Origin of the sequence: Desulfovibrio sp. (assembly GCF_041907885.1) — a bacterium.
Lineage (GTDB): Bacteria > Desulfobacterota > Desulfovibrionia > Desulfovibrionales > Desulfovibrionaceae > Desulfovibrio.
The window spans coordinates 1-57671 of sequence record NZ_JAYRGM010000012.1; the positions used below are offsets into that span (position 1 = coordinate 1).

Sequence of the window (57671 nt, forward strand, 5' to 3'; positions counted from 1 at the left end):
TAGCGGCAATGTGCCGCTTGAACTGGCGGCCTAGAAAATGCCTTGGGTTTAAGACACCCTATGAAGTTTTTTTAGAAGACGCCAATACCCAAGGACTGGGTGTTGCACTTTGAACTTGAAACCGCGTTTCATTTACCAGGGCAATCTATATTTACACTAACTGTTTTTTATATTTAAATGAATCTGAATACAATGTGACAATTCCAGTCTTACTTCAGGAACTATTCCCATGAAAAAAGACCTGCCAGAACAATTTATGTTATGGAATGGTTCCATAGATATTGCATCTTGCCTTTTGCAGCATCACGAGGACAACAGCTTTTCTATTACCGCTTCCAACAAGGCGCTCACTAAAATTCTTAAGAACAATATTGAGTTCGCCTCTCTTGAAGATATTATTGACGTTAAAAACTATTTATACAGTGCAATTGAAAATAAAAAGCTTGAAGAATGGACAGATTACAGTAGCAGCCTCAACCGTTTTTTCAATTGCCGCTGTCAGCCAATTGCAGAAGACGCGTGCGCGCTGTGGATTGCCGAGGCCGAGCACAAGTCCACAGACATTCTTGGCAATATTCCCATTGGCATTATCCGCCTGAGAATCGTCACTGGCTCTCATGGGCTCCACTGCTCTTACATGAACCGCGAGGCGCGCACCCTCACTGGCGTATCGGGGCACTGTGCGGGCAGCTATTTTACGATCAGCAAGATCATGCAGGTGGACGAGGCAGATGCAGAGCGTGTGGACAGCACCCTGGCCGCCTTTGTGCGTGGCAGCGAGGCGCACACCTTTGAATGCAGGCTCGCCCCTGCGCAGGCGCAAGGCCGATGGATTCGCGCACATCTAGCATGGATTATTGAGCAAAAGCTGCTGCAAATCGCTTTTTTGGATATCTCCAGTGAAAAGCAGACTGAAGCCCACAGCAGACAGAATCAGGCTCTGCTACAAAAAATTCTCGATACCACGCAGGCTTCCATCTTCTGGAAAGATGCCGAAAGGCGCTTCATTGGTGTGAACAGGTCTTTTCTGGAATATTATGGCTTTGGCTCAGAACAGGTGCTGCTGGGCAAAAATGATGAGGACATGGGCTGGCACAGCGATCCCGACCCCTATAAAAATGACGAACTGCGCGTTTTGCAGGGCGAAACCACCACCCGTGTACCCGGCATGTGCTTTTGCAAGGGCGAAAACCGCCACATTGTCGCCAGCAAAAGCCCGCTGATGGAAGATGGTAAAATTATCGGGCTGGTGGGCAGTTTCGAAGACGTTACAAGCGAGGTTCGGCTGCGCAACGATGTGGTAGAGCTGAATTCACGGTTGCAGACAGCCCTGGAAAAAGAACGCCAGGCCAACCATGCCAAGCTGGACTTTTTATTGCGCATGAGCCACGACATGCGCACACCGCTTACCACCATTATCGGCTATTCTGATATTGAGCTGAAAAAACGGCTCAAGCCTGAGCACATCAAGGTTTTTTCCACAATCAAGACCTGCTCGAATTTTCTTTTGGGCATCCTCTCTGACATTCTTGATCTGCAAAAAATTTCCAACGGCAAGGTCGATCTAAAACCGAACATCTGCACCAATGCGGCAAGCGCCAAAAACATTGAATCAATCATTCGACCGCAGGCTGAAGCAAAAGACATAACATTCATAACACATTTTAACTGCGCTGTATCAAGCTGCCATACACAGATAGACACGCGCAAAGTTCAACAGATTATTGTAAATTTGTTGAACAATGCGGTTAAATATACCCAGCCGGGCGGCACAATCATATGGCACAATGATGTAAGCGGCGAAGATGCCGACAGCATTACCGTAACGCACGTCATTTCAGACAACGGGCCTGGAATCAGCAAAGAATTTCAGGCCACCATGTACGCCCCCTTTACCCAGGAAAGCGCAAATTCCAGCTCTGGCAGCGGCCTTGGCCTGGCCATTGCCAAAAAGCTGGTGGACATTCTTGATGGCTCTATTTCCTGCGTCTCTGAGCCCGGCAAGGGAACAACATTTACCCTGATGTTGCCGCACAAAAAGGCCAGCAAGGACGACATCGCCGCCTATTACGACAAAGCCGTGCGGCAAACGGATACCGTGGAGCTCAAGGGAAAAAGAGCCCTGATCTGCGAAGACAACGAGATCAACAGCGAAATTCTGAAAGAACTGCTTGAAAATGAAGGCATGGCCTGCGATCAGGCTTTCAACGGTCAGGAAGCCGTTGAAATGGCAGGCAAAGGCCACTACCACATCGTACTGATGGATATTCGCATGCCAGTTATGGACGGCTATCAGGCCACGCGCGAAATTCGCGAATTTGACATGGAAACCCCCATTGTGGCCCTTTCTGCCAATGTTTTTTCGGACGAAATTCAAAACGCCTTTGAAGCAGGCATGGACGATTTTTTGGAAAAACCAATAGTTGTTCCCAAACTGCTTGCCACCCTGCGGCAGTTCCTTTCCTCCCCGGCCTGAGTGCCTGCTCTGGCCTGCGCCGCTTTAAACTCTTGACACACTGCCCTTGGCCAGCCCTGCTGCCACCTCTTTTTTTCTTCCCCTTGGGCGCTCTGCACCAAGATCACTTGCCATGTGTCTGCCAGTGGTTATTCTTACATGCAAGTATGGCTGTTGTTACGATCACGTGCCGCAAATCAGATTAATTCAATACGATATTACAGCCACACGGCACACTCATACAGCCAAGGTACACCCGTACCGGCCACTACTGCTTGCATAATTTATCACAGCCTGTACGGCTTTGCAGTTTGGCAGTATTGATGTACTGTTTTTATAGCACAGCACCCAATGGCACATTGCAGCACACCCTGCAATAACGTCTTCCTCCACAGTCACCCGGAGGCCAACTCCCCAAGGAGGCCAATGATGACAGCCGTTAAAAGTATCAGCGCACAGGCCCTGCGGCAAAAAGACCTCAAGCAGGCGCTCATCGTAGACGTGCGCAGCCCCATGGAATTTGCAGAAAAACGCCTCGCACTTCCGGCAACCCTGGCTCCGGTAACAGAGCTTGATCCGCACATGGTTGCCCTGCGCAGCGGGGCCTTGCCCGAAACCCCCATCTTTACCCTTTGTGCCAGCGGCAAGCGTGCGCAAACGGCTGCGGCCAAATTTGCCGAAGCCGGTTTTGCCGACGTAACCGTCATTGAAGGTGGCCTTGCCGCCTGCAAGGAGGCCGGTTTTGACACGGTTGGGCAGGCGCTGCCCAAGACCGGAGAAACCTCGCCCACCCTCGACAGACAGGTTCGTCTGGTGGCCGGAGCGCTCACAGCCCTTTTTGTGTTGCTGGGCCTTTTTGTACACAAGGCATTCTTGCTTGGCGCGCTCTTTATTGGCTGCGGACAGGTTTTTTCTGGCCTTACCAACTGGTGCGGCCTTGCGCTGCTGCTTACTCGTGCGCCCTGGAACAAAAAGGGCTGCGCGGGCGCTGCCTGCCCCATCGGTGCAGGCAAAAGCCCCGGCGCAAGCTGCCAGTAGCGCTGCTTGCAGAGATTGCCAGAATTTACACCAATGCCATTTGCAAAGGAGTTCGCCATGTCTGCACCCAACGTGCGCGGATTTTTTGATCCCGTCACCGCCACCTGGACATATGTGGTCTGGTCTGCAACAGACGCCCAGCGCCGTTGCGCCATCATAGACAGCGTGCTCGATTTCGATCTGCACGCCTGCCGCACGTCCACGGCTTCGGCAGATGCCGTCATCAATTTTGTTCGTCAGCAAAACCTGGTGGTCGAATGGATTCTTGAAACGCACATCCATGCCGACCACATTACAGCCGCCAGCCATATCAAGGAAAAAATGGGCGGCAAAATCGCCATCAGCAAACATATGCTGGATATCATCGCCACCTGGACGCCCATTTTTCAAACGCAGGAGGACACCCCGGCAGACGGCTCTGCCTTTGACCACCTGTTTGACAATGACGAAGAATTCACCATTGCCGACATGCCCGCAAAAATAATCCACACTCCCGGGCATACCCCGGCAGACACAACCTATATTGTGGGCAATGCAGCCTTTGTGGGTGACACCATCTTTCTGCCAGATGTGGGCTCAGGCAGATGTGACTTTCCCGGTGGTAGCGCAGAGGATTCTTACGATTCATCGCGCAAGCTCTTTGCCCTGCCAGACGACCTGCGCATCTATGTGGGGCACGACTACCCGCCCGAAGGCGTGCGCGGGCCGCAGTGCATGGCCACCGTTGCCGAGCAGAAAAACGCCAACGTGCGCCTCAACCAGCATGTGGGAAAGGCAGAATTTGTGGCCAAACGACGCGCCGACGACTCTGGCAAGGCTGTACCGCCGCTGATCTTGCCCTCGCTACAGGCCAACATGCGCACAGGCCGTTTTGGCAAGGCCGTTGGCGGCATGCAGTATGTGAAACTGCCGCTGAACCGCATGTAATACGGCCAGCAGCGCATACGCCAGCTTGAAACGGGCAACATGATTCCCCGTAACTGCAAGCCCCTCCGACACGAAAAATCTCGTGCCGGAGGGGCTAAACAGTGGGCTGTGCATGTACCATAGCGTCAGACAAGCAAAAGCGCTGCGCTCCCGAATTGCCAGAAAGGGCAAGGTTTAAAAAGGGCTGTACGCTTGCGCACTACTTCTTTTTGGCTTTGTCAGCCGCTGTATTTCCGTACACGGCCTGAGCCAGCGATACGGCAAAAGGCCCGGCCATGCCCGTGGGCGTGGTGTTGGTCAGCACTACAAAGGAAATGCCGTTGTTGCGATCCATAAAAAAATGGCTTCCGTAAGCGCCGCTCCAGCTCAGGGTTCCTTCGCCTGCGCCGTATTCAGCTTTTTCGGGGTGCAGCAGCACCGCCCCGCCAAAGCCAAAGCCCCAGCCGGGAGCCACCACGTCACTGTTTTTTCCTTCAGGCACATTCTGCCTTTGCGAAAATATGGGTGACACCTGATCGGCGGTCATGGCCCTGGCGGTTTGCGGCTTCAAAACCGGGCCGCCCTCTTGCCGCAGGGCTTCCAGAAATTTCAGGTAGTCAACAGCCGTACCCACCATTCCCGCCCCGCCAGAGGGAAAGGCCTGCTCATCCAGCGCGCGGCCCGGTTCATAGCGCGTGGCCGAATTGCCGTGGGGCACAATTTCTGTTTCTGCCATGAGGCGGGGCTTGCCATCGGCCCACACATAGGCAGCGGCAAGCATTTCGGGCTTGTCGGCCACAAAGCCCGTGGCAGTCATGCCCAGCGGGCCGGTAACAAGATTTTTGACCACTGCGGGCAGGGTGTCTCCTCCGGCTCTCGAAACAACCTCGCCCAGCACGTCAATGGCGAGAGAATATCGCCAGCCAGTGCCGGGCTCGTAATACAGCGGCACAGATGCGAGCCGCCAGATGTTTTCTTCAAGCGTGATAGGCGGGTTATCCAGACCGTCAGAGACCTCGGCCTGCGCCATGGGGCCGTCTGCCGGTTCCAGAAATCCGTATGAAAGCCCGGCAGTGTGGGTGAGCAGATTACGTATGGTAATGCCCTGCTCCACCTTGCCCCGAAACATGGGGGTGAACGAGGGAATCCAGCGGGTTACGGGATCATCCAACCCGATCATGCCCTGGTCTGCCAAGGCCAGAGCGGCCACGCTTACGACGGCCTTGCTCATGGAAGCCAGCCGAAAACGCGTATCAAGGCTCATGGCCTTGCCGTTTTCGCGGTCGGCCATGCCCACGGCCCGCTGGTACACAATCTGTCCATCACGGGCGGCCACAACAACCGCGCCCACAATCTGCTGTTGCGCCAGAGCATTGTGCAGCACGGCATCAAGGCGGCCCGACAAGGCGGCATCTGCCGATACGGCTTCTGGCTGCGCGGCATCTGCCGAGGGGGCAGACGGGCTGGCAGCACTGGCGCTGATTACGGCGGGGCCCCAGCCAGACCAAACACCAAGGGTGGCAACAAGCGTCACAATAAGGGGCAGGCCGCGCAGCCTGTCCGCCAATCCACACCGGCACTTCAACGTAAGAGCCATGCTGCCTCCCAGGGGTGAATGCGCTCTCGCAACTACCGCCGATTGAGCCATGTTTACCGGCATATGTAAATAGCTTCAGTCCCTTGGGTTGACGCTTAACAAACAGATAGCATTTTCATATGATACAGAACACGCAGGAGGACACCATGAATCCACTCTTCTCTCCCATAAAACTCAAAAATCTGAACCTGAACAACCGCATTGTTGTCCCTCCCATGGATCAGTATTCGGCAGAGGACGGCCTGCCCGTCAACTGGCATACCATGCACTACGGCAACCTTGCCGCATCCGGCGCTGGTCTGGTGATAGTGGAAGCAACCGCTGTGGAGCCTGCCGGGCGCATCTCGCCGCAGGATCTGGGCCTGTGGAATGACGCGCAGGAAGCCGCTCACAAGGGCATGCTTGATGCCATACGCTCGTATTCGTCAACGCCCATGGGCATTCAGATCGGGCATGCGGGACGCAAGGGTTCCACAGGCCGCCCGTGGGAAGGCGGCAAACCGCTGCCCCCCGACGGCGCTGGGTGGGAAATATGCGCGCCTTCGCCCCTGCCCTTTGCGCCGGGACACCAAACCCCGGCAGAGCTCACCGCCGCAGACATTGCCCGGCTCACAGAATCCTTTGTGGCTACAGCCAAACGGGCGGTACGCGCAGGGTACAACCTCATAGAACTGCACGCGGCCCACGGCTATCTGATGCACGAGTTTCTCTCGCCGCTCAGCAATGCCCGCACCGATGCCTACGGCGGCAGCCTCGAAAACAGAATGCGCTTTCCGCTCGAGGTGCTGGCAGCCGTGCTTGCCGCTGTTCCGGCCAACTACCCTGTGGGTGTGCGCGTTTCTGGCACAGACTTTATTGACGAAGGCTGGAATGTGCAGGAATGCGCCACTTTTGCCCAAACTCTGGAAAAAGCCGGTGCGGCCTACATTCACGTTTCTGGCGGCGGGCTTGCGCCAGAGCAGCGCATCAGCCTTGCGCCCGGCTATCAGGTTGGGCTTGCGGCTGCGGTCAGGGCGGCGGTAACCGAACTGCCCGTCATAGCCGTTGGCCTCATCACAGAACCAGAGCTTGCCGCCAGCATAGTGGTGACTGGTCAGGCCGATATGGTGGCCATTGGCCGCGCCATGATGTACGACCCGCGCTGGGTCTGGCACGCAGCGGCCGCCCTGGGGCAGACCATTGCCGCACCGCCGCAGTATCTGCGCTGCAAACCGCACAACGTAAAAGACCTGTTTGCCTGATCCTCGCCGCAGTCATTGCGCAGCATATAAAGACAGAAGGCCCGCATCTTCAGGATGTTGGGCCTTCTGTCTTTACTGCCATGTGCAGCAAAAAAAATTTGCAAACCTGCCAGCTAGGGCTTGTCCACCTTGGGGGTTCCGGTCTGATTCTCCGCTTCTGCCCGTCCCTCGGTCTGAGCCACAGCCGGCGATCCCTGCGCGCCCAAATCCTGCGTTTGCGCCTGTGCCCAGCCCCGGCGCAGCTGCCAGCGCGTGATGGTTTTGTTGCTGAACATGCGCAGCGGAATATAAAAAAGAATAAACCAGAAAACCATGCTCGGCTGGTTGCCAAACAAGGGCAAACTAAAGGGCAGCTCTGGGCTGATAAGGCCAAAGCGCAGCTTCATCCAGGCCAGCACAATGGGCACAGGCCACAGCGATGCCACAAACAGGGCATTGCTGAGCGAAAAATAGTAGCCAAAAGCCTCGTGACCCTGACGATTAACAGCCTTGAATGCCTCCTTGCCCGAATTCTGCAAGGCAGACTCGCTCAGCTCGTGGTAGTGGCGCATGTCGTCCTGCAACTGCTTCAGGCGTTTGCGGTGCATGCGCTGGGCCATGCGCAGGGTGGCGATGCCAACAAGGGCTGTCATCAGGGCAAGGGTGGCAGTGCCAATAAAGTAGGCAGCCTCTGGCTGCCCCACAATGCGGTACGGCAGCACAAAATACGGGTCAAGCCAGACCAGAAGTTCTTCCATAAGCTCGGCAGCTCCGTTATTTGCGCCGGGGGCGCTGTGCAGCACCGGCGCACGGGCGTGTTGATGGTTGTAAGCAAACGCAAACACTGCATCCCCTTGGGCATGCCAGGGAGATGCAGTGTTTGTTCATATATTCAGCTCTGTTCGGGCAATGCCCGAAATTAGCCAAACATCTTGATGTTGAAGAAACCGCGCAGAATGTAGTCCGTACCCACATACAGGGCCAGCACGATAAACAGGCGCTTCAACCAGATTTCAGAGAAGAAACGCGAGGTGTAGGGGCCAACAATGGAGCCCACGGCGATACCGGCCAGTTCAAGGCCAACCAGGTTCCAGTCCACCAGCGCGCCGTGCAGCATGAGGGTGGTGATACCGGTGATCATGCTGAGCAGCACGGCCAGAGCAGACGTACCGGCAGCCAGGTACATGGGCAGCTGGGTTACGCTGGTGATGAAGGGCACAAGCAAAAAGCCGCCGCCCACGCCAAGGAAGGCCGCGATGCTGGCGATAACCACGCCGCCCAGGAAGGGAACCAACGGATTGAAAGCAAATTCCACGCCGCAGAAGGTGAACTGGCAGGTGGTAAGGGTAAACTTGATGAGCTTCACGCCCGTGGGCACGGCAACGCCTTCAGCCTTGGACTTGGCGGCAGCTTCAAAAGCCTTGGCGGCTTCCTTGGCCTTGGCCTTGGAGCGCTGGCCTGCGGGCGAGGTTTCCCACATCAGGTACAGGCCCAACACCAGCACGAAAAGACCAAAATAGCCCTGGTAGGACGAGAAGTTCAGTTTGCCAGCGGTGAGCGAAACAGCGCCAAAAGCGCCCACAATGGAGCCAAGGCCCAGGGCGAAGCCCAGGGGCAGCACAAGGCGCTTCATGCGGTAGTAGCTGAACGTGCTGATAACGGCAGAAAGACCGGCGAGCATTTGGTTAGAGGCGCGCACCGAGTCGGTAACAGACTTGTTGAGCGGCGTTTTGCCAAAAGATTTGGCATACGCCCCAAGGCCGTGTACGGTCATGTGGCCCACGCCAGCCATAACGCCGCCAAAAGCGCCCACGGTCGAGAAAATCCAGCCCACCCACAAGGCCCAGCCAAAGGCCAGAATCATGTTGACCTTGGGGCCGCCGGGAATACCCAGATAGCCGGGTTCGGCCTGCATGTTCAGGGTTTCAGGGGCGGTCTCCACCTGTTTGGCAATGGCATTGGCAAGCACGCTGCCATCGGCAGCAAAGGCTGCGCTGGCGGCCAGCACCGCAAGCGAGGCTACTACGCCCAAAAGAATCCATTTGTTTTTCATTCCAACTCCTCCCGATCAACGCTGCGCACGCGCAACGGATTATAATGCCGGAAAACGCCCCTCAAAGCGGATTCCTAAAAAAACACATGTACCCATGTGAGCAGCCACTGTGGAAAAACGCCCCACAGCACCACACCTGCCAGACAGAACAGAAGAACCGCCCTCACACCCGCACCGCCCGAGGCTGCCTGAATAGGTGCGGGGTGATTTGCCGGGGCGTCCTGCATATACATGCGTCGTGCCACGCCAAGATAATACCAGGCCGAGATGGTGCTGCTGACCACAGCCACAAGCACCGTCATCGTGTATCCTGCCGCAAAGGCTTCTTTAAAGAGCATGAATTTGCCCATAAAGCCCGCAGTCGGCGGAATGCCCGTCAGTGAAAAAAGAAAAACCAGCATGGCCGCAGCCAGGGCGGGATGCCGCGCGGCAAGGCCGGCGTAGTCATCCAGGTCTTCCCCCGCATCGGCCAGGGGATTATTGCCCAGTTTTTGCCCGTACACGGCAAGGTAGCCCATGATGGCAAAGGCCCCCATGTTCATGCACAGATAAATGGTCAAATACGCGGCTGTGGCGCGTAGCCCACCGGCAGTGCCAGCGGCGATTCCCAACAGCGCATAACCCGCATGGGCTATGGCCGAATACGCCAGCATGCGCTTGAGGCTGGTTTGCATAACAGCGGCAATATTGCCCAGAAGCATTGTCAATGCGGCCATGAGCGCCAACGCCCCGCTCCACTGAGCGCCCAGCTGCGGCAGGGCCATGACCAGAACGCGCGCAAGCACGGCAAAGCTGGCCGTTTTGGCCGCCACCGACATAAAGGCGGTCACGGTTGTGGGCGCGCCTTCGTACACGTCGGGAACCCACACATGAAAGGGCGCGGCTGCCACCTTGAAACCCATGCCTGCCAGCATTAGGGCCAAAGCAACAACCAGGGCGGGCAGCGTTTGCCCGTTTGCGGCAACGGGCAAGGCAGCGGCGATCTGCGCCAGCTCTGTGTGCCCGGTAAGCCCATACAGCAGGGACATGCCAAACAGCAACAGTGCCGAAGCGAAACTGCCCATCAAAAAGTATTTGATAGCCGATTCGCTGCTGCGCGTATCGCTGGTGCGCAGGGCAGCCAGGGCATAGATGGGCAGTGCCATGAGCTCAAGGCCCAGATAAAGCACAATAAGGTCGCCTGCCGATGCCATGACGCACATACCCAATGTTGAACACACCGCAAGGCAGTAATATTCACCCTGACGCATTTGGGCATGTGAAAAAAAACTTTCGCTCATTAACGCCGTAAATGCAAGTGCCATGACGCAAACAGCTTTAAAGAGTGCGCCAAAGCCATCGGCGCGGAACATTCCGTCAAAAGCAGCTACTCCACCGCCAGCAGAAACCGCCACAAGGGACGCAAGGGTCGCCACTGCGCCAACCACCGTCAACCATTGCAGAAATGCCCTCTCTTTGGGAAAGAACATGTCGCTGCACAGCAAACCGATGGCCGTGACCAAGAGCGTCAGCTCCGGCAGCAGGGCCGGAAGATCTTTCAGCAACGGCAGGGCCGAAAGAGGCGCTACGGATATGGCTGTCATGATAGCTCCTATGGTGTTGCCCTTGTGCTGCGGGGCACTTGCCCCTGTGGGGCTGTGCCTCGCCTGCGACCCTGGGCCGGGCCGCTATCAATTACTGTGCCTGAGCCGCTGGCGGCCTGTGCCGCGCGGCCCACAGCCTGTCTAGTTTACAGAAAAAGCCGCAAAGGCCTGCTGGGTATCTGTCACCAGATGTTCCACCGAGGCGTGCATGTATTCCAGCAACACATTGGGGAAAATACCAATGCCAATGATCAGCACGGCCATGACCAGCAGTATGGCTACCTCGCGCATATCCAGCGTTTCGCCAGCCAGCCCGCTCACGGTTTCTGAAACCTTGCGGAAAAACACCCGCTGATACAGCCACAGCATGTACCACGCGCCCAGTATCAGGCCAGACGATGCCACCACCGCCGCCCAGGGCGCACGCTCAAACCCGCCGAGCAGAATAAGGAATTCGCCCACAAAACCGTTTGTGCCGGGCAGGCCCACCGCAGCCAGCGTAAAAAGCATGAAGAACGCCGACAGCAGGGGCATGACAGAGGCAAGCCCGCCGTACACGCGTATCTCGCGGGTGTGGGTGCGGTCGTACAGCATGCCCACTCCCAAAAAGAGCGCGCCCGTCACTATGCCGTGGTTGATCATCTGCAAAATGGAACCTTCCACGCCCTTTTGCGTCAGCGCAAACATGCCCAGGGTCACAAAACCCATGTGGCTCACCGAGCTGTAGGCAATCAGCCGTTTTACGTCGGTCTGCGCCAGGCAGACCAGCGCACCGTACACAATGGCGATTACAGAAAGCACCAGCATGGGCTTGAGCAGCACCCAGGCCGCATAGGGAAACAGCGGCAGCGAAAAGCGCAAAAAGCCGTAAGCGCCCATTTTGATAAGCACGCCCGCCAGAATTACCGAGGCAGCCGTGGGCGCTTCGGTATGCGCATCGGGCAGCCATGTGTGTACGGGCCACATGGGAACCTTGACCGCAAAGGCCGCAAAAAACGCCCAGAAAAGCAGCAGTTGCAGCCGGGGATCAAAGCTGTTGCGTGCAAGGGCCGCAATATCAAAGGTATGCCCGCCCTTGAGGTACAGCGTGATGATACCCAGCAGCATAAGCAGACTGCCCAGCAACGTGTACAAAAAGAATTTAACCGTGGCGTAAATGCGGCGCGGCCCGCCCCATACGCCGATGAGCAGAAACATGGGAATGAGCATGGCTTCCCAGAAAATATAGAACAGCATGAGGTCGGTGGCGCAAAACACGCCCACCATGGCGCTTTCAAGCAGCAGCAGGCTGATGAAAAACTCCTTGGCCTTGACCGTGATACTTTTGTACGAAACCGCCACACCCATAAGCGTTATGAGGGCCGTAAGCGGCAGAAAAAGCACGCTTATACCGTCCACGCCCAGGGCGTAACTGATGTTCAGGCTTTCTATCCAGGGGTGGTGTTCCACCAGTTGCATCTGCCACAGGCCTTTATCAAAACGGCTCAGGGCCACAAAGCTGAGGCACAGTTCAAGCAGGCACACGGCAAGCGTGCCAAGCCTGATGGCAAGCTCGTTGCGGCGCGAAACAGCCAGCAGGGAAAGCCCACCCGCCAGAGGCACAATGATGAGCAAGGAAAGAACAGGTACAGACATGCGATCTCCCCGCCGTTGTTAGGAAAAAATGCCCAGTTGCAAGACCAGCAAAAGCGCGGCAACGCCGCCTGCCAGCCACGCCAGAGAGTGCGCCACCTGCCCGTCCTGAAGCCTGCGCAGGCTTGTGGAAAGCCTGCCAATGGCACGCGGCACGCCGTTGACCACACCATCTATGCCCCGCGTGTCCACCACGCGCAGCAGCACGTTGTCTGCCAGCCACAGTGCGGGGCGCACCAGGCAGGCCACATAGATTTCGTCCACCCAGTACTTGTGCGAAAACAAACGGTACAGGCCCGCAAAGGTGCTGGCCACCTTGCCCGGCAGTTCGGGTCTGCGGCAGTACATAAGCCACGCCAGGCTGATGCCCGCCACGCCCGCCGCCACAGAAACAGCCATAAGCCCAAGCTCGACACTGGCTGACACATGCACGTGCGGATGCCCCGTCACCGGCGCAAGAAATTCCGCCCAGTGGTTGGAGCCGCCCAAAACATGCGGAATGCCCAGCCAGCCAGAGGCCACAGCCCCCACGGCCAGCACCAGCAGAGGAACCGTTACCACAAGCGGCGATTCGTGCAGGTGTTCGCGCTGGTGATGCGTGCCCCTGAATTCACCTGTAAAGACGCTGAAATACAGACGGAAGGAATAAAATGCCGTCATAAATGCCACCAGCACGCCCACGCCCCAGGCCAGGTAGCCTGTAAACGTACCGGCATTGAAGGCCATGAGCAGAATCTCATCCTTGCTGAAAAACCCGGCCAGCCCCGGCACACCCGCAATGGAGAGCGAGGCCAGCAAAAAGGTGGCGTTGGTCACGGGCATGTGTTTGCCCAGGCCACCCATGGAGCGCATATCCTGCTCGTGGTGCATGCCCAGAATCACAGAGCCGCAGCCAAGGAACAGCAATGCCTTGAAAAAGGCGTGCGTGAACAGATGGAACACCCCGGCCCCGTATGCACCCACGCCACAGGCAATGAACATGTAGGCAAGCTGGCTGATGGTGGAATAGGCCACCACCCTTTTGATGTCGGTCTGCGTGAGAGCGATGGTGGCGGCAAACAGGGTTGTCACCGCGCCCACCACGGTAATGACGGCCAGGGCCGTGGGCGAAAGCGCAAACAGGGCATTGCAGCGCGCCAGCATAAACACGCCCGCCGTAACCATGGTGGCCGCGTGGATAAGCGCGCTCACCGGGGTGGGGCCTTCCATGGCATCGGGCAGCCATACGTGCAGGGGCAGCTGGGCCGACTTGCCCACAGCGCCGCAAAACAGCAGCAGGCAGATGAGCGTGGGCGCGCTGACCACATGGCCCGCCAGGGTAAAGGTCATGCCCTCAAGCACGGCTGCCCTGGGCAACACATCCGCATAGTGCAGGCTGCCAAATACGCCAAAGATGCAAAACAGCCCCAGCAAAAAGCCAAAGTCGCCAAACCTGTTGACGATAAAGGCCTTTTTTCCAGCGTCTGAGGCAGAATCCTTTTCGTAATAAAAGCCGATGAGCAGATAGGACGAAAGGCCCACCGCCTCCCAGCCAAAAAAGAGCTGCAAAAAGTTGTTGCCCATAACCAGCATGAGCATGGAAAAGGAAAACAGGCCAAGATAGGCAAAAAAGCGGTAATAGCCTTTTTCGCCCCGCATGTAGCCAACGGAATAGATATGCACAAGGGTGCTCACGCTGGTCACAACCACCAGCATCACCGCTGTGAGCTGATCCACCAGAAAGCCAAAGGTCACGCGCAGATTGCCAGAGGCTATCCAGGTGTGCATATCGGCATTGACCACCGTGCCACCCAGCACATCGCGCAGGGCCAGCAACGCGCAGACCAGCGAGGTGACAATACCGGCAATGGGCAGCCAGTGCGCACGTTCGCCCCAGTATCGGCCACAAATCAGGGTAAGTGCAAAGGCCAGCAAGGGACAAAAGGGAATAAGCAGCAAATATATTGGCATGTTACCCCCGCATGGTGGTGATGTGTTCACTGCGCACGCTTCTGCGGCTGCGGAACAGGCAGATCACAATGCCCAGCCCCACGGCTGCCTCGCAGGCGGCCACGGTAATGATGAACACGGTAAAAGCCTGCCCGCGCAGAGCGTCCATAAAATAGCTCATGGCAACCAGATTGAGGTTGACCCCGTTGAGCATCAACTCAAGCGAAAGCAGCATGACTATGATGTTGCGGCGCGTGAGAAAACCGGCCACGCCTATGCAAAACAGCACCGTTGCCAGCGCCATGTACCAGGAAAGGGGAATCACGCCGCGCCTCCTTGGTCATTGTTGCCGTGCACACACTGACAGCTCCCGTCCTGCTGTTCCTGGGCAGGAACGGCAGCAGGCTGCTTGCGCGCCAGGGTCAGGGCCGCCACCAGTGCTATCAGCAGCAGCACGCCCGCAATTTCAAGCGAGAGAAAATGGTGGGTAAACAGCTCGCGGCTCAGGGCTTTGGTGTGCGTTACCTCACTCAGGGTCTCAAGGGGCCACGCGCCCTTGGCCCCCGGCACAAATCCTGCCACGCCCCACAACATGCCGCCACAAAGTGCGGCGGCCAGGGCATAGCCCACCACGGGCGTTGGCGTAAGGGCTGGCAGGCGCAGCTCGCGTTGCAGATTCACCAGAAAGAGCACAAACAGGTACATGACCAGAATGGCCCCGGCGTAAACGATAATCTGAATGGCAGCCAGAAACTCGGCCTGCAATGTCAGATACACCGCCGCCATGTGGAAGAAGAGCAACAGCACCAACAACACGCAATGTATGGGATTGCACAGGCTTATGGCCAGCACCCCGCACACGGTGATAACAAGGGCGCAGTAGAGAAAAAATATTTCACCAAACACTGTTCCACCTCCGCAGTGGACTTGCGCTCTGATCCAGAATCCCCCCGCAGGGAGGCCTGCCGTACGTCCGGCCCGCGCTTGCGGCAGGGCATGCCGCGTTTTTTGCCAGCACCGTACCCCTCTCCAGAATCTGCTCCATGGCCGGGCGCATCAGCCGCCAGCTCATGCCTTTGCCCCGCCCTGCCCTGCTGCGGGCGTTGCCTGATTCGGCGTGGCATCTACCTTGTTTTGCGCCGTGCGAAGATTTGCACCCACCCACTGCTCTGTGCCGTTCCATTCCGAATCCACAGGCACGCGCTTGGCATGGGCAAGCGTTCCTTCTGGCATGTTGCGGGGGCGGCACAGGGGGTTCACATAGTCGCTCATGTCGCCTTTCTGGGCTGCAAATTCGTCCCAGTTGTCCAGCAGGGCCTGCTTGTCAAACCTGAAGGCGGCCCGGCCATTGGCGGCGTAGGCGTACACCTCTGTAAGCACAATGGCATTTACCGGGCAGACCTCGGCGCAGTAGCCGCAGAAGATGCAGCGCAGAGCGTCGATGTTGTAAGCCTGCACCACCCGGCTGTTATCTTGCGCACGGCTCCAGCGAATGCGTATGCAGTGCGAGGGGCACACCCGCGCGCAGCGCATGCAGGCAACACAGCGGCTGTCGCCGGTTGCGGCATCGCGCACCAGGGCATGCCGCCCGCGAAAACCGGCGGCAACCACGGGTTTTTCTTCCGGGTACTGCCGCGTGATGGGGCGGTTGAACATGCGCCGCAAGGTCAGGGCCATGCCCTGGGCTATTTCTGTCTGCAACAGGGTTTGCAGCCAGTTGCGGGGCGCTTTGTACGTAATCTGCATGTTTGCTCTCCTCGTAACAGGCCTAGGGCCTGTTACAACTATGAGAAATTTTGTTCTCCACCAAGAAAGGGAACCTTTTCATGAAGGGAGTGTACTCTTCCAGTACTCGACCGGAATAAAAAGGCTTCCTGACGCAGGCAGAGGGAAAAAGAGCCATAGTGGTAACAGGTCCTAGCCCAGAAGGGCCTTGCCCAGAGCAGTGATCACAATATTGAAAAGCGCCAGGGGTATGAGCACCTTCCAGCCAAGGGCCATGAGCTGGTCGTAGCGGTAGCGCGGCAGGGTGGCACGCACCCAGAAAAAGAAGAACATGACCCCGTAAACCTTGAGCACCAGCCAGAAAGGCGGGAAAAAGCCCAGCTCCACCGGCCCGCGCCAGCCGCCCAGAAAGCACACCACGCCCACGGTGGCCATTACGAACATGGATGTGTATTCGGCCATGAAAAACAGGGCGTAGCGCATGCCGCTGTACTCCGTGCAATAGCCGGAGACGAGCTCGCTTTCCGCTTCGGGCAGGTCAAAGGGCACGCGGTTGGTTTCGGCCAGCATGGCCACGCAGAAGATGAAGAAGCCAATGCACTGGCGGAAGGCAAACATGCCAAAAAACGACTGGCCCTGCGCCGCCACAATGTCGCCCAGATTGAGAGAGCCAGAGAGCAGCATAACGCCCACGAGGCTCAGGCCCATGGCGATTTCGTAGCTGATAACCTGGGCCGAAGCGCGCAGCCCGCCCAAAAAACTGAATTTGGAATTGGAAGCCCAGCCAGCCAGCACCACGCCGTAGCCCCCAAGGGAACTCATGGCAAAAACAAAGAGCAGGCCGATATTGATGTTGGAAAGCGCCCAGCCCTCTGCCCAGGGCAGAATGGCCAGCGAGGCAAAGGCAGGCACAAGGCAGATGATGGGAGCCAGCATGAATATGGGCTTGTCTGCCTCTGAGGGAATGATGTCTTCTTTAAAAAAGCTCTTGATGCCGTCTGCAATGGGTTGCAGCAAACCAAGCCAGCCCACGCGGGTGGGGCCCATACGCATTTGCATATGGCCGATGACCTTGCGCTCAAAGTAGGTGGCATAGGCCACGTGCAGCAGCACAACTACCAGAAGCACGACAAGTTGCAGCACAATTACCAGAACATTCATGGTTTCCCTGCCAGAGTTGTTTAGCCGTAAACCCTATACTGTCTTCAGGCCATTTCTTTGCCGAAACGGCCTAGCGGTCTGATTCTCCCAACACCACGTCCATGCTGCCGATATTGGCGATAAGGTCGGCAATGAGCCCGCCGGGAGCAATGCTTGCCAGCGCGCCAATGTGGATAAAGGACGGCCCGCGCACGTGCATGCGGTAGGGTCTGCTGCTGCCGTCGCTCACAAAGTAGAAGCCAAGCTCGCCCTTGGGAGCCTCGGTGGCCACGTACACATCGCCGGGCATGTAGATATTGTTGTCGTGTATGACCTGCCGCAGGCTGCCGCCAAAAAGAGCGGTTTCGGCCTGGCTGCGCCACGCCCTGTAAGGCATGAGCAGATCGGGGGCATCGGCGGCAAGGGTTGCGCCGGGGGGCAGGTTGTCCACACACTGCTGCAAGATGCGCACAGACTGGCGCATTTCTTCCATACGGCAGCGGTAGCGGGCATAGATGTCGCCATCGCTGCCAAGGGGAACCTCAAAATCCACCAGATCATAGGCATCGTAGGGTTCGTGCTTGCGCACATCGTAATCCACGCCCGAACCGCGCAAACAGGCCCCGGTAAGGCCCAGCCCCAGCGCCTCTTCGCCGCTCAGCACGCCCACGCCCACGGTACGCTGCAACCAGATGCGGTTGGTGTCGAGCAGGGTTTCGTACTCTTCAATACGCCGGGGAAAGATGTTCAAAAAGTCCTGCAAGCCGTCCATAAACCGGCCTGTCACGTCCTGCCGCACGCCGCCGATACGCGGATAGGTCAGGGTAAGGCGCGCGCCGCACAGGTCTTCAAACAGGTCGAGCAGCATTTCGCGCTCGCGGAAGCAGTACAAAAAGACTGTCATGGCGCCGATGTCGAGCGCGTGGGTGGCAAGCCAGAGCAAATGCGAGCACAGGCGCGACATTTCGCAGGCAATGGTGCGTATGTAGCGGGCGCGCAGCGGGGCTTCCACACCCAGCAGTTTTTCTACCGCCAGGCAGTAGCCCGTATTGTTGGACATGGCGGCGATGTAGTCGAGCCGGTCGGTGAGGGTGAGGGCTTGGGCGTAGGTGAAGGTTTCGGCCATTTTTTCAAAGCCACGGTGCAGATAGCCCACCTGCGGGTCGCAGCTCAGAATGGTTTCGCCCTCAAGCTCAAGGTCGAGGCGCAGCACGCCGTGCGTGGCGGGGTGCTGTGGGCCAAGGCGCAGGCTGGTGCGGTCTTCGTTGCCTTCGTCAAAACAGTCAAAGTCATCCCCGCCCTGGGGCACGCTGCCGCCCAGCAGTTCCTGCGCGCTTTGCCGCCCCACGGGCTGGCCGTGGCGCACGGGGCATTCAATGCTCTCTTTGCGGATTTCGCTCATGCCTCGTCTCCTCCCTGCCAGCTCAGGGCATCCGCCTCTTTGGCATGCTCTTGCAACTCGGTCAGGCCCGGCCATTCCGGCACGCCACGCGAGGGAATGCGCACTGGATAGGTTTTGCGCAGCGGGTGGCCCTGCCAGTCATCGGGCAGCAGAATACGGCGCAGATCGGGATGCCCCCTGAAGTGTATGCCCATGAGGTCATAAACCTCGCGCTCAAGCCAGTTTGCCACAGGCCACAGCGGCACGGCAGAATCAATGCCCGCCTCCGGGTCGTCCAGCTGGGCGCGCAGGCGCAGGGCAATGCGCTGGTTTACCGAATACAGGTTGTACACCACCTCAAACGCAGCAAGGCCATCCTCGTGACGGCGGCTGTTATCCACCCCGCAGAGCGAGCGCAGGTGCATCAGGTCAAGGTGCTGCCGGGCGTACACCAGCACGTCAAGAATACGATCGTGGCGCAGCAGCACGGCCACCTGGCCGCGATGCTCCCTGATGTCGAGCACTTCCTGAGGAAAAGCCTCACGCAGCAAACGCGCTATCTCCAGGGACTCCATCGAAATTGCTCCTTGTTGATTTTCTCCTGCAACTTGATAAAGCCGTCAAAAAGCGCCTCTGGTCGCGGGGGGCAGCCCGGCACGTACACGTCTACCGGCACAATCTGATCCACACCCTGGGTTACGGCATACGACTGAAAAAGCCCGCCGCTGCACGCGCAGCTGCCCATGGCAAGCACATAGCGCGGTTCGGGCATCTGGTCGTAAACCCGCCGCAGCACCGGGGCCATTTTTTTGCTCAGGGTTCCGGCCACCACCATGCAGTCGGCCTGCCGGGGGCTGGCGCGAAAAATGATGCCAAAACGGTCAAGATCGTGGGTGGATGCGCCCGTGGCCATCATTTCGATGGCACAGCAGGCAAGGCCAAAGGTCACCGGCCAGATGGAACCGCACCGCCCCCAGTTGACCAGGGCGTTGAGCGGCCCAAGCACGGCATTGGCCCCGGGAAAAAACCGCAGGCCGTCCTTGTGTACCACAAGGGGCTGGCCATCGTGCGCAGCGGGGCGCGTAACTACTTCACCCATTCGAAAGCCCCCTTTTTCCAGGCATAGGCATAGGCCAGTACCAGCAGGGTCATGAAGGTAAGCATTTCTACCAGCCCAAGGCTGCCCAGACGCACAAACTCCACCGCCCAGGTGTAGAGGTAGATGGCTTCCACATCGATGATGACAAAAAGAATGGCAACGTAATAAAATTTGATGGAAAAACGCGTGCGGGGCGCAGCGGTGGGCTCGTTGCCGGACTCATAAGGCATGAGCTTTTCGCGATAGGGCCGACGCATGCGGAAAAACCGCCCGAAAAACAGTGTGAGCACGCCAAACAGCAGCGCAATGATCAGCAGCAGCAAAATGGCAAGATACTCTTCTCCGGCAACCGTGCGCACCATAAAAAGCCACCTTGTTGAATTTCCTGGCAATCCCGGCTGGCCATTGTCGCAGGCCTGTTCCGCCCTCCCCTTTTGTGGCCGGGGATCGTGCGGCGGGGTACACCCTGCCTGCGGCAATGCTGCTTCTGCGCTGGCCGGAGCCATAAATACCCCGGCCAGCGGCAGCAAACATCCGTTACATTACGGCATCAGGCCCGCAGCAGGCCCGCATGCCAGCAACACCTACAGACCGGCAGGCCTGTTACGCTGAATCTGCTCTGCAAACTGCTGCCTTTTGTCCTGGCTGGCCGCGTCGGGCGAGGAAAATTGCAGGCAGCTCATGGCGCAGGTGGTCACACAGGCGGGCTTGAGGCCCTGATCTATGCGGTCGCGGCACAGGTCGCACTTGTCCACCTTGCCGGTCTGGGCATTCCACTGCGGCGCTGCCCAGGGGCAGGCAGTAATGCAGGCCTTGCAGCCCACGCAGAGCGTTTTTTCCACATAGACAATACCATCGTGCCTGCGGCGCATGGCCCCTGTGGGGCAAGCCTTGACGCACCACGGGTTTTCGCAGTGAAAGCACGAGGTGTACACAAAGCCCAGCGCGGGCTTGGGTTCTGTTTGCTCCACAGAAAGAACACGGCAAAAAAAGGCTCCCGGCCCGCCGTTGTGCAGGCTGCGGCACTGAACCTCGCAGGCCTTGCAGCCAATGCAGTCTGCCGAATTGTGCATGACAATATATTTGCTCATAACCATCCTCCCACGCTGCTCGGTGGGTTAGTGCCAAATATGTATCGCAGTATCAGGCTGTACCCGTGACTCCATCCGCAAAGGGCTGCTACACGCTGGCGCGTGCCACTTTTTGCAGGGTGACAAAGTGTTCCTGCATGGCCAGCCCGCCGCCGCCCATATCCTGCATATCAAGGCCGCCGCGCAGGCATTTGCTGTCAGAGATGCCCTGTTTGTAGGCCCGGCTTTCGCAGGGCAGGTCGTGCCCAAAACCGTGTACCACAAAGATGGCCTCCGGATGGATGGCAGAGGTTATCTTGACCCCCGCCTCGCCCATGGCATTGCCGGCACTGTCGAGCACACTCACCCTGTCGCCGGGGTTGATGCCTGCGGCCTTGGCCTTTTTGCTGTTGATCCACACGGTATTTTCGGGAACCTGCTCAAGCAGCAGCGGATTATTGATGGTATGCCCCTGGGTGTGAACGGCCACGCGCCCAAAGGTGATGCGGTAGGCCCCCTCAGGCGGCGAGGCGGGCGGGGTGTAGGGCGGCAGCATGTTGACGCCGCAGCCTTTGCCGTAGCCCTCGCTGGTCAGCTCAACCTTGCCCGATGCCGTGGGAAACGAGTAGGATTTCAAATCCACATACAAGGGGTCGCTCGTCAGCGAAACAAAGCCTTTATCGGTAAAGTCTGCACTGGTGAGGCCTGTGCCCTCAAGCTGATACCGCCACACATCCTCGGCGGTTTCAAAAGCCAGCTTGTCGAGACCAAGGCGCTTTGAAAGCCCGCTGATGATCTCCCAGTCGGCCCTGGAATCGTAGCGCGGCGGAATGGCGCGGTTGCGCACAAAAAACTGGGGCTTCAGGCCGTTCTTGGTGGCAATGATGCTCTCGCGCGAAAGATAGGTGGAAAGCGGCAGCACCACATCCGAATACCAGGCCGTGTCAGACCACGAAAACGTCACGCTCACCAGCAGATCAAGGCCGTCAAAGCGCTTGCGCAGGGCATCGGGATCGGGAAAGCCCTGCAAGGGATCGTGCCGCCAGGCTATGTAGGCCTTGACCGGGGCCGCGCCCTGCGGGGGATTGCTGATGGCATCAAAAGCCTTGTGCAGCAAGCCCTTGCCGGAATCAAAGGCCTTGTTGTCCGTACCCAGGCCATCGGCGCGCAGCCCCTTGGGGGCGGGGTACAGATCGACAAATTTTTTGAGTCCGGGCTTGCCGCATTCCTTGGGGGTGCGACCCGGCACAATACCGCCCTTGTTGCCCGCGCCGCCCAGAAGGGCCGTAATGACAAGCGCCGTGCGTGAAACCTGGAACGAATCGGCATAGCGCGAGGTCATCCAGCCGGGATGCCAGATGACATGCGGGGCCGCAGCAGCAAGAGCCTGAGCAAGGCGCACTATTGCCTGCGCGTCAACCTGGCACTGCTCTGCCGCCCACTCTGCCGTGTAGGGAGCCACAAACTGGGCAAGCTCTGCAAAGCCTGTGGTGTGGGCGTCCACATAATCCTTGTTGTACAGGTTTTGCGTAATGAGCGTGTTGATGATGCCCAGGTTAAAAGCATAGTCCGTGCCGGGGCGAATGAGCAGAAAATCGTTGGCCTTGGAGGCCGAAACATTGTGGCGGATGTCGATAACCGTCAACTTGCAGCCCTTGCGCAGGGCCTGCATGACAGTTCTGGCTTCGCCCAGATTGATGGCTTCAAAAATATTGCGGGTTTGCAGCACAATGTGTTTGCAGTTGGCAAAGTCGTTTACCGCCATGCCGCGCCCAAGGCCCAGAACAGCCTTGCAGGCGTGGTGGGTATTCAGATCGCACGAAGTGCTGTGTGTACAGACATTGGGGGAACCAAGGCCGCGCATAAAGCCACGGTACAGGTCGGTAAAGGGGCCGTCGCGGTCTGACCACAGCACGGCTTCCTTGCCGTGTTGCTGCTGCACGGCGGCGATTTTTTGGGCCACGTAGTCAAGGGCTTCGTCCCACGAAACTTTTTTCCACTTGCCCTCGCCCCGCTCGCCTACGCGAATAAGCGGAGTTTGCGGACACTCCGCCTCCCGCTCAAGGGCCTTGCCAGCTACGCCGCGCGCACACAGGGCCCCCTTGAGCGGGCTGTGCGGGTTGCCGTAAATCATACCCACAGCGCCGTCATTTATTTCTACCGAAATGGGACACCTGGCGGTGCACATTCCGCATACACTCTGAACCAACTGCATACTGCCCATAGTGCTTCTCTCGTGCGAATAAGAATGTTGACGTCTGCCAGCGGCAATGTAACGGGCCAGCCCCGAAACCATTTAAAAAAATGACTGCATATTCGCAGCTGCGCCATGCCAAAACGTACCAAGACCACCGCAACTGTACCAATTTTGTCAGATACAAGAATCAGGAAGCCTTGTCGTTAGCATAACTCAATTTTCATTTCTACCCACGTTCCTGTTTTCACACACTTTCTTTAAAGCTTAAATTAATTGTACTTTTTTTAATTTGAGTGACCACTCAACTTTTTTTTCATATGTATTCAGCATGTTACAGTTTACGCTTTTTTATACAATAGTGATAAAATATTAATTTCACACGCTCCCCGGACACCTGCCAACCTTTTTTCTTTTAAATTTTTTAAACAAGATGCGTTTCCCGCTAAAACACTACACAATACATGCGCCAGTCAAGCAATATGCATCATTCATACAAAAGAATAAGATCAAGTAATCAGATAACAAACAATATCAGGCATACCCAGCACCACAGCCGCAACACCCATTAAGCGGCGCGCGAACACGGTTACGGCCAAATCACGCAGATTGAGCTGGTATATGCAAGTGTGGACGTACAGAATCTGGCAGGGCTGCAACCGAGGGAAAATAGGCTGCGAAAAAAAGCGCGGGGTACAAAATATGAACCGGGAACCAGAGGAGGAAAAGAAAGGCAGAAGAAAAGCGGGGAAGCCTAGTCGGAAGAAGCGCCAAAGGCTGAGGCGAGAACAGAGATTTCATCAATCTGCTCTGCTGTCAGATCCTGAAGCGTAAAATTGGGCCGTGCAAGATAAAAGCCCTGAGCCAGATCAAACCCCAGAGCTATGACGCTTGCCAGTTCTTCGTGTGTTTCAACGCCCTCGGCAACGGTAAGTATGCCCTTGGAGCGGCAGTACACAAGAATATTGGATAAAAATTCTCTTTTGGAAGCTGGGGCCTTGTGTATGGAACGGATGAAGAAACTGTCGATCTTGAGAATTTCAGGCGAAATATTTAACAAGCGCAATGCGTTGGAGTGGGCGCAGCCAAAATCGTCAATGGCAATAAAGGCCGCCACCTCTGCCCTCAGCTCACGAATTTTGCGCGCCAGACCGTCCTCGCTGGTGGCTGTTTCGATTATTTCAAACACCATGTTCTGGCTGATTTCTTCATAACACGGGTGCAGACTGCGCAGTTCGTTCACATCCAGATATTGCGCAGAAATGGCGTTGAAGAAAATCTTTTTTCTTCCCAGCGATGCAAGGTGCTTGTCCATCCAGTCAAAAATCATCCTGAATGTCAGGTGCTCAAGCTGGGGCAGCTTTGACTGGGCTTCGGCCAGCTGCAACATATCGAGCGGCGAGGCAAAATGCGGCGTTGTGGAGCGCATGAGAGCTTCGTATCCGTAGATGGAGCCGTCTTTCAGGCTTACTATGGGCTGAAAGGCAAAGCGGATCAGCTGGCCCTCCAGCAGCTCGTCCAGGCGTTCCTGCCTGCTGAGAATATTGGCCTTTGCGCGGTAAATTTCGGGGTTGAAACGCATGAGCGTGCCGCGATTGAAGTTTTGCACTTCAAACATGGCGTGGCTGGCATAGTTCATGAGCACATCGCCGGTCATGGCGTCGCTGGGGTACACGGCAACCCCCAGTGATGCGCGTATGCGTACTATTTCACTGGGCAGATCAATGGTGGTATTCAGCAGGGTTTTGCGGTTGTCCTGGGCAAAGCGCATGGCGCTTTCTTCATTATCAAAACCGTGCGCGTAGACCGCAAATTCGTTGCCAGCGGTGCGCGCCAGCAGCACCGATTCGTTTTCGCACATGCGCAGGGCCTCAACAACCTTGCTGATGTACAGATCGCCGCAGTCATACCCGTGCGTATCGTTGACGTACTTGAGATTGTCGAGCCCGCACGAAAACAAAACCCCATACTTGCCCGGCTGCATCTGCAAAGCCTCGCGCAGCCCCCGCACAAAGGCCTTGCGGTTCATCAAACCGGTTTCAACGTCGTGGTTCTGGTCGTGCTCGACCTGTTTTTTGCATGTCTGGGCCTGATGGATAAGATAATTGAGCCCTTCCGACAGCTCTCCCAGATCGTCCACAGCGGGCATGGGATAGCCAGCGCTGAACAGCATCAACTGCCGGGCCAAGCGTCTGAGCTTGGCGTGCAGGCTTTCTAGGTGACTGGCAAGATTGCGGTGTTTTTGGGGCGGGCGGGCGGAAAGATCCCCCTCGGCAAGGGCAGCGGCATAGGCAGAAATTTCGGCGCAGGCGCGAGTGAGTTCGCACAGTTTTTCTGCACCCGGCTGCTGCCTGCACCCTTCAAATTCGGTCAGCGCGGCATCAAAACGCCCTTGCAGCAGGTTATCAAGCCCGGTCTCAATGTCCATGCGCGCGCCTCAAAAAAGAGCCTCAAGAAAAGTTGAAAAAAGCATACGCGGCATCAGCCCCGCACACGGGCTACGCATTGAGTTCAGCAAAACCGGCAACCTGGGCATTGGCCATACTTTGAAATACAGCCGCGCTCACGGCTTCGGGGTCGCACCCTTGGGGCAGATTTTCAAGCACGTATTCGCCAAGTGTTGCAGGCGTATCGTGGCTGTAACGGGCAAGGCAGTTGGCCACCGCAAGCAGGCGGGCCTCCATTTTAAAGCTGGTGGCAAGATCGGGCGCATGGTGCAGATTGATCGGCTCGGTGAGCACCAGGGGCAGCTTCCAGTGGTGCAGCACGGCTGCGCCAATGAGGGCATGGTCCATACCCCACCCGGTATTCTCTGCCTCAAAGGTTTCCATACCTTTAGCCTGCTCCAGCTCCACAATTTTTTCCCAAATATCCGGGCGCGAGGCCGCTAAAAACAGTTTGCCCACATCGTGCAGCAGGCCCGCTATATAGGCCTCGTCAGGAACCATCACCAGACGGTCTTCGGCTGTGGCATCTGGCCCGCAGGCCCCGGCAGCGCCGCCAAAAACATTTGCCAGCGCCCTGGCAATGGTAGCCACAGAAAGCAGGTGCTTCCAGAATTTGTTGGTATCAAACTCCTTGGGCAGCTGCGCCTCGCGGATAAACGACGACATACCCACCATCAGCACCAGCAGGCGCACCTCGCGCAGCCCCATGATACTGATGGCCCTTTGCAGGGTTGAAACCTTGAATTCCAGCCCATACGCTGCCGAATTGGCCACGGCAAGCACGCGCGTGGTCAGCCGGGGGCTTTGCTCGATGAGCGTAACCACCGACTTCAGGGAGGCGTTGGAACCCTCCTGTGTAACCGCAAACAGCAGGGGAAGCAGTTTGGGATCAAAAGGCAGCATGGGCGGATTTTGCAACAGCTTTTGCAAAAACAGTCTGCATTCTTTTTGTGCCTGCATAATAAATCCTGGCCAGGGTGCTGCCCCTGGACGCGGTAACACGATCTGCCCAGACCGAACGCCTGAGCTCCATACCAATCATATACAAAAATGCCAGACAAAGACAATAGGGACGCGATTTTTAATAACTAATACCAAATGATCCCTAAATTGTGCGTAGCAAGATGTAAAAGCAAATATTCAATCTGCGGGCAGTGCCAAAAACTGCACTCCAGACCATGCACGCCAAGCTCAAACAACATTGCAATAATCGTATAAAATAATTGAATAAAAACTCTTCACCCGCAACACAATGTAAACGCCTGCCCCTCAACACATACAAAACGATTACATGTTCACTGCTGCGCAGGAATAAATGGTTCCATTTACGCGCCACCACATACAGCAGGCTCTTTAGCGCTGCGTATGTGCCTGCCGGGCAAGCCCTCAATATACACTTAACACCACAGATACGTGCAAAATGCCGGGGCTGATTTCTACTTGATCGACAGAAGGTTGCACATTGAGCCCAATGACTGCGCGATGGCTGTTTATTCAAAAGGCAACGCCTTCACCCGGCTGGCGGAGCAACAGAAATAAAAAAATGCCGCAAAAAAAAGCCTTGCAAGCATAAAGACGACTGTTTCACTACGGCAAAAAAAATTCAAGCAAAAACTTTAGGGGTAAAAGAAAAAAAAGTTTTCACGAACAAAAAGCATGCACCATGGGTATATCTGCCGTGCAACTTACGGCTACAAAACTGGCTTTACGCCTGCTCTAAATAACAATGCCTCTCATTTTTTTTCGACAACAGTTTTACAACATTATCAAGAAAATATCCAAAACTAATTCTAGACTTTTTATAGACAATCTTCCTGCTTAAACTTGCAGTTCAAGGTACTCTAGCATCAAGGAGGCAACATTTGCCACCAGCCCGGCGGAGAGCATGGTTTCGTGTGTTCCTTCTGTCCAGCGCAAGGCTATGTTATCCTTGCTCAAAAACCGGTTCCACCCCTGATAGTCGTCGTTCAGCAGTATTTGCGGATTATTGGCAAAATCCAGCGCCCGCACCAGCAGTACCTTGCAATTCGAGGGGGTTGGCCGCTCGTATCGGGCTGCGGCAAGCGCGTTGCCCCGGTATGTCAGCAGCAGATTATCCATCTGCACCGCACTGAAACCTGCGGGCAAAAGCCCGCTTTTTTCGCCGCATTCCACAAGATAGGCAAGTTGTTGCTCGCGCGGCATGGTGCGCAGCTTTTGAGGATCAAAGGCAAGGCCTTCCTGCAATATTGTCTGCAACAGTTCAATATCGTCCTTCAATGCCATCTGCTTTGCGCGGGTATTGTCTGCCACTGAATCAAGAATTATCACAGGGCCAAGGCTGTGCCCCCGTGCCGCATGGAGACAGGCTGTTTCGTAGGCAAGCAGCCCGCCAAAGCTCCAGCCGCCAAAAATAATATTCTGGTTTTCAACCTTGAGTATTTCACCCAGATAATATTCCGCCAGGGTTTCGACGGTGTGCAGCTCTGTGGTGAGGGACGTGCGCTTCTCGCTAAAGCCCGCAGCTTCAACCGCGTACACCGTGTACTTGTGGGCAAGCTGCTGCGCAAGATCACTGTAACAGAACACGCTGCCACCAATGGGATGGAACAGAAAAAGGTTTTTGCCGCCGGGGCAGTGGCAAAGCCTGATAACCGGGCTTTCGCGCTTTTCGGTTTTGCCAGCCAGCAGCTCGGCCAGCTGGGCAATGCTTGCGTGGGTGAGCAGCTCGTTGACCGCCACATGCACGTTCATTTCCTTTTCAATCATGGCAATAAGCCTGATGGAAAGAATGCTGTGGCCTCCAAGGCTAAAAAAACCCGCCTCTGCGTCTGTCACGTCTTTGCCCAGCAGGCGCTTCCATATCTCGGCCAGTTTTTCTTCCACCGGCCCGGCAGGCTTGCGGCCTCCCCTGCTCTCCACGCTGCCAAGGGGCGAAGGCAGCGCTTTTTTATCTATCTTGCGGTTGATGGAAAAAGGCAGTTCCACCATGGGAACAAAATATTCGGGAACGCAATAGGGCGGCAAATGCCGCTCCAGATAGCTGCGCAAAACAGCTGTGTCCACCTGCCCCACCACATAGGCGGCAAGGCTTTTATCGGCCCCGGAACGATAACTATCGGCCACCACGGCCACCTGCCGCACACCGGGAAATTCCGCCACGGCCTTTTCCACCTCGCCAAGTTCAACCCGGTTGCCGCGAATTTTTACCTGCTGATCTTCGCGCCCCCGGTAGTAAACCAGGCCATTCTGCACAAAACCCTTGTCGCCCGTGCGGTAATAGCGCTGGCCGTCTTTTTCTATAAAGGCGCCAGGGGCTGCGTTGTTCAGGTATCCGCGCGACACACCCTCGCCAGAGATCCATAATTCGCCGGTTACGGAGTCGGGCAATGCGCAGCCATCCCTGTCCACCACATGGATACGCACGCCTTGCAGCGCCCTGCCGATGGGATAGGCGGTAAAATCCAGATAATTGCCCAGATCAATACGAAAGGCGCTGCTGTCCACCGTACACTCTGTTGGGCCGTACACGTTATACAGCACAACTCCCTCATTGCCGGGGATGGCGTAAAACTTGCGTATAACATCGGGGCGCAGCACCTCGCCAGCCAGCAGCAGGGCCTTGAGCGGCAGGGGCTGATGCTGCTCTGCCAGCCAGTCGGTGAGCACGTTGAAAAAAGCGGGGGTCATGTCGCACAGATCAAGCCCTTGCTCGCGTGCGCAGGCACAGAAAAGCGAAGGATTTTTGCGCTCCTCGTCCGAAAGCACATAAAGACTGTTGCCGCAAAAAATGGAAACAGCCAGCTGCTGCACCGAGGCATCAAAGGCAAGAGGGGCCACAAGGCCCACGCGTGCGCAGCCTGCCGCATAGGGCCGCAGGGCGCGCAAAATGTGCATGAGATTGCAGTGCTCTACCACCACGCCCTTGGGAACCCCGGTAGAACCGCTGGTGTACACGATATAGGCGGCCTGCGCCGGTTCGCAGACTGGCAGAGGCTGCCCGCCCACCAAAGGCAGATGCTGCACTCCAAAACGTGTGCAGGGCAACTGCTCGCCGCTGCCCCCACGACGGATGACCACATCGTACCGAAATGCCTGCTCGCCCTGCTGTCCGCTGCCCAGCCCAAGCACGCAGGGGGTGATCTTTACCTCCACAGGCACGGGGCACTGTGCCGCCCATTCCGCAAAAAAGCGGCGCGGCACAAAAAGCTCGTCTGAAGAATCGTGCCGCAGCAGCCCGCTCTGGTTGCCACTGGCGAGGGCATGGGCCTGCAAGGCAGAGCGCAGCTCGTCCTGCCTGTCCAGATCGCGCACCGCACCCACAAACAGCGTACCCTGAGCCGTCAAAACATCCACTGCCTGATTCAGCACTCTGCGCAGATAGTTGTAACCGGGAAAATTCTCCGCCACCCCGTTCAGCACAACAACGTCAAATGTCTGCCCTTCCAGAAGACGTATGTCGGCTGCCTCCATGCGCCGGGCTGTTACCACTGCGGGCACATCAAGACACGAAACCCGGCTCAGCTCGTTGCGGGCCAGGTCTATGGCCACATATTCACTGGCAGCACCGGCAAGGGCACGGGCAACAGCACCAGATCCACTGCCCACATCCAGCACCTTGCGGCCCGCGTTGCCGGGCAGGCCGTGCGCGAGGCCACACTTTTCAAGCACGGCAGCCGCCATGCGCGCCAGCTCGGCCTCCGGGCAGGGGCTTGCGTCAAAATCGCTTTTCCAGCCCATGTCGCTGCCCGCGTCTGCCACCTGCTCCCAGTATTCGGTGCTCACAAGGCCAGAACCTTTTTCTGCCGCATCCTCGTAATGTTGCGCATCAAGGCAGAGCACGTGCCGGATGCCGGGGTTTCTGTAATGAAAATATTCGGCATCACGCAGACAGGCGCTGTCGGCGATGATCAGGCTTGCGGGCCGCAGCATGGCCTCTTTGCGCGCCTGCGGATGCTCACGCTCAACCGGCAGATACACGGCCCCGGCACGCATGATGCCAAGAGCGGCGGCCAGATACATGGCTCCGCGCGCGCACAGCACCCCCACCACGGCTTCGCGGCCATAGCCGCGCGCCAGAATGAAACGCGCTATGCGCTCCGAAAAAACGTCCAGCTCACCAAAACGCAGGGCGCTTGTCCCTCCGGCGAGGGCAGGAGCATCGGGCTTGTTCGCCACAATGCTGCGAAACAGTTCCTCAAGGGTTGCGCACTGACCCCCTGCAAAATCCCGCGCATGCTCCACCATGCCGTCAGCGGCAGCTTGTGGTTCGCAGATGGCCGTGGTCGGGCTTTCCTTGTCGGGCACTCGCAACGCAAAATCAGCTAACTTCATCATGCCATCCCTTCAATGATGCCTTCAAGAAAGCGCCCGTAATATTCCAGCCAGTCTGCGGCTGTTTCAGCAGAAAGCTGCCGTGGATCAAACACAAACCGCAACAGGTAGTCTTCACCCTGCTCACGCACCGAGCACAGCAGGCCGTAGCCCCCCGCCTCTGCACCGCCCTGCCCTGCGGGGCTGTCTGCCACGGGTGAAACAAATTCAAAGCCCGTGTGCAGGCCGGTTTGCCACGGCTGATCCAGGTCATCAGCATGCCCAGTCGGGGTTCCGTGGGTTGCAGCCAGCTCGGCCTCTGTATGCGCCAGCAGATCATCAAAATCCATATTGTCGTCCAGCACAAAGGGCATCGCCCGCTCTGCACCAAGGCCCACCCATACCCGCTCCTGCTGGCTAACCCGGCCCATCAGCACCGCAAACACAGCCAGCAGCACCGCTGCCGGGCGTATACGCTTTTGCGCCGCAAGAGCGGTAACCGCCTGACGCAACCCCGCCGGGGTCACGGCCTCGCAGCTGGCAGAACTGGCGGCGCAGGCCGCGTATTGCGCTACCGGCAGGGGCGAGGGTGCAAAGCGCAGTGGCTCATCTGCCGGGCTGGTGGTCATGAGCTCAAGAATACGCACATAGTCACCGGCCATGCGCTGCACGTCGGCCTCGCTGAACAGGTCTGCGTAATATTCAAGGGCAAGGCCAATGGCCGCCCCAGTATCGCTGACAAAGATGGAAAGATCCGTCTTGCTGGCGCGCTTGCTGAACCGCAGTGTTTCAAACAGGCCCTGGCCCTGGGCGGCAAACTCAAAGTTCATGTACGAAAGTATCACTTCCGAAAGAGGCGATCTGTCGGGCCAGGTAGTCTGACGCAGATCGGCCAGCAGGCTGTTGAGAATGTAGCCCTTGTGCCGCATGCCCTCGTTGCTGACCTGACGTGTGGCCCGCAGCTGGGCGGCAAGCGGCAGTTCTGGATCAATACTGAAGCGCAGGGGCAGCACAGAGGCGAGCATGCCCACCGTATTGAGGTGCTCGCCGCGCGCGTCCACAGAAACGGCAATCACCAGATCCTGCGAACCTGTATAGGCATGGGCCAAAAGGCTCCATGCGCAGAGCGAAACCTGATAGTTTGTAAGCCCGGCCTTGCGTGCCAGTGCCTTGATGCCCTGCACCAGCTCTGGCGCAAGCACAAATTCATACATGCCGCCCCTGCCCGTACTTACCCTTGGGCGCGGGTGCGATGCTGGCAGATTGAGCTGCGGCAGTTCGCCGCTGTAGATGCGCTGCCAGTAAGCCGCAGCAACGGCATCGGGCCGGGTAACCTGCTGCCAGGCAATGTCCTTCATCTGGGCCGAAACTGGCTCAAGCGACTGGCCGTGGTACAGGCGGTACAGCTCTGTATTGAGCAACGACATGCTTCTGCCGTCGCCCAGGGCGTGGTGTACATCTATGAACAGCACCTTTTCGCCAGCATCGGTTTCAAGCAGAATGGCGCGGAAGCCCCCCTCGTTGCGCAGATCGAAAGGCCTGATGACATCGTCCTTCGACTCAAGGTCGGCAATGTGCCTTTGCTCCAGCGTAAATCCTGCAAACGGATGGACAATCATGGACGGACGCTCTGCCTCAAAGTCGCAGAAGGTCGTGCGCAGGGCCTCGTGCCGCTCCACCAGCTGCGCCAGCGCCCACTGAAGCCGGGCCGTGTCCACATCGTGCGGCATCACAAGAAATACCGGCAGGTTAAATCCCAGATCGCCCTCGCTGACCATATCGGCGTACAGAATGGCGAGCTGCTCGTTACCCACGGGATATTTGTCGAGCTGGGGCGTTGCCTGCGCTGCCTTTTGCCTCTGCGCGGCATCCACCGATACCGATGCCGAAGAGGGTGACGCCGCAGGGGCGGGTGCAGGCTGATGACCGGGCTGGTGCGAGGCTTGCTGCAAGGCAAGCGCACGGTCAACGATATCGCCCAGAGTGTCGCTTTCGAGCAGATCGGCCACGTTCAGGCTGAGCCCGGTGTCCTTTTCCAGCCGGTTGACGATGCGCGTGGCGGCAATGGAATCGCCGCCCAGATCAAAAAAGTCGTCGTCTCTGCTGAGCGGGCGGTCATAGCCAAGGCAGTCACGTATAACCTCAAGCAGTACAGCCTGATCGGCCTTGTCAGAGGCCCCAGCCTGTTGCGGCGCTGCCGGTGCAGATTCTGCCCCCGCAGCGGCTTCCGGCTTGGCATGACCAGCGGCAAGGGCGCAGTCAACAATATCGCCAAGGGTGTTGCTTTCCAGCAGATCCACCACATTCAGCGTGATGCCCGCGTCTTTTTCCAGCCGGTTGACGATGCGTGTGGCGGCAATGGAGTCGCCCCCCAGATCAAAAAAGTCGTCCTCTCTGGTAAGCGGGCGGTCATAACCAAGACAATCACGCATGATTTCAAGCAGATGATGCTCGTCTACCGGCACTACGACAGGTGCGCTGGCTGGCTGGCCCGACGCGGCAGGGGCAGTACCCCGCTCGGTTTGCAGACCTTGGGAAGCTTTGTCCGGCAGTCCATTAAGGCTGAAGGCTGCCGCATTTTCGCCGCTCATGCCCACAACCACGGTATCCTTGCCGCTGCCAAGGGCGGCAAGCAGCACTTCAAGGGCCTGCTGGGGCGCAAGCATGCCTGCGGCCTCCGGCCCTGTGCCCAGCCCCTCGCGGGCAGCCATGCCCACGCCCGACCAGGTGTTCCAGCAGATGGAAAGGGCTGGCAGGCCAAGGCCTGTGCGGTATCGGGCAAAGGCGTTCAAAAAGGCGTTGGCCGCCGTATAGTCGCTCTGCCCCGGCGCACCCACCAGAGCCGTGCGCGACGAAGCCAGCACAAAGAAGGCAAGGTTGTCGCCAAGAGTGGCCCGGTGCAGATTCCAGGTTCCCGCCACCTTGGGGGCCAGCACGGCCTCGTAATCCTGCCTGCGACTGGTGAGCAGATACCCCCTGCCCGCTACGCCCGCCGTATGGATGACACCCTGCACGGGGCCGACCTCGCTCCGAATTCTGGCAAAGGTGGCCTCTACCTGTGCGGTGTCTGTAATGTCACAGCGGTAGGCATCAAAAGGTACGCCGGGCAGCATGCCGGGCATGGCCTGACCGCTGCGGTGCAGCAGCACCACGCGCGCGCCGCAGTGCTCGTAAATCTGCCGTGCAAGGGTTAGGCCCATGCCGCCAAGACCGCCGGTAATCACCACGCAGCCCTTGTCGCCAGCAATGGACGCGGCAGCGGGCGCAACGGGCAGACCGGCAAGCTGGCGAACCCGCACCGAGCCATCGGCAGCCACCACATACGGCCCGTCAACGCAGCCAAGGCTGGCTGCCAGAGCCGCCGCACTGGCCGCCGGTTCAAGCTCCACATAGGCGCAGGAAATCCTGGGTTCTTCCCACGGCAGGCAAAGCAGCGGGCCCTGATGCAAGGCCGCGCCCAGCGCACCCTGCACATGCCCCGGCACAAATGCTCCCCCGCCCACCACCGTAACCCGCAAGCGATGGCGCAAACCGCCCCGGCAGATTTCCTGCAACAGGGCGCAAAGCGGCCACGCGGCATCCTGCCCGCCAGCCTGCGTATCAGGCAGGCAGAGCAGATGGTCAATGTCGGCGTCCAGAACTTCATTGGCAAGGGCGCGGGTGTTGTCTGCCTCCACAGGCCAGATACCCCGCGCGACAATCTGCGGGCCAAGAGCCTGCTTCAGGCCTGCCGCAAGCTCACCGCCCTGCCCGCCAAGCAGCAGAATCTTTTCCGTTTTCGAAGGCTGGGCCTCCACGGCGGCATTTTTCCAGTCAATGCCGTACAGTTCCGGCCTTGGCGGTTGCGCACTGGCCGCACCCTGACGCAGAACCATGAACACCATGCCCCTGAGCTCCACAAGCGCCCTGCCAGAGGCGTCAGCCACCGTGCAATCTGCCGTGATCATGCCCTGCTGCCGCTCGGTAACGCGCACCAGCGCCCAGGCCTGCGCGGTCAGGGGGCTGTGCAGCCGCACCTCCTTGCAACCCGCCGGCACAAAACCGGGGGCATGGCGCAGGGCGAGGCTGGCGGCAATGTCCATCATGGCCGGATGCCAGCGGAAGGTATTGAAATCCCCACGGTAGACATCGGGCAGACGCAGCTCGGCCAGCAGGGTATTGCCGTCCGGGGCAACCCAAAGACGCTTGCGGCACTGCCAGCGCTCGCTGACGCGGAGCCGCAGCTCGGTTTGCCGCGCCTGGGGCTGGTCAGGGTCTTCTGCTTCCAGCTCCTCAGCTTCTGTCAGGTCATTACAGAGCGCCGCCAGATCGAGCTGCGCCGGAGCCAGGGCAAGTGAGCCCACACGGGCGCTGGCCGCCACGCTCCACAATTCTTCACTGCCGCCCTGGGGCTGGCTTGTGTGTACCTCCACACTCAGGGTATCGCCCTGCTGCCGGGTCATGAGCACCACGCGGCAACCGGGGCCACAGAGCACGGGCTTGCGCCAGCGCAGATCGGCAATGGCAAGCGGAGCCGCGCCCCCGACCCAGCCAAGGCAATCCAGCAGGCCCATGCCCACCAGCAGGGGCATACCGTCAACCCTGTGTTCTGCCGCAGGCCAGAAATCCGGCCTGTCCACAGCCAGGGCAAAGGCCTTGCCACTCGGCGTTATCACCGGTTCAGAGAGAAATTTTGCGGCAAAACGGGGCCACAGCGACGCTCTGGCAAGAGGCGTAGCTGGCAGATGCAGCCTGAAGACGGGCCTTTCTGCGGGCCACACGAGGTTCGCTCCGGCAAGGTAGGCGCTGGCAGCGGCCTGCGCCTCGGCCTGCGAGACAAAAAATGCACCGACAACGTCTTCTGCCACGCTGGCCCTGCTCACGGTTGCGGGGGCCAGCATCGGGGAATCCAGACCCGCATCAAGCTGTTCCAGCAGTTCGTGCCGGGTGCGGGCCACCACGGCGGCACGCACGGGCAGCGCATCGCGCCCGGTCATGAGCGTGGCGGCAATGGCGTGCAGGGGCCAGTCTTCGTTGCGGGCAACCGCCGCAGCCACCGCCTTGGCGTAATCCTGCAAGGATGCTTCATCCGGGGCGCTGAACACCACGCACTGCCAGCTGCCGTCGTCCTGCGGCAGGGGCTCTGCCCTGTGCTCGGCAACGATAACATGGGTGTTTACGCCGCTGAGGCCAAAAGAGCTTACCCCGCCGTACCAGGGCCGCTGCTGCGGGGGCAAGGCCTCAAGCCGCTGCGCCACACGCACGGGCGCGGCCTCAAAATCAATATGCGGATTGGGGCGCTCAAAATGCGGCTGCGGCGGTACGAGGCCTTTTTCCAGACACAGCACGGCCTTGGCAAGGCCCGCAGCACCGGCGGCGGCATCCAGATGCCCCAGATTGCCCTTGACCGAGCCGATGAGCGCCTTTTGCTGCCGCGCATTTTCCTGTCCAGCCCCCTGACGGGCAAAGGCCCGGCGCAGGCCTTCAATTTCCACAGGGTCGCCCAGCACGGTGGCCGTGCCGTGGGCCTCAAAAAACTGTATGTCGGCCAGCGACACGCCCGCATTCCGCGCAGCGCGGTCAATGACCTCGGCCTGCGCCTCGGGGTTGGGCGCTGCCATGCTGGAGGATTTACCGTCCTGATTGACCGCGCTGCCGGGAATGATTGCGTGGATGGCATCGTGGTCGCGCAGGGCGGCATCGAGCGGCTTGAGCAGAAATACCGCCGCGCCCTCACCCGCACCCACGCCCTCTGCGCCAGCGTCAAAGGTTCTGGTACGGCCAGAGGCCGATTCTATGGCAAAGGCCTCATCGGCCTTTACGGGCAGATCAATCACATGCGCACCGCCCACAAGGGCCACGGCGCACTCGCCCCCATGCAGGCTGCGGCAGGCCTGATGCAAGGCCGCCAGCACAGACGAGCAGGCCGTGTCAACACTGGCCGCAGGACCGTGCCAGTTTTTCATGTAGCTCAGGCGGGCCAGCACGTTTGAGGGCACATTGAGCAGATAGGTCTGCTCTGCCAGATCGGGAAAGGCCCGCGTTACGGCAGTCTGGAACAGGCGCACCGGGCTTGCCCCCACAAAAACGCCCACATCGGCGTTTTCAAGGGCGCTGCCCCCGTAACCCGCGTCGTCCAGAGCCCGCAGGGCTGTTTCAAGAAACACGCGCTGCGCGGGATCAAGCAGGCTGGCATCGTTGGGCGAAAGGCCGAATCTGCGAAAATCAAAGCATGAAATGTCCGAAAGATAGGCGGCTTCGCGCAGCCTGGCCTCGTCAAAGGCAAGCCCCACGGCATCAAATATCTGCCGCGTTTCACTGCGCCTTTTTTTGGGCATGGGCACGTTCATGTCCACGCCGTCGGCCAGATCACGCCAGAAGCTCTCTGTATCCGCGTAATCGCCCAGCCGCACGGCCATGCCGATGATGGCTATGGGCGCAGTGGTTGCGCGGCAGGATTCAACCGCAACGCCAGCATGCTGCGACCGCGCGATAAAGGCGGCCTGGGCCCGGATGGTGCTTTCTGAAAAAAGCCCGGCCAGCGTGAAGATTCCCGGCCACTGCTTGTCGAGCAGAGTATGCAGGCGCACCAGCAACAGCGAATTGCCACCAGCGTCAAAGAATCCTGTATCCGGGCCAGCTTCCACCTCTGGCATAACCTGATGCCACACCTGGCGCACGGCCTCGATCTGCGCAAGATAATTGCCGGATTGAGGGCCAGATTCCGGGCCGGATTCCTGGCCAGACGGCATGCCCGACGGCAGAACACCCAGACTCTGCGCACCGGGGGCAGCGTTTGTTTCGCCACCCGGCAAGAGCGGCTGGCCCTGCAAACGCTTGCGGTCTGCCTTGCCAGAGGGGCTCAGGGGGATATCCTTAACCACAAAAAACCGCGAGGGACACATGTAGTTGGGCAACAGGGCCGCAAGCTGCACGCGGAGACCAGCCAGATCAAGCCGTGTGCCGCCCTGCGGCAGCAAAAATGCCTCAAGCGCAGCGTATTCGCCAAGGCGTCCCATACGCACCACGGCCTGCGATACGCCCCGGCAGCACCCAAGCGCCGCCTCGACCTCGCCAAGCTCGATACGGTAGCCGCGAATTTTTACCTGATCATCGTTGCGCCCAAGGTATTCAATGCTGCCATCTGCCAGCCAGCGGCCAAGATCACCCGTGCGGTACATGCGGCTGCCGGGTGCAAAGGGGTCGTCCATAAAACGCTGGGCTGTCAGATCGGGTCTGTTCAGATAGCCTCTGGCAACCTGTATGCCCGAAATATAGATCTCGCCGATTACGCCCAGCGGCACAGGCTGCTTGCGGGCATCCAGCACATGCAGCCGGGTATTGCTGACCGGGCGGCCAATGGGCACGGCGTGGGGCGGTGTTTGCAGGCAGGGCTGCCACGAAACGTCCACGGTCGCCTCGGTGGGGCCGTAGAGGTTATGCAGCTCAACTTGCAACGATGCGGCCTGCGTCAGACCATTCCACCGCGCCACCAGTTCGCGGGGCAGCGCCTCGCCGCTGGTGAACACATAGCGCAACGTGCGCAGCCTGCGCGCATCACCGGGGTGGGCCTCCAGATGATCCAGAAAAGCCCGCAGCATGGAGGGCACAAAATGCAGCACCGTAACGCGGCGGGCTTCAATGGCCTCCACAATTCGGGCAGGATTATTCTCCGCATGCGGTTCCAGCAGGGCCATGCCCGCGCCCTGCCACGACCACCAGAACAGTTCCCATACCGAAACGTCAAAGGTAATGGTGGTTTTTTGCAGAACCACATCGCCCTGCCCGATGGGAAAGCGCGACTGCATCCACAACAGACGGTTGGCAACGCTGGCGTGTTCGATAAGCACGCCCTTGGGCCGCCCGGTGGAGCCGGAAGTAAAGATCACGTAGGCCGGAGAATCCGGCGGCAACTGTGCTGCCTCGCAGACAGAATCTGCCCCCGACATCTGCGCGCCAGAGGCCAGGGCCTCAAAATCGGGCGTGAGAATGCGCTGGCCGCACTGCCCATTCTGGCAGAATGCTTCTGCAAAGCGATCCTCGCAGAGCACCGCGCACCGCCCCAGATCTTCAAACACAGACTGCATGCGCTCGGCGGGCAGGTTGGCGGCAAGCGGCACATACACGGCCCCAAGGCGCAACAGGGCAAAAATGCAGGCCATCATTGCGGGCGAGCGCTCAAAACACACGCACACATACTGACCGCGTTCCACACCCTGCCCGCGCAGCCATGCGCACACGGCATCTACCTGGGCATTGAACTGCGCGTAGGAAACAGCCGTGCCTGCGGCGTCCAGCACTGCCGGGGCATGGGGAGTACGGGCAGCCTGGGCGCGAAAGCGGCTGTCCATATCGGCGGTGGTATCCAGCGGTTCTGCCGTATCGTTAAAGGCGGCGAGTTCGGCTCGCTCCCGCGCTGGCAAAACATCCAGTTCTGTCAGCGGTTTTGTGTCGTCTGCCAGCACGGCATCCGCAAGGGTCAGCAGGCGCTCGGCCATGCGGCTCACTGTCTGCGGGCTGAACAGCTCGGTGCAGTATTCCACATCCACCGTATAGCCGCCGTCTGCCCGCTCCTTGAAGTAAAAACTCAGGTCAAACTTGCTGCTCTGGTGCGGCAGGGGCAGCGGCTCCATACACAGGGGCGCACGGCCAAAATCGCTCCAGCTTGCGTCTTCCAGGGCGACAAACACGTCAAACACGGGATTGCGCGAGGCATTTCTCTCGACACCAACGGCTTCGATAATCCTCTCAAGGGGACAGTTTTGCGCGGACAAGGACTTTCTGAACGCGGCATCCACCGTGCCTGCCAGTTCGGCAAAACCGCCCTGCGCGTTCATGCGTGCCCGCACCACAATGGTATTCACAAACAGTCCCACAACGCCCTGAATCTGCTCGTGTTCCCTGTTTGCGGCGGGGCAGCCCACAATAACGTCGTCCTGCCCGGTGTGACGCAGCAAAAAGGCATCGACCAGCGCCAGCAACACGGGATAAACCGTTACCCCCGCATGCCGCGCCCAGGTTTTGAGGGCAAGGCTGCGCTCGATCCCCAGATCAAAGGCCAGCACAGCGCCCTCAAAGCGCTGCACGGCAGGCCGGGGAAAATCAAGCGGCAGGCGCAAGGGTTCTGGCAGCGGCACAAGCTCGCTGCACACCTGCTCCAACACTTCTGGCTCACGCTGCGAATCCCACAGGGCGTAACTGGCAAAATCCAGCTCCAGCGGCAGCCACTGCGGGGCCACGCCTTGCAGCGCTGCGGCATAGGCCTCGTTGAGCTCGCGGGTAAAAATCTCTGCCGACCAGCCGTCAAAAATAATGTGGTGGAAGCAGAACAGCAGCACATGACTGCCGTCCTGATGCGGATACAGGGCCACGCGGGCCAGCGGCCTTTCGGCCCCCAGCGGCATGGTCATGCCCAGATAGACCGCCTCGTCATAGGGCGTGTCGTAGCATTCCAGCCGCAAACCGCCCACCGGGGCAAGGGTTTGTTCCGGCGTATCGAGCGCCACGCGCAGGCGCAGGGCATCGTGGCGTTCTTCCAGCAGTGCAAGGGCCTTTTGCAGGGCCACGGCGTCTACTGGGCCCCGCAGCCTCGCGGCAAAAGGAATCACATAGACTTGCCCCTCACCATGCAGCTTTTGCATAAACCAGATGCGCTGCTGCGCGGGCGACAGGGGGTAGGCTGCCAGCCCCGGCACATGCGGAATAACCGTCTCAGGCCTGACCAGACCGGCAATGCGGGCCGCAAGGGTGCGCGGGCTGGGGTAGCCCATGACATCATCAATGCCCACCGCCACAGAGAGCCGCTTGCTCAGGTGCGAGAGCAGACTCATGGCTATGAGACTGTGACCGCCAAGCTGAAAGAAATCCGCATCCACAGAATCCACAGCGCAACCAAGCACGGCAGCATAGGCAGAGCGCACGGTTTCCGCCAGGGCCTCCTGGTCTATCTCCTCCGGGGTCAGGGCCTGCGGGGCCGAGGTCTTGTCGAGCGTATCTGCCGCCCCGGCCTGCTCTGCCAGAGCATTTTCCGCACTTGCTATCGAATTGCTGACCACCGCTTCCAGCGCAAGGCATGTACCCCCGTTTCCAGAAGCTGCTGCCACTAGCACCTCCTGAAGCGCGCCTCGCAGGGCAAGCGCCCTTTCTTCGGGCAAGCGCTCGGGATCATACAAAAAGCGAAAACGCAGGCTGGCACCGGGAATAACCGAAATACCCAGGGCGTAAGACAGCTTTTCAAAGCCGCGCATGTCACACAGCTCAACACGGCCGTGGTCAAAACGCGTATCAACAGGATAGTTTTCAAAGACCATCAGATGGTCGAGCAAATTTCTGCCCATTGCCGCCAGAGGCACATAGCCATAGCGCATCTGTTGCAGGCTTTGCTCTTTCACCCGGGCCAGAAGCGCACCAAGATCATCGTTTGCTGACCAGCGCGCCCGCAGCGGCAGGGTCTGGATGAACAGGCCCACGGCGGATTCGATACCCGCGATCTCTGCCGGACGCCCGGACGTGACCACGCCAAAAACCACATCCCTGCTGCCCTGATTGACGCCCCCAAGCACAATGGCCCACAAGGCCTGCACCAAGGCAGAAAGCGTTACGGATTCGGCCTTGGCCAGCTCCTGCAAGCCGGCGCTCTGGCTTTCATTCAGTGCCAGTTCCAGGGTTTTGGGTTCGGAAAACTCTGTTTCCGCCGTGCTTGCAGCGCTGGCCTGGGTCTGGGCCACGCCAGTGAGCCCGCCAAAATCCTGCAACAACTGCGCCCAGTAGGCCCGAGCGGCCCTTTCATCAAACTGCGCGCGCCAGCAGCTGTAAACTTCAAGGGGGAAGGGTTCGGGCAGGGCAAGGCTGGCAGAAGAGGCTTCGCCCCCGGCCAGGGTAAAAAGTTCGCGCAAGAGTATTCCCATGCACCAGCCGTCCATAAGCAGATGGTGGAAGCACCAGCTCATGACCACACGGTCTGCACCCCGGCGGAAAAACCGCGCCCGCAGCAGGGGGCCACGCTGCACGTCAAAGGCGCGTTGCCGCTCTGCGCGCAGCAGGGCCTGGGCTTCGGCCTCGGCCTCCGCCTCCGGCAAATGGGAAAAATCGTGAAATTCAAGGCTGGTGCGGCTTTTACACAGCACTACCCGGTAGAATTCGCCATCCACCGGCATGGGGAAAAGTGAGCGCAGGCTTTCGTGCCGCGCCACAAGCGCTTCCCACGCACGCATGAGCGCAAAAATATCCACCGGGCCGCGAAAATGAAATTCCACCTGCTGGGTGTATACCCCTGAATGCGCAAGCATTGACTGATACAGCAACGGCGCATGTCCCGCATTGGGCTGCGCAATGTGCTCGACCTCTTCGGCATGGCAGCCGCAGGCGGCAAAAATGGCATCAAGGGTTTGCTGCGGCAGATAGGCGGGCAGGGTTTTCAGGGCGGCAAGCCAGCTCTGGAGCAAGTCTTCAACCCATGCTTGCGGCAGACATGCGGGGCTGAACCACGCCCCAAGGTGCAGTATGCCCTGCTGGTCAAAATAGACCGAAAGTTCCAGAGGCGCTTCGGCCTCCATGTCGGCATGCACAAGCTCCGGGATAAGCCCCGGCGCCAGAGCCGACAGCACCAGATCGGCCTCTTCGTCGGGCTGGCCCGTCATCCGCCCCAGATAGTTGAAGGCAATCTGGCCCGCATAGTCGAACAGTTCGGGCTCATTCTGCCTCAAGTAGCCGTAGGCATTGCAGTTTTCTGGAGAAAAATACTGCGCCAGCCATGGCCCCACGGTCTCGCGGGCCTGAATGCAGGTTACGGCGGGTTCAAGCGGCATGGGGCAGACTGCCGTAAACCAGCCAAGGCTACGGCTCGCGTCAAAGCCCGGCAAAAGCTCGTCGCGCCCGTGGCTTTCAAGCGTTACGCGCACGGCGGCCTGCTGCCCCTGGGCGTGCAGGGCGCAGGCCAGAGCGGCCAGCAGATCAGACTTGACATCGGGTGAATACTCAAACCGAAAGCCCTCAAGCTGCACGGCCAGACGCTCACGGCTGGCGGCTTGATCCCTGCCCTGCGGCAAAAGCACACGCAAGGGTTCGCAGGGCACGGCGCAGGCAGCCTGCCACAGGGCACGCTGTTGCGCAGACGGAAAAACACCGCCAGCACGCAGACGCTCCAGCTCACGGGCACGCAGGGCAAGGCCGTGCGCTTCGCGCTGGGCAGTGCCGGTGCGGCAGTAATGGAGCAATCCCAGGCGCAGGGTTTCAAGCGACAGTGCGTCCAGCGCAAGGTGATGCCCCACCAGCAGCAGAAGCCGCCTGTCGCCCTGCCGGGCCAGCACGGCCCCAAGGGTTTTGCCGCATGCCGCATCAAGGCCCGCCGCAATCTCTGCCACGGCCTCGCGCAGCAAGGCTGCCTGCTCCACAGTATCTGCGAAATCCCGACAGTACAGGATTATTTTTTGCGGCTCGGCCAGCAGCACTGCATGATCCGGCGCAAAGGCCATACGCAGGGATTCGTGATGCTCCGGCAGGGTTTGCAACCATGCTTCAATGGTCGCTGTTGGCACATCTGCGCGGATTTCCAGCGGCAACATCATGAAGAACTGCTGCCAGTGCTGTGGGTGCGCGCGCAGAAAATGGCTGACAAAGGGCAGCAGAGGCACGCGCTCGCCGGGGGCAACTGGCGTGTAGTCCATGGGCTGCTCTGCCACAGAGTCCTCTGCCCCACTTTCCAGCTGGTCGCAAAGATCGGCAAAACGGGGCTTGCGCAAAAATTCGGGGGCGCTGAGCGAGGTGATGCCGTTGCGCCGCAAGATGCCCGTAATCTGGATTGCCTTGATGGAATCGCCGCCATCGCGGAAAAAGTCGCTTTCTTCCGAAACGACACCGTCACCGCCGGGGTGCAGAATCTCACGCCAGGCATCGGCAAGCACCTGACGGGGATTACGGCGGGCAAGTCCCTCGCAGGCACGGCGCATGCTTTGCGCCAGCTCTTGCAGCAAGCCCTGCGCATTTACCACGCAGCTGGCGTCGTGCTCCAGCACAATGCGCGAGGCAACGCCGGTCACCAGCGTAAAACTTGCCGTAAGTTTGCTTGCCCGCAGCTGAATACCAAGCCTATGTACTTCAAGCCCCGGCGCGGACACGGAATCAAAATGGGCATGGGTTGCCAGAAATTCCGGCACAATGTCTGCCGCGCCATAGCGGCTGTGCTCGATGGCCTGCCGCATCTGGTGGGCGACATCGGCCACGGCGGTGCTGTCTTGCTGCCCTTCAAGGCGCACACGCAGGGGAACGGTGTTGACGTAAAAACCGGCAGCGCAGAATTCATCCTGTGTTTCGCGCAGCCCCATGGGCACACCCAGCAGCAGTTCCTTACGCCCAAAACGGCGGCAAAGTGCGCGGCCCGCCAATGCCACAAAACAGGCCAGCACGCTGGCGCCAGAATTATCAGCCAGAATTTCAAAGCGCCTGGCAGTTTCAGCATCAATATCAATGGAGGTCATGGCCCCTGTGCGGCTGGCAGCTCCGCTGGTCTGATTTACCGGCTCAACCGCAGGCGCAAGCACCGATTTCCAGTAGGCGGCGTCACTGGCGCAGGCGGGCGAACCGGCATAGGCGGCCTGCCTGCGGCAAAAACTGTCCTGTGTTGCCAGCAGGCCGCTCACAAGGGGCTCGCCACGCAGATGGCGCAGGGCGTTTTGCAATAAGATTTCGAGGGTTTCACCGTCGCCAGCCACATGATGTACCAGCACCAGCACTTGCACACATTGGGGCAAGGTGGCCGCCACCAGCCGCACGGGCAGCTCTGCGCGCAGATCAAATGGGGTATGTATCTGTGCGTCAAAAAAGGCGGCGGCTTCTCGCTCGTCGGCAAAGGCCACACTGCGCACATACACCTCGCCCTTGCCGCGCTGAAAATGGGGATTGTCTATGTCGCCAGCCACCGTGCAGCGGAATAGCTCCTGCGCGTTGGCGGCCCGGCGCAGACCTTCGAGAAAATCTGCCGTTTTATCCCCCCGCAGCTCAAGCAGCAGGGGCATATTGTAATCTATGGAGTCTTCATTAACCTGCTGATAGGCCCAGATGCGAAACTGCCCCATGCTGAGGCCAGCGGTTTCCGTGGCCGCAGAGGCAGATTCAATCCTGCCGTTGGCCAGCAGGGCCTCCACATCAAACAGGGTTTCGCAACTCACAAAGCTGCGAAATGAAATATCCACATTAAAGGCTTTGCGAACAGCGTGCAGCAGCGACATTGCGTTGAGGCTGTTGCCGCCCTGATCAAAGTAGCTTTTTGCAGGGTTGTAGGTACGGCCCAGCACACGCTCAAAAATCTCCAAAAGTCCCGCGTCCACCTGCCGCCCGCCGCCGGTATGGGCATCGCCCTGACGGGCAAGCCCCTGCAAGGCCTTGCGGTCAATCTTGCCCGTGGGGGCAACTGGCATGGCCTCAAGCACATGCCAGGCAGAGGGAACCATGTATGGCGGCAAGCTGCCCCGGCTCCACGAAACAACCGCTTCGATGGTCGCGCCCGGCTTGAGCACAAAAAATGCGGCAAGGCTGGCCTGACCGCCCGCATCCTTGACGGCCAGCACGGCAGCCTGGCTGACAGCCTCGCAGCTTTCGAGCAGGCAGGCCACTTCGGCCAGCTCCACACGGTTGCCGCGAATTTTCACCTGGTCGTCTGCCCGGCCCAGCAGCAGAATTTCGCCCTTTGCCGACCACAGGGCCAGATCGCCCGATGCGTAAAACCTGGCACCACCCTCCTGCGGCAGACACACAAAGCGCTGCCCGGTCATTTCAGGCTTGTTGTGGTAGCCAAGGGCCACGCTGTCCCCGCCAATCCACATTTCGCCGGGCATGCCCGCAGGCAGTTCGCGTCCATCGGCATTGCGGATGGAAAGCGTGACATTGGGAATGGGCCGCCCCACGCCAATGGGCTGCGGCTCAAAGGGTGAAACTTCCTTCATGGCTGCGCAAACGCAGGTTTCTGTGGGGCCGTAGGCGTTAAAATAGCGCAATGATTTTGCGTAGTGCAGGGCATCGGCAGCTACAGGGGGCTCGCCTGCGGTAATCAGCACCCGCAAACCAGGAAAGGGCTCGCCCTCAAACAGGTTGAGGTATGATGGCGGCAGGGTTACCACGGTAATATCATTATCAATCATGTACTGGCGCAGGGTCCAGGGCGCGTTGCGGCACTGGTCGCTCACCGGGTACAGGCCTGCCCCTGCCAGCAGGGCCATAAACATCTCTGACAGCGAGGCATCAAAAATGGGCGGCGCAAACTGCAATACGCGGTCGTCTTCCTGCACGCCAAAAAGCTCGATCTGCCCCTGAATCATGTTGGCAAAACCGCCGTGCGGAGCCAGCACGCCCTTGGGCTTGCCCGTGGAGCCAGAAGTATAGATGAGGTAGGCCCCCTCGGCGGGCAGGGGTGCTTGCGGCAGGGGGATCAGAGGCGTTTGCCGGTAGGCGATATCGTCCAGATCAAGGGTGAGGTTTGCCCCGGCATCTTCAACAATGTACGCAAGGCGGTCGGGTGCGGCCTTGGGATCAATGGGCAGATACACAGCGCCCAGCCGTTGTATGCCCAGCACCACCTCTGCAAGGTTGCCCGTGCGGCGGGCCGCCACCGCCACTATGCTGCCCCGCCCAACGCCCTGCCCCATCAGCCATGCTGCACAGCGCAACGAATTCTCGCGCAGTTGCGCGTAGCTGAGGGCATTGCCCCACTCGTCCTTGACTGCGGTGCGCGCAGCAAATTTTTCTGCCGCCGCGTCAAACAGTTCTGGCAGTGAAAGGATATCGTACTTTCTGGCCGGGCCACTGCGCCACTGGGCCAGCTCGCGCTTTTCTTCGTCCAGCAGATAGTCGAGCTGCGGGGGTTCCACGCCTGCGGCCAGCTGGGCAACCACGTTTTCAACCCGCGCCACAAAGCGCTCAACGTCGCGGTCACTCAGGTGATTGCGGCTGTTGCGCACTGTGAGCGAAAAATTGCCTGTGCGCAGCTCCTGCATGACAAGGGTTCCAAAAAGAATAGGTTCCTTGGCGCTGTGGCGCTGCTCGGCCTCCACAATGGGGAATTCTGGTGTGCCGGGGGGCGTATTGGGCAAAAAATTGACAAAGGTATCGGCAAGAAAGGCAAAATTGCGTCCTTCCAGCCTGCGCGCAGCCAGCTGGTAGGGCGTGCGCACATGGCGGTAAAACGAGGCATTTTGCGCGCTGATGGCCTCAAGCAGTCTGGCAAAGGTATCGTGCGCGGCCACATGTATCAGCAGAGGCGGCAGCGACATCATGGCTCCCTGCCTGCGGTAGAGCACCTTGCGCTCGCCATAGGCCACGGGGGCGAGGGCGACAATATCCTTTTCGCCGCTCATGAATGAAACAATCAGCGAATAAATGCCGGTAAAAAACACAGCGGGGCTGACCTTGCGCGCGGCAATGAGCGCCGAGGCCTCGCGCGAGGCCTTTTCAGAAAGCACATACTTTTTGTGACGGCTTTCGCCCAGCACATCGGGGCGGCCCGGCAGGGCGCGCAGCAGCCTTTTTTCCGGCAGGCGGGCGAGGTGGTCTTCCCAAAAGTCCATATCTTTCTGAAAACGCGCCGATTCGCAGTGGGCCAGGTCTTCAAGATAGGCTTCGTCACAGGGCGCAGGCTCGCCCAGATCGGGGATTTCACCGTGCGCAAGAGACGTGTATATATTGGCAATAACACCAATATGAAAAAAGATCGCCAGCCCGTCGAGCACAATGTGCGAGCACTTTATGGCAACAATGCAGGTTGAGGGGCCCGTGAGCACCAGCGCGTAGCGGATGAGGGGATTTTCTACAGGTTCTTCAAAAAACTCGTCGATCATGCGGTCGGCGGCGGCTGCGGGATCAGACTGCGAGGTTGCGTCGAGAACACGAAAATCCGGCTCGTGGGGCTCGCCCACAACAAAGCGGGGCTCTTCCTCATCCTGACACAGGGATGCGGCGGGCAGGGGCGTAAAATGAAGGGTGCTGCGGATAGCCTGACGCAAAAGCTCTGGGTCGAGCATGGCATCAATATGGTAGCAGCCCCTGATGGAAGTCTCGGCATAGTCGGACAATGCCGCCTTAGCAGAGAGCCAAAGTTCTTTTTGACAACCGGTTAAAGGCACAAACTTTGCCATTCCGTCCCCCGCTGCGGCTTTTATTCGATCATCGCGCCATCCCTTGCAAATATCTTACAGTCTGGATATTAGCAAGTTTTACATATACTTTGAACAGTTTTTGCCGTAAATTCCATGGCGGAATACATAGCGGATACCGCGCAAGCAGAGCACATCACCGGCCCAAGTTGCCGGCTGCCCTGTCACGCCCAATTGCAGTACAGCCAAGATCCAATCGCAAACCGGGGCCAGAACAATGCACGCAGAACCTTGCTGGAAATGCCTTGATTGGAAAAAGGAACTTGCCAACAATATTGTCAGTATCGACCAGCTGAAGGAATACGCTTCCTTCAGTGCGGAGGAAGAAGCTGTCCTGCGCGAAGTGGCACAGGTACATCCAATCAATATTCCCCGCTATTATCTTAGCCTTATTGATAAAGACGATCCAGCCGACCCCATCCGCCGCATGTGTTTTCCCGATGCCGAAGAAATGGTGGTGGCCGGTTCCATGGGCGCAACCACTGCCGACCCCTACGGCGACGACAAGCACGACAAGGGCAACGGCATGCTGCACAAGTACGCCTGCACCGCCCTGCTGGTAACCACAGAATGCTGCGCCATGCACTGCCGCCACTGCTTCCGCCGCCGCATAGTGGGGCATTCAAGCCAGCAGACCCTGCGCAACTTTGCCGGGGCCCTGCAATATATTGCCGACCACCCCAAGATCAACAATGTCATTCTTTCTGGCGGCGACCCGCTTACCCTGGCCACCCCAGTACTGCAAAAGATGCTGGCTGGCCTGGCCGAAATCGACCATGTGGATTTTGTACGCATCGGCACGCGCATTCCGGTCACCTACCCGCTGCGCATGTTTGACGATACCCTTATCGATGCCCTGCGTGCCTTTGCAGAGCGCAAGGCTCTGTATATTGCCACCCATTACAACCATGCCCGCGAAATCACCCCCACATCCGCAGAAGCCATAAAAAGGCTGCGCCAGTGCGGGGCCACCATCAATAATCAGGCCGTGCTGCTGCGTGGTGTCAACGACAGTGCCGACGACATTGCAGAGTTGATGAACCGCCTGCTGTCAATTGGCGTAAATCCTTATTATCTTTACCAGTGCATGCCTGTTTCACGGGTACGCCACCATTTTCAGCTGCCGCTCAAACAGGGCATTGCCATTGTGGACAAGGCCAAGGCCCAGCTCAGCGGCTACGGCAAACGCTTCAAGTACATAATCGGCCACGACATAGGCAAACTTGAAATCTGCGGCATCAGTGAAGGCAACATTGTGCTCAAGCAGATGCACGCCCGCATCGGGCACGAGGAACAGGCCTCGCGCATCATCATCCAGAAGCTCGACGACGATGCCGGATGGGTAGACCTGTAGGCTGAACGGCATGCAACACACCGAAGTTACAACACTCTTTTGCATTCCCCATGCGGGCGGAAACGCCTCGTGCTACGGGATGTTTGGCCAGTTTTTTCCCGCCAGCGTAAAGGTTGTGCCCCTTGATCTGCCAGGCAAGGGCCGCCGCTGCCGCGAGCCTCTGCCCACCTGCATGGAGGCCATGAGCCGCGATCTGCTCGAACAGATGCGCCCAACACTCCAAGCCTCGCCCTATGCCATTTTTGGGCACAGCATGGGTGGGCTGCTGGCATTTGCCTGCGCACAGCTGGCGCACGAATCAGCCCTGCCCATGCCCAAGGCGCTGTTCGTTTCTTCGTCGGCCACGCCAGACAAGGTACGCACGGGCATTGACCGCCCGGTGTCGCAGCTGCAACCGGGCGAACTGTGGCAGTATGTCATGCGCATGGGGGGCACGCCTCCGGGCGTGGCGGCTTCTGCCGAGTTGAAGCGCTATATGGAACCCCTGCTGGTCGCGGATTTTTCTGCCGTAGAAAACTGGCAGCCTGCCACATGCCGTCCCCTGCCGGTTCCCATACACGTTTGTGTTGGCCGCGAGGACATTGTCACCGAAGAGGAAGCCAAACTCTGGCAGCAGCTCTCAAGCATGGAGGGCACGGTGCGCAGCTTCAGCGGCGGTCATTTTTACATACAAAACCACTGGCGCGAGCTGGCCGCACACCTTACCCACACCCTTTACCCGGCGGCCTAGACATGCTGGCGCGGCAGTTTTGCCATTGGCCAGTTCCCGTTGCCGAGGCAGGCACAGTGCTGTGTGTGGGCCTGCACCTCGAAGACATGGCCGCCTGGGCCAGCCAGTGCGCGCCCTTTACCACCGGGCAGGAAAGACAAGAGGCCAGCCGTTTTGCGCATATGGCCGACGCAGTGCGGCATCTGACGGGCCGTGCGCTTGCGCGGCGCATGCTGTGGGCCCTTGACGGCCAGAACAGTGTTGCCCCGTTTGCCCGCACCCCATATGGCAAACCCTTTTGCCCCCAGACAACCGCCGATTTTTCCATCAGTCACTCGGCTGAAATGGTTTGGGTGGCCCTGTGCCGCACCGCCAACGTGGGCATTGATGTGGAACAGGTTCATCCCCTGCCTGATGCCGCCGACCTCACAGACCAGCTGCACCCGCAAGAGCGCCACGCCCTGCTGACCCTGCCCGCCGGGGAGCTCGAAACTGCCTTTTTTCGCTGCTGGACCCGCAAGGAGGCAGTACTCAAGGCCTGCGGAACAGGTCTGAACACGCCCCTGAACAGTTTTTGCGTGCACACAGGGCCGCAACAGAACAGCTGGATACTTTCCCTCCCTGCGGCCACAACACGCCTGCCGCAGAACAATGCCCCGGAAACAGTCCCGTGGACAAGCCACGACATTGCCACAACTGCCGCCTACCAGTGCAGTGTGGCAGCCAGCAGCCCGCACCTTGAGGTGCTCGTTCGGGTATTTTGATCAGCCGCAGCCTTGCGAAAATCATGTGGATACACCGGGCTAGCCCGCAAATTCATGTGGACGATACCGCTTTTCCTCTGATATATTCAAACATGCGCGCAAGGCTTTGCGCTTGCGCCATCAGTGCCCTTGCACAGCCCGCAGACCAGGGCCGCAACCAGACTTCGCCAGAACCGCTATGCTGCGGATACACTGCGTCTTAGAGAACGCATCAAAGGTACATTGTTCCATGAGCAGCCGCCCCAGATCGTTCCTCGCCATATTTGCAACAATGCGTAGCGCCAAACTATTGTGCGTCATGACGTTGTGCGCCCTAATGCTGTGCGCAGCCGCGCTGGCTGCTCCTGCCACCCCTCCCGCAACGATTCTGCCCAGGCTGCAAGCTGGCCAGCCCAAGGTTGCCGCCTATTTTGAGGCCGGGCCGTACTGGGAATTCAGCCTGCTGCAAAAAGAAATCATCAAGGCCCTGCAACAGCGTGGTGTTGCCCAGCACATTGTTTTTCCCAGCGAATTCCACATCAGCCCCGGCTGGGATGCCCCAGACAGCGTGTACCGGGCCGAGGCCCGCAAGCTGATGGCAAACCCGGCCATTGATGTGATCATCAGCATGGGCACAGAGGCCACCAAGGCCCTGCTGGCCGAGAACAACGGCAAAACCCCCATCATGAGCGTGGACGTGGCCGACCCCGCAGGAGCGGGCATTGTTGACCCGGCTACGGGCAAGGGAGCCGCAAACCTCACCATTCGCTATACCAAGAACAAATGGTTCAAGGTATTTGCCCTTTTTCACGAGGCGCTGCCCTTTCGCCGCCTCGGCATCATGTACCACGACAGCCCCGAGGGCCTCTCGTACTCCAACGTGCGCGAAGCACGCGAGGTGGCCCGCGAGCGAGGCTTTAGCCTTGTGGAATACCCCTTTCTGGACAAGGCCGAGAGCGTTGATTCATGCGCAAAAGGCGTAAACAGACTGATGCAGGAAGACATAGACGCCTTTTACATCTCTGCGCTCAACTGCTTTGACTGGACACAGGCCAATCCGCAAAAGATATTTGATGTACTGAATAAAAAGAATATCAAGACTTTTGCACGCGATGGCAGTGTACATGTCAGCAAGGGTGCTCTTATGGGTTTGTCTACCCTTGATTACGTGCCGCTGGGTAAATTTTATGCAGACCACATGGCCGCCCAACTGGGGCTGTTGCCGCCCAACGCCCAGCTTGAAGAAGCGGCCTACACCCCAAAAATTGCGCTTAATCTCGTAACCGCGCAACGCATGGGCATGGATCTGCCGCTGGTTCTGCTTATCTCGGCAGACGAACTTTTTGACGCCACACTGGCGGGCGTTGATAAAACGCACGCTTCACAGTAATTTTTTCCCGTAACCCTGAAACCGACACTATCGAGGTTGCACATGATGAAAGATACGTTGGAAAACAAGATTGACGGCGTAGAAGATCAGGCTGCCTGCCAGACCGAAGAAAATACCTGCGAATGCGCCTGCCCTTCTGAAGAAGTTGTGGATGCGATCATTCGCAAGCGCGTGTACGGCGCCATTGGCATTGGCTTTGTGCCTGTGCCGCTCGTTGATTTTCTGGGTCTCACCGCCCTTCAGATCGAGCTGATCCATGCCCTGGCCAAGGCCCACGGCGTGGAATTCAAGAAAGAGCGTGTCAAATCCATAATTTCTTCGCTGTGCGGCGGCCTGCTTACCACCGCCAGCGTGCCCCTGGCAGCCTCGCTGCTCAAAAGCATTCCCGTCATCGGCTTGACAGCTGGTGCCGCCACCATCAGCATCATGGGCGGTTCCACCACCTATGCTCTGGGCTGGGTTTTTGACCGTCATTTCAGAAAGGGCGGCAACCTTATCGACTTTAATGCCGAAGAAGCCAAAACCTACTTCAAGGAAAAAGTTGAAGAAGGCAAAGACCTGGTGGGCAAACTCAAAAAAAAGATGAAGAAGGAAGCCGATGAGGCTCCCGCCGAAGAACCCGCCAAAGAGGCGAAGACCGACGCGGCCTAAAAGCTTTATATAAAGGCAACCATGATCGGTTTCGGGAATCATGCAGAGGGGGCCAGACGGCTGGCCCCCTCTAAAGACATGACAGCCGCAACAAATACCGGTTCATCACGATTGAGCACGGGGGTCATGGCAGATCACCAAGGCTCTGCCCACGCAACGCTGGGTTGCGAGTATTCAAGCCTTTTGCAGAAATTGCTGCCGCCGCACACGGCAGTGTCTATAATTGTGTTTGCCGCTTGCATTGTCACGGGCTGCAAACAGACCGCCAAGCCTGTCTTATGGTGCGGCGCACCTGAACACCGGGGCCACAAAACCACATGCTGCAACTGAAAAAATCGCTGTTTCTGAAACTTCTGTGGGAGCAGGCAGGCGACGAGGGCAACAGAATTGTTGCCGCGTGCCTTGGTTCTGGCATCATGCAGGGGCTGGCCGTTTTTTCTGTTTTGCAGGGGCTTGAGCAGCTTTCTTCTGACGATGGTTTGCAGTTCCACACTTTTCTGGCCTTTCTGGTGTGCCTTACCGCTTTTTATTTTCTGTTTCGCCACATCACGGGGCGCTCGGCGCAGATTGCCCTGCGCGGCATCATGGAATGGCGCATGCGTATTGCCGCAAAGCTGCGCGGTGTTTCGCTACTGGAATACGAAAAGCTGGACAAAAACCGTATCCAGTCGGCCCTGCTGGACGGGCGTGAAATGGTGGTCGAAGCGGCCCGCATGCTGGTTGCTGCCTCGGCCAACACGGTGATGGTGCTGGTTTCTTTTGTAAAAATGGCCACCGTGTCCATACCTGGAACGTTGGGCGTTTTTGTGCTGCTGGGTGCTGGTTTCTGGATATTCTTGCAACTCATCAACAGCGTCCATGCCCACATGGGGCCCGCCATGCGGGCCGATCAGCGTTTTTGCGCGGGCCTGCGCGACCTGTACGCCGGCCTGTTGCAGCTCAAGATGCACAAGCCCAGAACAACAGCCCTTTTTGGCGAACAGATCATTCCCGATCTTTCCGTTGCCTCTGAGGCAAGAGACGCTACAGAGCGCAGACACGCCCTGGGCATCTCGTTTTTCGCCATGTTCAACCTGCTGATCCTGGGCCTGATTCTTTTTATCATGCCCAAGGTGCTGGGGCTAGAAACATCCGAAACTTCTTCGCTGCTCGTGCTGTGCATGTTCAGCCTGAGCCCCCTTATCAGCCTGGTCACCTCCGTGCCCATGATGGCCAAGGTCGAAATGAGCCTTCAGGAGCTGGCGGGGGTTGAAGCCCAGATTGACGCCGTTACCGAGCCCTTTGAAGAAACGGGCATCGTTGCCCGCTGGCAGCAGGCAGACCCGGCTACCCCTGATTTTTCATCCATTGCCATGCGCAATGTGCATTTTGACTACCACGACCGCGCCGGTCTGCGCCTTTTTGGCATTGGCGTGGAGAGGTTTGAGCTGCACCAGGGCGAACTGGTATTTATTCGCGGCGGCAACGGATCGGGCAAATCTACCTTCATGAAGGTACTGGCGGGGCTCTACGCGCCGCAGGCCGGAGAAATGTATTTGAACGACTCTCTGCTCTGCGATGTGAACATAGAGTCGTACCGCAATCTTTTCACCATTGTACCCACAGATTACCACCTGTTTTCGCGGCCTCTGGGGCTCAACATAACACCCCAGCAGCTTACCGATGTGTTGCGCACCCTGCACATGGAAACCAAGGTTACCCTGCTCGAAGACGGCACGTTCTCTACGCTCGACCTCTCTGCCGGACAGCGCAAACGCCTGGCCCTTGCCTGTGCCCTGCTTGAAAGGCGCCACATCTACCTGTTTGACGAAGTTGCCGCAGATTTCGACCCCATCTTCCGCCGGTATTTTTACGAAGAGCTGCTGCCCGACATCATCAGACAGGGCGGCACAATTCTGGCAATCTCGCACGACGACCGCTACTTCCATGTGGCCGACCGGGTGCTGACCATGCGCGAAGGCGGCTTTGTGGAAGAACCCGCAGACCAGGGAGCCCAGGCATGATACGCCAAGTAATGGGCCTTGCGCTCTGCCTCGCGCTGCTGGGCATGTGCCCTGCCCATGTGGCATGGGGCAAGGATCTGACCGGCAACAGCAATATTCAACTGGTGCGCGATCTCTACAACAACGTGCGCGATACGCTGCCCTCTGAAGTAAACGCTGTGGAAAACACGCAGGCCATTCAGCACCGGCTGAAATGCTATGAAGAAATCCACGATTACGGCCAGCGCATACAGATATGCAACAACAAATACGTAAAAAGCATTGTTCACAATGCCCGCAAGGCTGTACACTCTCGGCCTAATCTTGGCGAATTTGTGCTTAATGTTGATCTTTGTCCTATTCTTTACAATATCTGTATGGGCCAGACAGAAGATGACAAGGAACGCTGCATTCTTTTTGAAAGGCAATGCATAGATTATACGCTTGATATGTTCTGGCGCGGCTCTGCGCAATATACACAGCAAACCTACCGGTTGGACCAATGAAAAGTCTCTGGGCTGCAATACGGGACAAAGTGCGCCGCAATCGCATACAGCTCATCTGCGGTGGTCTTGTAACAACGCTGATAATCCTGTTTCTCTGGCCAAGCATTGTCATTTCCATCAAGCCCGGTGAACTGGGCGTGCTCTACGCGCGTTTTCGCGGCGGCACACAGTTGCAGCACACCTACGAGGAAGGCATACATCTTATCCAGCCCTGGAACATCATGTACATTTACGATGTGCGCGTGCAGGAAGAAACGCAGAACATCGACGTGCTGACCGTAGACGGCCTGACCATCAACGTGCAGATATCCCTGCGCTTTCAGATCATTCGCGACCGGCTGCCCGCCCTGCACCAGGAGATTGGCCCCCGCTATCGTGACAAGGTTGTACTGCCCATCATGAACTCCGCCGTGCGGCAAACCATCGGCAGCTACCGGCCAGACGACCTCTATTCCACTGCGCGTCAGGAGCTTCAGGATCAGATGCTTGTGGACGCGGTGGAAGAAATGGGACGCATCCCCATTCTTATTCAGGGTTTTGTGGTCAAAACCATCACCCTGCCCGAAGTGTTGCGCGATTCCATCGAACGCAAGCTTGTGGCAGAACAGAGCTATCTGCGTTACAAATACATTTTGCTGGAAGAACAGCAGGAAGCGCGGCGCAAAATCATCGAAGCCGAGGGCATCAAGGCTTACCAGATGCTGGTCAATGAGCACATGACCCAGAACTTCCTGCGCTATCAGGGCATTCAGGCCACCAAGGATCTGGCCTCTTCGCCCAATGCCAAGGTGGTTGTGATCGGCGGCAAGGACGGCCTGCCTGTTATCCTTAATGCAGATTCCCCGGCTGGCGCTGCCCCGGCAGATGCAGCAACAGACAAATCGGCGGATAATAAATCAACCGACAAATCAGCTGCTCAGGGTACGCCCACCAAACCCGGTCAGCAGACGCCCAAACAGGATACTGGCAAGCAGGAATTGGTAAAACCCGAACCGGGCAAGGGCATTCCGCCCCGCCCCGGCGCAACGCGGTCCGATGCCGAGCGCCCCGAAGAACCCTGGTCTGGCGCAGTGCGGCAAGACCCCTCCGTGCAGCAGCCCGCTCCCCAAGGCGTTGGCTGGATGGCCCCAGGCGAAAGCGTGACAGACTACATCAAAAGGCTCGACAAATCATTGCTGCAACCCCACCGTGGCGGCGCTGTCAGGCAGTAAGGGAGGCCCACCGTGCAGATGATAGCTATCATACTTGTTCTGAGCCTGTTTGTCGGGCTGCTGGGCATGAATTCGCGTATAGGCTTTTGGGGCAACTTTTTTGCCAGCCTTCTGCTCACCCCCCTTGTGGGTCTGCTGCTCGTGATCGCATCGGGCAGCAAAAAAAGCTCGCACAACTAGCCCGCAAAGGGCCATCGCACCAATGAACACATTCTCTCACGCGGCGCTGTAGCATGTATCTTTGCGCGGCTGTAGCCCCGATTTTTTGTACGCACCCGCAGCAAGGTATGCGCCTTATGCGCCATCTGCTCGTACCGGCAGCGGCTATTCTTGCCGTGACAGTGCTGTACCTTGCCTGCTGTGTTCCTGCCTTTGCCAATCCCCCGGTCAAACGCATTGGATATCTAGAGGCTGGCTCTTTCTGGCTTTTTGACAACACCTGGAGCGCCTTTCGCGATGGCATGGGCAAGTACGAAGACATGCGCTGCGAATACCCCGCAGATGCCCGCCTGAGCCCTGGCTGGCAGCCAGAGCAGATGCGCCGCCTGCCAGAACTGGCAAAACAGCTTTTGCAACGCAAGGGTCTTGACCTTGTGGTGGGCATGGGCACGGCAGCCGTCAAGGCCCTGCTTGCGGTCAACGATGGCCGCACCCCCATTCTGGGCATGGGCATGGCCGACCCCATTGCCGCCGGTGTGGTAAAAAGTGCCGAAGATTCCGGGGTAGACAACTTTACCTGCCGCGTGGCCGTAGACCGCTGGTCTTCCATGTACCGCGTGTTTTATGACGTGGTGCGCTTTCACAAAATGGGCATCATGTTTCAGAACAGCCAGGAAGGCCGGGTGTACGCGGCACTGGACGACGCACAGGCCATTGCCTCTGAACTGGGTTTTGAACTGGTACTCTACGATGGCCTCTCTTCTGCCGAAAGCACCGACGAATGCCGCAAGGGATTGGACGAACTGCACAAAAAAGGAATGGACGCCTTTTTTATCGGGCCTTTGAACTGTTTTGACCTTGGCGGCACGGGCATGGCCCCGCTGCTGCAAAAGCTCAACCAGTGGAAGGTTCCCACCTTTGCGCGCGATGGTTCCGAATACGTCAAGGCTGGGGCGCTCATGGGCTTTTCGACCTGGAATTTCGGCCCCAGCGGCATAGCCCTGGCCAGTCAGGCCCACGCCATACTCACGGGCACAAAGGCCCGCGCCCTGCCCATGCTCGACCAGTCAGAACCTTCCATTGCC

Annotated in this window: 34 protein-coding genes (1 of these 34 running past the window's edge); 14 read left to right on the top strand and 20 right to left on the bottom strand. The window is 58.5% G+C overall.

Annotation, left to right across the window (positions count from 1 at the left end; genetic code table 11):
* Positions 1-229: 229 nt before the first annotated feature.
* From ACE3NW_RS07750 to ACE3NW_RS07760, 3 genes are all read left to right on the top strand, one after another.
* Positions 230-2476 carry a response regulator gene (locus tag ACE3NW_RS07750; protein WP_374282092.1) on the top strand — a complete coding sequence of 749 codons (2247 nt, stop codon included), beginning with the start codon at positions 230-232 and terminating at the stop codon, positions 2474-2476.
* Positions 2477-2881: 405 nt separating this feature from the next.
* A complete protein-coding gene (locus ACE3NW_RS07755) occupies positions 2882-3493 on the top strand; it encodes a rhodanese-like domain-containing protein (protein ID WP_374282094.1) in 612 nt (203 codons plus the stop codon).
* A 57-nt stretch (positions 3494-3550) separates the two neighbouring features.
* Positions 3551-4420 (top strand): MBL fold metallo-hydrolase, encoded by an 870-nt coding sequence (locus ACE3NW_RS07760; RefSeq protein WP_374282096.1) that lies wholly within the window; start codon positions 3551-3553, stop codon positions 4418-4420.
* A 199-nt stretch (positions 4421-4619) separates the two neighbouring features.
* Here the strand turns inward: ACE3NW_RS07760 and ACE3NW_RS07765 are convergent, their stop codons facing one another.
* Positions 4620-5996 carry a serine hydrolase domain-containing protein gene (locus tag ACE3NW_RS07765; RefSeq protein ID WP_374282098.1) on the bottom strand — a complete coding sequence of 459 codons (1377 nt, stop codon included), beginning with the start codon at positions 5994-5996 and terminating at the stop codon, positions 4620-4622.
* A 146-nt stretch (positions 5997-6142) separates the two neighbouring features.
* On the opposite strand from ACE3NW_RS07765, the gene ACE3NW_RS07770 reads away from it, so the two are divergent.
* Entirely contained in the window at positions 6143-7237 is a 1095-nt protein-coding gene (locus ACE3NW_RS07770) for an NADH:flavin oxidoreductase/NADH oxidase (protein WP_374282100.1), read from the top strand.
* A 113-nt stretch (positions 7238-7350) separates the two neighbouring features.
* Here ACE3NW_RS07770 and ACE3NW_RS07775 read toward each other — a convergent pair whose 3' ends face one another.
* The 19 genes from ACE3NW_RS07775 to ACE3NW_RS07865 form a co-directional block, all read right to left on the bottom strand.
* Entirely contained in the window at positions 7351-8061 is a 711-nt protein-coding gene (locus ACE3NW_RS07775) for a hypothetical protein (protein ID WP_374282102.1), read from the bottom strand.
* 74 nt (positions 8062-8135) lie between these two features.
* Complete coding sequence (locus tag ACE3NW_RS07780) at positions 8136-9269, bottom strand: sulfite exporter TauE/SafE family protein (protein ID WP_374282104.1); 1134 nt, start codon at positions 9267-9269, stop codon at positions 8136-8138.
* Between the two features lie 74 nt (positions 9270-9343).
* On the bottom strand, positions 9344-10852 hold the full coding sequence (locus ACE3NW_RS07785) for an NADH-quinone oxidoreductase subunit N (RefSeq protein ID WP_374282106.1): 1509 nt from the start codon (positions 10850-10852) through the stop codon (positions 9344-9346).
* A 141-nt stretch (positions 10853-10993) separates the two neighbouring features.
* On the bottom strand, positions 10994-12487 hold the full coding sequence (locus ACE3NW_RS07790) for an NADH-quinone oxidoreductase subunit M (RefSeq protein WP_374282108.1): 1494 nt from the start codon (positions 12485-12487) through the stop codon (positions 10994-10996).
* 18 nt (positions 12488-12505) lie between these two features.
* Positions 12506-14434: an NADH-quinone oxidoreductase subunit L gene (gene nuoL, locus ACE3NW_RS07795; protein ID WP_374282110.1), complete on the bottom strand. Its 1929-nt coding sequence runs from the start codon at positions 14432-14434 to the stop codon at positions 12506-12508.
* Between the two features lies 1 nt (position 14435).
* Positions 14436-14738: an NADH-quinone oxidoreductase subunit NuoK gene (gene nuoK / locus ACE3NW_RS07800; RefSeq protein WP_374282112.1), complete on the bottom strand. Its 303-nt coding sequence runs from the start codon at positions 14736-14738 to the stop codon at positions 14436-14438.
* Positions 14735-15319, bottom strand: a complete 585-nt coding sequence (locus tag ACE3NW_RS07805) for an NADH-quinone oxidoreductase subunit J (RefSeq protein WP_374282114.1) — start codon at positions 15317-15319, stop codon at positions 14735-14737. Before ACE3NW_RS07805 ends, nuoK begins: the two co-directional genes overlap by 4 nt.
* A gap of 162 nt (positions 15320-15481) precedes the next feature.
* On the bottom strand, positions 15482-16159 hold the full coding sequence (nuoI, locus tag ACE3NW_RS07810; RefSeq protein ID WP_374282116.1) for an NADH-quinone oxidoreductase subunit NuoI: 678 nt from the start codon (positions 16157-16159) through the stop codon (positions 15482-15484).
* Positions 16160-16330: 171 nt separating this feature from the next.
* Positions 16331-17299, bottom strand: a complete 969-nt coding sequence (gene nuoH / locus ACE3NW_RS07815) for an NADH-quinone oxidoreductase subunit NuoH (protein ID WP_374282118.1) — start codon at positions 17297-17299, stop codon at positions 16331-16333.
* Positions 17300-17369: 70 nt separating this feature from the next.
* Positions 17370-18680 (bottom strand): NADH dehydrogenase (quinone) subunit D, encoded by a 1311-nt coding sequence (gene nuoD / locus ACE3NW_RS07820; protein ID WP_374282120.1) that lies wholly within the window; start codon positions 18678-18680, stop codon positions 17370-17372.
* Complete coding sequence (locus tag ACE3NW_RS07825) at positions 18677-19234, bottom strand: NADH-quinone oxidoreductase subunit C (protein ID WP_374282122.1); 558 nt, start codon at positions 19232-19234, stop codon at positions 18677-18679. Before ACE3NW_RS07825 ends, nuoD begins: the two co-directional genes overlap by 4 nt.
* Positions 19216-19758, bottom strand: coding sequence for an NADH-quinone oxidoreductase subunit B (locus ACE3NW_RS07830; RefSeq protein WP_374282124.1), 543 nt, complete (start codon positions 19756-19758; stop codon positions 19216-19218). Before ACE3NW_RS07830 ends, ACE3NW_RS07825 begins: the two co-directional genes overlap by 19 nt.
* Positions 19746-20120 carry an NADH-quinone oxidoreductase subunit A gene (locus tag ACE3NW_RS07835; RefSeq protein WP_374282127.1) on the bottom strand — a complete coding sequence of 125 codons (375 nt, stop codon included), beginning with the start codon at positions 20118-20120 and terminating at the stop codon, positions 19746-19748. The genes ACE3NW_RS07830 and ACE3NW_RS07835 overlap by 13 nt, the downstream gene beginning before the upstream one ends.
* Positions 20121-20342: 222 nt before the next feature.
* Positions 20343-20849, bottom strand: a complete 507-nt coding sequence (locus ACE3NW_RS07840; protein WP_374282129.1) for a 4Fe-4S dicluster domain-containing protein — start codon at positions 20847-20849, stop codon at positions 20343-20345.
* Between the two features lie 88 nt (positions 20850-20937).
* Positions 20938-23052 carry a molybdopterin-dependent oxidoreductase gene (locus ACE3NW_RS07845; protein ID WP_374282131.1) on the bottom strand — a complete coding sequence of 705 codons (2115 nt, stop codon included), beginning with the start codon at positions 23050-23052 and terminating at the stop codon, positions 20938-20940.
* A gap of 724 nt (positions 23053-23776) precedes the next feature.
* On the bottom strand, positions 23777-25450 hold the full coding sequence (locus tag ACE3NW_RS07850) for an EAL domain-containing protein (protein WP_374282133.1): 1674 nt from the start codon (positions 25448-25450) through the stop codon (positions 23777-23779).
* A gap of 70 nt (positions 25451-25520) precedes the next feature.
* On the bottom strand, positions 25521-26429 hold the full coding sequence (locus ACE3NW_RS07855) for an HDOD domain-containing protein (protein WP_374282135.1): 909 nt from the start codon (positions 26427-26429) through the stop codon (positions 25521-25523).
* An 858-nt stretch (positions 26430-27287) separates the two neighbouring features.
* Complete coding sequence (locus ACE3NW_RS07860) at positions 27288-30785, bottom strand: alpha/beta fold hydrolase (RefSeq protein ID WP_374282137.1); 3498 nt, start codon at positions 30783-30785, stop codon at positions 27288-27290.
* Complete coding sequence (locus tag ACE3NW_RS07865) at positions 30782-47863, bottom strand: amino acid adenylation domain-containing protein (protein WP_374282139.1); 17082 nt, start codon at positions 47861-47863, stop codon at positions 30782-30784. The genes ACE3NW_RS07860 and ACE3NW_RS07865 overlap by 4 nt, the downstream gene beginning before the upstream one ends.
* Positions 47864-48098: 235 nt before the next feature.
* Between ACE3NW_RS07865 and ACE3NW_RS07870 the strand changes: the two genes are divergently transcribed.
* The 10 genes from ACE3NW_RS07870 to ACE3NW_RS07915 all read left to right on the top strand — a co-directional run.
* Positions 48099-49235: a KamA family radical SAM protein gene (locus ACE3NW_RS07870; RefSeq protein WP_374282141.1), complete on the top strand. Its 1137-nt coding sequence runs from the start codon at positions 48099-48101 to the stop codon at positions 49233-49235.
* Between the two features lie 10 nt (positions 49236-49245).
* Entirely contained in the window at positions 49246-49965 is a 720-nt protein-coding gene (locus ACE3NW_RS07875; RefSeq protein ID WP_374282143.1) for a thioesterase II family protein, read from the top strand.
* 2 nt (positions 49966-49967) lie between these two features.
* Entirely contained in the window at positions 49968-50708 is a 741-nt protein-coding gene (locus ACE3NW_RS07880; protein ID WP_374282145.1) for a 4'-phosphopantetheinyl transferase superfamily protein, read from the top strand.
* Between the two features lie 229 nt (positions 50709-50937).
* Positions 50938-52077 (top strand): ABC transporter substrate binding protein, encoded by a 1140-nt coding sequence (locus ACE3NW_RS07885; RefSeq protein ID WP_374282147.1) that lies wholly within the window; start codon positions 50938-50940, stop codon positions 52075-52077.
* A gap of 45 nt (positions 52078-52122) precedes the next feature.
* Complete coding sequence (locus tag ACE3NW_RS07890; protein ID WP_374282149.1) at positions 52123-52728, top strand: YcjF family protein; 606 nt, start codon at positions 52123-52125, stop codon at positions 52726-52728.
* 317 nt (positions 52729-53045) lie between these two features.
* Positions 53046-54731, top strand: a complete 1686-nt coding sequence (locus ACE3NW_RS07895) for an ATP-binding cassette domain-containing protein (protein WP_374282151.1) — start codon at positions 53046-53048, stop codon at positions 54729-54731.
* Positions 54728-55216 (top strand): hypothetical protein, encoded by a 489-nt coding sequence (locus ACE3NW_RS07900; RefSeq protein ID WP_374282153.1) that lies wholly within the window; start codon positions 54728-54730, stop codon positions 55214-55216. Before ACE3NW_RS07895 ends, ACE3NW_RS07900 begins: the two co-directional genes overlap by 4 nt.
* Positions 55213-56427, top strand: a complete 1215-nt coding sequence (locus ACE3NW_RS07905; protein ID WP_374282155.1) for a prohibitin family protein — start codon at positions 55213-55215, stop codon at positions 56425-56427. Before ACE3NW_RS07900 ends, ACE3NW_RS07905 begins: the two co-directional genes overlap by 4 nt.
* Before the next feature lie 12 nt (positions 56428-56439).
* Positions 56440-56607, top strand: coding sequence for a hypothetical protein (locus ACE3NW_RS07910; protein WP_374282157.1), 168 nt, complete (start codon positions 56440-56442; stop codon positions 56605-56607).
* A gap of 107 nt (positions 56608-56714) precedes the next feature.
* Positions 56715-57671: the 5' portion of an ABC transporter substrate binding protein gene (locus tag ACE3NW_RS07915; protein ID WP_374282160.1), read on the top strand. 111 nt of this gene lie beyond the right edge of the window; 957 of the gene's 1068 nt are visible here — the first part of the coding sequence; the start codon lies at positions 56715-56717; the stop codon falls past the right edge of the window.

What these genes read in the sequence shown, in the direction of transcription:
- ACE3NW_RS07750 (WP_374282092.1), top strand. Translation starts at nt 230, where the DNA reads ATGAAAAAAGACCTGCCAGAACAATTTATGTTATGGAATGGTTCCATA.
- ACE3NW_RS07755 (WP_374282094.1), top strand. Translation starts at nt 2,882, where the DNA reads ATGATGACAGCCGTTAAAAGTATCAGCGCACAGGCCCTGCGGCAAAAA.
- ACE3NW_RS07760 (WP_374282096.1), top strand. Translation starts at nt 3,551, where the DNA reads ATGTCTGCACCCAACGTGCGCGGATTTTTTGATCCCGTCACCGCCACC.
- ACE3NW_RS07765 (WP_374282098.1), bottom strand. Translation starts at nt 5,996, where the DNA reads ATGGCTCTTACGTTGAAGTGCCGGTGTGGATTGGCGGACAGGCTGCGC.
- ACE3NW_RS07770 (WP_374282100.1), top strand. Translation starts at nt 6,143, where the DNA reads ATGAATCCACTCTTCTCTCCCATAAAACTCAAAAATCTGAACCTGAAC.
- ACE3NW_RS07780 (WP_374282104.1), bottom strand. Translation starts at nt 9,269, where the DNA reads ATGAAAAACAAATGGATTCTTTTGGGCGTAGTAGCCTCGCTTGCGGTG.
- ACE3NW_RS07785 (WP_374282106.1), bottom strand. Translation starts at nt 10,852, where the DNA reads ATGACAGCCATATCCGTAGCGCCTCTTTCGGCCCTGCCGTTGCTGAAA.
- ACE3NW_RS07790 (WP_374282108.1), bottom strand. Translation starts at nt 12,487, where the DNA reads ATGTCTGTACCTGTTCTTTCCTTGCTCATCATTGTGCCTCTGGCGGGT.
- nuoL (WP_374282110.1), bottom strand. Translation starts at nt 14,434, where the DNA reads ATGCCAATATATTTGCTGCTTATTCCCTTTTGTCCCTTGCTGGCCTTT.
- nuoI (WP_374282116.1), bottom strand. Translation starts at nt 16,159, where the DNA reads ATGCAGATTACGTACAAAGCGCCCCGCAACTGGCTGCAAACCCTGTTG.
- nuoH (WP_374282118.1), bottom strand. Translation starts at nt 17,299, where the DNA reads ATGAATGTTCTGGTAATTGTGCTGCAACTTGTCGTGCTTCTGGTAGTT.
- nuoD (WP_374282120.1), bottom strand. Translation starts at nt 18,680, where the DNA reads ATGAGCGAAATCCGCAAAGAGAGCATTGAATGCCCCGTGCGCCACGGC.
- ACE3NW_RS07825 (WP_374282122.1), bottom strand. Translation starts at nt 19,234, where the DNA reads ATGGAGTCCCTGGAGATAGCGCGTTTGCTGCGTGAGGCTTTTCCTCAG.
- ACE3NW_RS07830 (WP_374282124.1), bottom strand. Translation starts at nt 19,758, where the DNA reads ATGGGTGAAGTAGTTACGCGCCCCGCTGCGCACGATGGCCAGCCCCTT.
- ACE3NW_RS07835 (WP_374282127.1), bottom strand. Translation starts at nt 20,120, where the DNA reads ATGGTGCGCACGGTTGCCGGAGAAGAGTATCTTGCCATTTTGCTGCTG.
- ACE3NW_RS07840 (WP_374282129.1), bottom strand. Translation starts at nt 20,849, where the DNA reads ATGAGCAAATATATTGTCATGCACAATTCGGCAGACTGCATTGGCTGC.
- ACE3NW_RS07845 (WP_374282131.1), bottom strand. Translation starts at nt 23,052, where the DNA reads ATGGGCAGTATGCAGTTGGTTCAGAGTGTATGCGGAATGTGCACCGCC.
- ACE3NW_RS07850 (WP_374282133.1), bottom strand. Translation starts at nt 25,450, where the DNA reads ATGGACATTGAGACCGGGCTTGATAACCTGCTGCAAGGGCGTTTTGAT.
- ACE3NW_RS07855 (WP_374282135.1), bottom strand. Translation starts at nt 26,429, where the DNA reads ATGCAGGCACAAAAAGAATGCAGACTGTTTTTGCAAAAGCTGTTGCAA.
- ACE3NW_RS07860 (WP_374282137.1), bottom strand. Translation starts at nt 30,785, where the DNA reads ATGATGAAGTTAGCTGATTTTGCGTTGCGAGTGCCCGACAAGGAAAGC.
- ACE3NW_RS07865 (WP_374282139.1), bottom strand. Translation starts at nt 47,863, where the DNA reads ATGGCAAAGTTTGTGCCTTTAACCGGTTGTCAAAAAGAACTTTGGCTC.
- ACE3NW_RS07870 (WP_374282141.1), top strand. Translation starts at nt 48,099, where the DNA reads ATGCACGCAGAACCTTGCTGGAAATGCCTTGATTGGAAAAAGGAACTT.
- ACE3NW_RS07875 (WP_374282143.1), top strand. Translation starts at nt 49,246, where the DNA reads ATGCAACACACCGAAGTTACAACACTCTTTTGCATTCCCCATGCGGGC.
- ACE3NW_RS07880 (WP_374282145.1), top strand. Translation starts at nt 49,968, where the DNA reads ATGCTGGCGCGGCAGTTTTGCCATTGGCCAGTTCCCGTTGCCGAGGCA.
- ACE3NW_RS07885 (WP_374282147.1), top strand. Translation starts at nt 50,938, where the DNA reads ATGAGCAGCCGCCCCAGATCGTTCCTCGCCATATTTGCAACAATGCGT.
- ACE3NW_RS07890 (WP_374282149.1), top strand. Translation starts at nt 52,123, where the DNA reads ATGAAAGATACGTTGGAAAACAAGATTGACGGCGTAGAAGATCAGGCT.
- ACE3NW_RS07895 (WP_374282151.1), top strand. Translation starts at nt 53,046, where the DNA reads ATGCTGCAACTGAAAAAATCGCTGTTTCTGAAACTTCTGTGGGAGCAG.
- ACE3NW_RS07900 (WP_374282153.1), top strand. Translation starts at nt 54,728, where the DNA reads ATGATACGCCAAGTAATGGGCCTTGCGCTCTGCCTCGCGCTGCTGGGC.
- ACE3NW_RS07905 (WP_374282155.1), top strand. Translation starts at nt 55,213, where the DNA reads ATGAAAAGTCTCTGGGCTGCAATACGGGACAAAGTGCGCCGCAATCGC.